Genomic DNA, 55,938 nt, shown 5'->3' with positions numbered 1-55,938 from the left:
AGGACCAGGCGCTGCTCGTCGCCGAGGCCCGCGTAGATCTCCTGGAGGGACTCTGCCAAGCGGTCCTGGCGGCCGCGGATATCGTCCTGGCCCGGGTAGTTGGTGCCGTCGGCCAGCCAGATCTTCAAGTCCTTGGAACCAGTGGCGTGCATGATCTCGATGCACTCCAAATGATGATCGATCGCGCGGCGCCGCACGGACTCATTGGACGAGGTCAGGGAGCCGAACTTGTACTCGTCATCCTGGAAAGTGTTGGAGTTAATCGTGCCCAACCCAACGCCCAAGCCGGTGGCGTACTCGCGCAGGGCGGCGTAGTCATCCACCTTGTCCCACGGAATGTGCAGCGCCACGGTGGGGGCCAGGCCCGTCAGCTCGTGGACCTTGGCGGCGTCGGCGATCTTTTCCTGAACGGTGCGCGGAGTACCCGGAGTGCCGAAGACCTTGAACCGGGTCCCGGAATTTCCGTAGGCCCAGGACGGCACTTCAATGGCCAGTTCCCCTAGACGGCCCAGGGCCGATTCTGTGGTGTTCATGCTTGTTCCTTCTGGTATTCGTGGGCGGAGTCTTTATCTATGTGTGCGGCGCTGGTGGCATCTGTGACGACGCCCGCCGCGGCAAGCTGGTCTTCAAGGTTGAAGACTTCCTCGATGACCTCGAAGCCCTGGTCCGGAGGGACGTCGCTGTCTGCGAAGAGGGTGGCCATCTCGGCTTGCCAGCGGGCATTGACCTCAGTCACGGCCATGCGGGCCTGGGCTGCCTCGTAGTCTTCGCATTCCAGGTAGCCGATCAATTGGCCGTCCGGAGCTAGGAAGAGTGAGTAGTTGTTCCACCCTGCGTTTTTCAGTGCGGACAGCATCTCCGGCCATACGGCGGAATGGCGCTGCTTGTACTCGGCCATCAGTTCCGGCTGGACTGAAGAGCGGAAACAAACCCTCATGTGCGGATCTCCAGGGTCACTCGTCTTTGAATCGTTTCATTTGTTACGATTCAAATTACCCTCGTAAACGGGAGGGTGTCAAGGCGTTTCCAACACATTGACGTCAGCCAGCGGAGATCGGAAAGCATGTCCCAGACAGCCAGCATCAAAGACGTTGCAACCCACGCCCAGGTAGCAGTGGGAACTGTTTCCAATGTGCTGAACTATCCGGATCGGGTTTCGCAGAGGACCAAGGAACGTGTCCTGAAATCCATCGCTGAACTTGGCTTTGTCCGCAACGACGCCGCCCGCCAGCTCCGCGCCGGCCAAAGCAGGACCATCGGCTTGATCGTGCTCGACGTTGGAAACCCTTTCTTCTCCTCCGTGGCCCGTGCGGCGGAAGATGCGGCGGCGGCCCTGGGCAGCGTCGTCCTGGTGGGGGATAGCGGCCAGGATGCTTCGCGCGAAGCCCACTACATGGATCTGTTCCAAGAGCAGCGCGTCCAAGGCCTGCTGATTTCGCCGGTGGGTGACGTGGGTCAGCGGATCGATACCCTGCGCGAACGAGGAGTCCCAACAGTCCTGGTGGATGAACTCGCAGACACCGATCGTTGCAGCTCGGTCTCCGTGGATGACGAGGAAGGCGGCTACTTGGCCGCCAAGCACCTGCTGGACCTGGGCCGCCGTCGTCTGGCTTTTGTTGGCACGCCCTCCATCCGCCAGGTGGCCAGCCGACTCAAGGGCGCGCAGCGCGCTGTCAGTGAAGTATCGGATGCCACCATCGAGGTGCTCGACTCAGAGGGGCAGACCGTCCTGACCGGCCGCAAAGTGGGCAACAGCTTGGTGGAACGTTCCCCGCAAGAGCGGCCCGAAGCCGTCTTCTGCTCCAACGACCTCCTGGCGCTCGGAGTCATGCAATCCCTGACGATGCTGCGAACCGTTCGTATTCCGGAGGACATCGCCCTCATTGGGTACGACGACATCGATTTCGCCATCTCCGCAGTGGTGCCGCTGTCGTCCATCCGACAGCCCACCGAGGCGCTCGGCCGGACGGCGATTGAGTTGCTCGCGGAGGAGCAAGAGAGTGGCGGAACCAAACACCGGTCCGTGGTGTTCACCCCCGAGCTGGTGGTCCGCCAAAGCACCGCCGGCGCACCCAACTGAGCGCGCACCCAACTGAGTAACAGCACGTGTCCCAATGGCCGCCCATAGCGACATGTGCTGTTACTCAGTTGGGTTAACTACAGGGCGTAGATGCTCCAGGACGCCGTGTGCTGGGTGCCGGGTTCCAGTCGGATCAGGTCCGTGCCGCTGTTGAAGGCATCCGGCGGGCACGTCATGGGCTCCACCGCCAGTCCGATTCGGCCCGGGACGGGTGCCGGCTTGTCAGCCGTATGGATCTGCAGCCATGGGCAGCTTTCGTCCCAGGACATTCCGACGCCGGTGCCCGCCGGGTCGCGTAGCGACAGCCGCGCCAGCCCGCCGTCGAACGCTATTCCTGTGAAGGCATGGTCGATTTCCGTGCTGCCAATGGCCCGCGGGGAACGGAAGTCGAACTCGTGACCTTCCACGCCCACGACACCCAGGGGCAGCAGCCGGTCCGGCGTGACCTCCAGGAAAGAGTCGGCGGCGAACTCGAGAACCCACTCATCCAGCGGTGATGTGCCGGCCACAAGGTAAGGGTGCGGGCAAACGCCGTAAGGGGCGGCGACGTCCGCCGCATTGACTGCTGTGACGGACGTATGAAGTCCGGCGTCGTCCAGCATGAATCGGGCCGAAAGCTCCAGCACGAACGGGTATCCCGGTGTGGGCCCTACCGTGCACGTCAAAGTGAGCGACCCGGCGTCGGACTCTTTCAGGGCCCAATCGAGCGGGAACGCGAGCCCGTGCAGCGCAGTAGCCCGCTCCGGTTCGTTGATAGGAAGCTGGTGCTCGACGCCGTCGAAGCTGTACGCGCCGTCCGCGATCCTGTTGGGCCACGGCGCGGCAATAACGCCACGGTAGTCAGGGATCGGGCCGCCCTCCGGAAACGGGACCACGAGGTCCCGGCCTTCAAATTGCAGGACGCGCAGCGCAGCCGCGCGGGCGGTCACGACGGCGGTGTAGCCGCCCGCACTCAGGGTGAATTCGGTGCTCACAGGCCGCCGGCCAGCTTGTAGTACGCGGCGTTCCAGTTGAGTTCTTTCTTGAACTGTTTGATGGTGGTGCCTTCGTCGATGGTGAGGAGTTCGGTCTTGGCGATTTCGGCGAAGTCCTCGAATACGTCCAGGCCCACCTGCGTGGACAATACCGTGTGGTGCGCGGCGCCGGCGGTGAGCCACGCTGCGGCCGAGGTAGCGAAGTTGGGCTTTGGCTCCCAGAGTGCGCGGGCGACGGGCAGGTTGGGGAGTGGCTGGTCGAGATCGACGACGTCCACCACGTTGGCCACCAAGCGGAACCGATCGCGCATATCGGACAACGCCACGACGATGCCGGGGCCGGCGTCGGTGTCGAACACCATGCGGACAGGGTCTTCCTTGCCGCCGATGCCCAGCGGGTGGATCTCAACACGCGGCTTTTTGGCGGTGAGCGACGGGCAGACCTCCAGCATGTGCGCGCCCAGGATCTTCTCGGAGCCGGGCTCAAGGTGGTACGTGTAGTCCTCCATGAGCGACGCGCCACCGGGCAGGTCGCCGCCCATCACCTTGGCGGCGCGGACCAGGATCGCGGTCTTCCAATCGCCCTCGGCGCCGAAGCCGTAACCGTCGGCCATGAGGCGCTGGACGGCCATTCCCGGCAGTTGACGCAGCGCCCCCAAATCCTCGAAAGAGGTGGTGAAGGCTGCGGAGCCGTTGGCTTCCAGGAAGCTGCGGAGACCCAGTTCGATCCTGGCGCTGTAACGCAGCGACTCGTGACGGTCGCCGCCTGCTTTGAGTTCGTCAACCACGTCGTAAAGGCGCTCGTACTCTGCAACCAAAGCGTCGACGTCGGACTCTGCTGCGCCGTGGACGGCGTCGGCGAGCTCGTTGACGGACCACGTGTTGACGGAGACGCCGAAGCGGAGCTCGGCTTCGGTCTTGTCGCCTTCGGTGACGGCGACGTTGCGCATGTTGTCGCCGAAGCGGGTCAACTTCAGCGTGCGGACGGCGGCCCATCCGGCCGAGGCGCGCTGCCACGCACCAACCTGTCGGGCAACCTCAGGGTTGCTGACATGCCCGACGACGGTCTTCCGCGGCACGCCGAGGCGCGACTGGATATATCCGAACTCCCGGTCGCCGTGGGCTGCCTGGTTCAGGTTCATGAAGTCGAAATCGATGTCAGCCCAGGGAAGGTCCCGGTTAGCCTGCGTGTGCAGGTGAAGCAGGGGCTTGCGGAGGGCGTCCAGGCCTTGGATCCACATCTTGGCGGGGCTGAACGTGTGCATCCAGGCGGTCACGCCGATCACGGAATCGTCTGAATTGGCTTCCAGCGCGGTGCGACGGATGGCGTCGGAATCGGTGAGGACGGGCTTCCACACGAGCTTGACCGGAACGTTGCTGTTGGCATTGAGGACGTTGGCAATCTCCTGCGACTGCGCTGCGACCTGCTTGAGGACATCCTCGCCGTAGAGGTGCTGGCTGCCCGTGAGGAACCAGACCTCGTACTGGTCGAGGGAAGTGTTGTTAGCGGAAGTATTGACGGCGGTAGGCATGGGGTGCTCCTGGAGTGTGGTGGTCCGAATGGTTTAGCGGCGGCGCTTTAGCGGCCGTAAACGTTCTGGTATCGGTCGTAGAGGGACTCAATCTTGGCTTGGTCGATGGGCAGCGGCTCGCCGAGTTGGCGGGAAATGTGGACTGTCCTGGCCACTTCCTCGCACATGACCGCAGCCTTGACGGCGTCGCGGGCGGATTTGCCGATGGTGAAGGGGCCATGGTTCTGCATGAGCACCGCGGGAGAGTTGGAGTTTTTGAGCGTCTCCACGATGCCCTGCCCGATGGAATCGTCGCCGATCAACGCGAACGGTCCCACCGGAATGGGCCCCCCGAATTCGTCGCCCATCATGGTCAGCACGCAGGGGATTTCCTCGCCGCGGGCAGCCCAGGCCGTTGCGTAGGTGGAGTGCGTGTGGACCACGCCACCCACCTCCGGCATGTGGCGGTAGACGTACGCGTGCGCGGCGGTATCCGATGAGGGGGAGAGGTCCGGGTTGCCCCAGTCCACGGTCCCGGCGCTTCCGGTGTTGATGCCCCTCACAGGTGTGCCGTAGAGGTCGGTGACCACCATCAGCTCGGGCGTCAGGTTGTCATAGGAGACGCCCGATGGCTTGATGACCATGAGGTCATGTCCCGGGATCCGACCCGAAACGTTGCCGGCGGTCCAAACCACAAGTTCGTACCGGGTCAGTTCGGCGTGCAGCTCGCAGACTTCCTTGCGGACCTTCGCGATTGTTTCCAGAAGGGTGCTCATGCTGTGGCTCCTTCCAAGGTGCCGGACTGGGTGGCCGAACCTTGTTGTCCTGAACCCTGTTGTCCTGAACCCTGGATCGCGGCGCGCTGGATGGCCTTGAGGCGGTGCATGACGTTGTTGGTGCCGCGGCCGAAGTAGTCGTGCAGAGCTTTGTATTCCTGGAAGAAGACCTCGTAGGCGGCCACGTTTTCGGGGATGGGAGTGTAAACGGCGCCGGGTGCAGCTGCCATGGCGGCGGCTGCTTCACGAATGTCCTTGTACTTCCCGGCAGCAACAGCGGCGTGGATTGCCGAGCCCAGGGCGGGACCCTGCTCGGATCCGATGGTGGAGAGCTGCAGGCCAGTGATGTCAGCGTAGACCTGCATCAGGAACTTGTTCTTCAGCAGCCCACCGGCCACGATGAATTCCTTGACGGGAACACCCGAATCGCGGAACGCATCCACGATGGTGCGGGTTCCGAAAGCCGTGGCTTCCAGCAGAGCCCGGTATGTGTCCTCGGGTTTGGTGGCCAAGGTCTGGCCCACCACCACGCCGGAAAGTTCGTGGTCAACCAGCACTGAACGGTTGCCGGAGTGCCAGTCCAGGGCGATCAGTCCGTGCTCGCCGATGGCCTGCTTTTCTGCTAGTCCGGTGAGGTATTCGTGGATGCCCAGGCCTTGATCTTTGGCGGCCTGGTGGTATTCCGGCGGGACCCCGTTCTTGGTGAACCAACCGAAAATGTCGCCAACTCCGGACTGGCCTGCTTCGTAGCCCCACAAGCCGTCCACGATGCCGCCGTCGACGACTCCGCACATGCCGGGGACTTCGCGGAGAACGTCCCCGTTCATTACGTGGCAGGTGGAAGTGCCCATGATCGCTACGAGCTGTCCTGGTTCAACAGCGTTCGCGGCCGGCGCGCTGACGTGGGCGTCCACGTTGCCTACTGCCACGGCGATTCCCGCCGGAAGCCCGGTCCAAGCCGCGGCTTCTTCGGTGAGGTAACCGGCGGCGTCGCCCAAGCGGCCGATGGTGTGTTCGAGTTTGCTGCTGACAAAGTCCTTGAAATCAGGATTGAGGGCAGCCAGGAAGTCCTCGGAGGGGTACTTTCCATCCTGGTAAATGCCCTTGTAGCCAGCCGTGCAGGCGTTGCGGACGTAGCTGCCGCAAAGCTGCCAAACAATCCAGTCCGCGGCCTCAACCCAGTGATCCATGGCGCCGTAGACTTCGGGATCTTCCTCGAGGAGCTGCAGCCCTTTGGCGAATTCCCATTCGGAGGAGATCAGGCCGCCATAGCGGGGAAGCCAAGACTCGCTGCGTTCTTCAGCGAGCTGGTTGATGCGGTCCGCCTGCGGCTGGGCCGCGTGGTGGCGCCACAGTTTGACGAACGCGTGCGGCCGGTCGGCGAAGCGTTCCAGTTCGTTCAGCGGCGTGCCGTCCGCCGTCGTCGGAACCATGGTGCACGCGGTGAAGTCGGTGGCGATGCCCACCACGTTTGCCGGGTTGATTCCGGCATCGGCGACGGCGGCCGGTACCGCATTGCGCAGGACGTCGCGATAGTCGTTGGGCACCTGGAGGGCCCAGTCGGCCGGGAGGCGCTGGCCGGTACCCGGGAGTTTTTCCGTCACGACGGCGTGCGGATACTCGAACACGCCGCTGCCGAGTTCGGCTCCGTCCGAAACGCGCACGACGACGGCGCGGCCGGACAAAGTGCCATAGTCCACGCCGACGACGAACTGCTCGTCCAGCGGGAGATTTTCAAAGGTATTCATGGGGTCTCCATCCGGCTGGCCAGGGCCTCATTGCCGGGGGTCGGGGTGGAAAAGTGAAGAAGGTCTGATGCAATTGTTAGCGCTCACAACTTTGATGTCAAGAGGGGACCATGTGGAACAGGTGCTCATGGCGGGGGTCAGGCGAAGGCGCACCCAAGTAGGTAGCAGCAGGCGTCGTTTTGAGCGCTCAGAACGCGCACTGCTGCTACCTACTTTGAGGCGGGAGCCGTGGTGGAGCGGACTACCAGTCGGGGCGCAACCGTGGCAGGCGTGCCGGTAGCGCCGCTCTCCAACCGGTCCAGTAGCAAGGCGATGCAGCGCTGGCCGAGCTCCTCGAAGTCCTGGGCCACCGTTGTCAACGGCGGGATGAAGTATGCCGACTCCGGTTGGTCGTCGAAACCCACCACGCTGATGTCCCCCGGTACCTGGACGCCGAGTTCATGGAACGCTCGGAGAACGCCGAGGGCCATTTGGTCATTTGCGACAAAGAGAGCCGATACGGAGCGGTCGGCTGCGACTTTCAGGCCTTCGCGGTAGCCGCATTCGGCGCTCCAGTCGCCCTCGATGAGCGTCACGGGTTCAATCCCGGCGTCTGTTAGGGCATCCCGCCAACCCTCGATACGGGCAGCGGCGTCAATCCAATCGGAGGGCCCGGATAAGTGTCCGATCCGTTGGTGCCCCAGTTCCAAGAGATGCTCGACGGCGAGACGCGCGCCTTGCCGCTGGTCCACAGTGGCACCCGTGAGGTGTTCGTCCCCGATTGATCCGACAGCAACCATGGGGACTTGTGCGGTGATGTCTTTGAGGACATCAAAGGTCCCCGGGTGGGGCACCGTTACTACGACGCCGTCGACGCCTTGGTCCATGAAATGCGCCATGGCGTCCTTAATGGTTTCCGGCGTCACTTCGCGCAGGGCTGCGACGCTGACGAAATAGCCCGCCTCCCGCGCCGCCTGCTGGACTCCGAGGAGCGTGTGCGATGGCCCGTACTGCGCCATTTCGCTGCCGAGTACGCCAATGGTCTGGGATCGCCGTGTTACCAGGCTTCGTGCGGCGGTGTTCCGACGGTACCCCAGCTCTGTGATGGCCTGCTCCACGCGCTCGCGGGTCTTGGAGCTCACATTGGGGTGGTTGTTCAACACCCGGGAGACGGTCTGGTGGGAGACACCTGCCACTCGGGCAACGTCCTCCATGACGGGAGGCCGGGGCGGTGCGGTTTCTTCAGTGCTCACCCTGTCACGATAGAGCACCCGCGACGTCGATCAGCCTTTGGCCACCTTGGCAGCGTAATGGCGGTACCTCGTCAGGAATTCGGGACTCTCGACGATATTTCCGCGAACAACCTCTGTTCCCTCGAGTGGCCATTCCGGCAAGCTCCCTGTCAGAACGCCTGCAGCTTGCCGGGCCGCGCCGTCTGCCACGTATTCTCCTGGTTCGGGGACGAACACCGGCACACCGAAGGCTGCAGCCGCGATCTGCTGGACCGCAATAGATTGCGCACCCCCACCTACCAGGATGATGCGCTGGGCGGAGACCCCCTGTTCCTGCAAGGCGGCCAGCCCGTCGGCAAGCGAACACAACACGCCCTCTACAGCGGCCCGTGCCATGTTGGCGGGAGTGTAATTGGAAACGGTGATGCCATGGAGGGAGCCGTTGGCTTCCGGCAAATTAGGGGTTCGTTCGCCCTCGAAGTATGGGACGAGGGTCAGCCCTTCGGCGCCCTCCGGAGCAGAGAGCGCCAAGTCGCCGAGCTCAGGCAGGGTGATGCCCAGTAGTGCAGCTGTGGCATCGAAGATTCTCGTCGCATTGAGCGTGCAGGCCAACGGCAGATAGTTGCCGGTAGCGTCCGCGAAGCCCGCCACGAGCCCGCTAGCATCAAGCGCCGGGACATCTGAAACCGCGAAGACTGTCCCCGACGTTCCGATCGAAATCACTACGTCCCCGACGGCCGCACTCACGCCCAGACCTGCTGCCGCATTGTCGCCTGCGCCGGGCCCGATCAGTGCCCCGCCAGGTGTCTTTCCCGCAGTTTCCAATGGCCCGGCCACAGCGGGCAGGACGGGAACGTGGCCGAGCGTGTTGTTGAGGACTTCTGGAAGGTATTCGCCGCTGCTGGCAGAGTAGTAGCCCGTGCCGGAAGCATCCGAACGGTCTGTGCGGAGGAGATCCAGGGCGGCCGGCCCACTTCCGGGCCCGTGTCCGGCCAACCGCCAGGACAGCCAATCGTGAGGTAGGCAAACCGCCGCTGTCCGTTGGGCGTTAGCGGGTTCGTTTCGGGCCAACCATCGAAGCTTGGTAGCCGTCAACGATGCCACCGGGACGGTTCCGGTGTGCAATGCCCAGTAGGATGCGCCGGCCGTGGCATCGCCATCGCCGGCGTCAAGGATCAGCGCTTCCGCGTCCGGGGCCGAGCGGGTGTCATTCCACAACAAAGCGGGTCGGACAACGTCTCCGGACTCATCGAGGCACACCATGCCGTGTTGCTGACCGCCAACAGACACGGCGTCGATGTCATCCAAACCGCCTGCCTGTGCGATTGCTTCCTGGAGGGCTGACCACCAATGGTCCGGGTGAACTTCGGTGCCCTCCGGGTGGGAGGCCCGCCCTTGACGTACCAAGGCGCCAGTGGCTGAATCCCGGATGACCACTTTGCAGGACTGGGTGGAGCTGTCGATCCCGGCTACGAGAGGCATGCGCTCATTCCTTAAGGGGACCGCCGCCGGGCGTCAGGGAACCCTGTAAGCAGAGACCTTGGGGAGCCCGGCGGCGGGATGACGGTGGGTGGGAGTGACCTAGCGGGAGCCGAGCAGGTGCTCGATGGCCAGCTGGTTGAGGCGGACGAAGGCGAATGAGCGCTCGGCGGCCTTATCGGCGTCGAACGTGTCGAACGCGCTGGCGTCAGCCAGCAGGTCTGCGGTGGTCTCGCCAGCGTTCAGCGTCGGCTCGCCCAATTCGAAGACGCCTGACGTGGTGAGTGCTTCCTGGACGTCCGGGTCTGCGCGGAAGGCCAGGGCGCGTTCCTTCAGCAGGAGGTACATGGACATGTTGGACTTGGCTGATTCCCAGACGCCGTCGTAACCATCGGTACGGGACGGCTTGTAGTCGAAGTGGCGCGGACCGTCGTACTTCGGACCGCCGTTGGGGAAGCCGTTCTCCAGAAGGTCCACGGTGAAGAAAGCGCTGGTGAGGTCGCCGTGGCCGAAGACAAGGTCCTGATCGTACTTAATGCCGCGCTGGCCGTTGAGATCGATGTGGAAGAGCTTGCCCGCCCACAGGGCCTGGGCGATGCCGTGCGTGAAGTTCAGGCCGGCCATCTGCTCGTGGCCCGTTTCCGGGTTAAGGCCTACGATGTCGCCGTGTTCCAGCTGCGCGATGAACGCCAGGCCGTGGCCGACGGTGGGCAGGAAGATGTCGCCGCGGGGTTCGTTTGGCTTGGGCTCCAAGGCAATCCGAAGGCCGTAACCCTTCTCCTTGATATACCCGGCTGCGGTGTCCACGCCTTCCTTCATGCGATCCAATGCTGCGGAAAGGTCCTTGGAACCGTCATATTCGCTGCCTTCGCGGCCGCCCCACATTACGAAGGTCTCGGCACCCAGTTCCGCAGCAAGGTCAATGTTCCGGAGGATCTTGCTCAATGCAAAGCGGCGGATGGACCGGTCGTTCGAGGTGAACCCGCCATCCTTGAACACCGGGTGGCTGAACAGGTTGGTGGTGACCATAGGAGTTTTCAGGCCGGTCTCTGCCAAGGCTGCCTTGAAGTTCTTCAGGATCAGGTCCCGCTCGGACGCCGTGGCATCAAAGGGAATCAAGTCATTGTCGTGGAACGTGATGCCATAGGCGCCAAGCTCGCTGAGCTTGTGAACAGCTTCCACCGGATCCAGGGCGGGGCGGGTGGCGACGCCGAACGGATCGGCGCCGGTCCATCCGACGGTCCAAAGGCCAAAGGTGAAGCGGTCCTGCGGGGTGGGCTGCGGGCTCATTTTGCTCCTTTGCAAAGCACTGGGGGAAGAACTGGAAGAAAAGCACTCCAATTAGTTTTCAATCTGAACTATATGGTGGATGATGGATCATGGTCAATGGAAGTCGGCAAAAATTTCTTAGAATCTGAAAGGAGATCCCGCGCCAGTGAATGAGCAGACCGCACCCGGACGCGTAGGTGACGTCCGCCGTCGAAATCTTTCATTGGTGTTGGACTCCATTGCCCGAACCGGAGAAGGCAAGCCCAGCCGCGCGCAGTTGGCCGCGGGAACCGGATTGACCAAAGCGGCGGTTTCCAGCCTGGTCGCCGACCTGGTTGAGTCCGGGCTGGTCTCGGAAGTGGGCCTTTACCGGGACGGGGAGCGGGGACGGCCCGGTCAGGGCTTGGAACTCAGCGCCCGCCGTGGCGTAGTGGGCATGGAGATCAACGTGGACTACTTGGCCGTGGGCCTCGTGGACCTGGGAGGAAACCTCCGATTCCACTCGACTGTTGAATCGCGAAACCGGGGCCTGGCGCCTGAAAAGGTCATGGAACGCCTGGGTGGCCTGGCCGACGAAGCAATAGCCGCCGCGGCCGCTGCGGACATCTCGATCCTCGGTGGCGGGCTGGCGGTTCCGGGTTTGGTGGATGAGCAGCGAAACCTTGTGTTGTCCGCTCCAAACCTGCACTGGGAGCACGAAGCACTGAATCCGCAGGACCTGCTGGAAGGCGCACCGCTTGGCGTCAGGTTGTCCAACGAGGCCAACAGTGCAGCACTCGGAGAGCTTTGGTATGGCGCAGGTCGGCCGGACTTCCTCTATGTTTCAGGGGAGGTGGGTGTTGGCGGGGGCGTCATTATCGGTTCGGAACTTTACACCGGACCTGGCGGATCAGCCGGCGAACTTGGCCACATCGTCGTCCACCCTGACGGGCCAGCTTGTTCCTGCGGTGGGGCGGGGTGCTTGGAAACCTTTGCCGGCCAGGAAGCCATTTTCGAGGCGGCCGGCATTCCCGAAGGATCGCTGGGTGGGCGTACGGAACTGCTGCTGGCGGCCTTGGTTGCCCGGGAACCGCGGGCCACGCGGGCAGTTCACGACGCCGGGAGGTACCTGGGCGTCGCGCTCGCCTCGTCTGCCCGGCTGATGGATATTGAGGCCGTAGTCCTCGGCGGGCACTTTGCCGTGCTTGCGGAATGGCTCAGGCCCGCGCTGCTCAGCAGTTTGGAGCGCTACGCGCCCGGTCTGCTGGATCCGGGCAACCTGACAGTGTCTGCCCTTGAACATTCCGGAACGCTCCTTGGCGCTGCCGGCCAAGTGATCCGCTCAGTGATTGAGTCGCCGTTCGAGTTCCTGCTGGCGAGCAAGCTGGCTTAGCCTGCCCGATGGGTTCCGCGATGATCTTCCGGGGCCGAAGGTCCTGATCGGCATGGATTAACCGGCGTGGGTTCTTCCGAATGAATCATCAGCATGCTTACTATTGATGGGTCAGTTGTTCGCGCAAAATACCCAAACGGACGAGTGCCCCATGACTACACAAGACTCAGCCCACACCAGCACAGCCAAAGCGCAGAGTGCTCCGTCCCCCGAGGACTCGCGCAAGCCGGACAGTCCCAATGACCTGGTGAAGCCCACGTGGATGTACGTTGCCAAGCGGACGCTGCGGGAGTTCACCAAGGATCAGTGTCCGGATGCGGCGGCAGGTCTGACCTACTACGCTGTCCTCTCGCTGTTTCCCGCGCTCCTGGCCTTGGTTTCGCTGATTGGCATCTTTGGCGACGCCGGACGCACAACATCGGCTCTGCTGGACATTGTCCAACAGTTCGCGCCGGGGCCGGGCGTTGACGCCATGCGCCAGCCGATCGAGGAACTCACGCAGTCCAACACAGCAGGGCTGGCGTTGGTTTTCGGTATTCTGGTGGCGCTTTGGTCGGCCTCCGGCTACACCACAGCTTTCAGCCGGGCCATGAACCGGGTGTATGAAGTGGACGAGGGCCGCGGCTTCGTCAAACTGCGCGGCACGATGCTCGCCGTCACTATCGTTGCCGTCGTCGGCGCAGCCATCGCCGCAGCCATGCTGGTCCTCAGCGGCCCCGTGGCCGAGGCTATCGGAGGCGCTATCGGCTTGTCGGAGACCGCCCTCACCGTTTGGAACATCGCCAAGTGGCCGGTCCTCATCATCATCGTGGTCGCAATCATCGCTGTGCTCTACTACTTCACTCCCAACGTGAAGCAGCCCAAATTCCGTTGGATGAGCATGGGCTCCCTCATCGCTCTGCTGATTTTCGCCCTGGCATCGCTGGGCTTCGGCTTCTATGTTGCCAACTTCAGCAACTACAACAAGACGTACGGCGCCCTGGCAGGGGTCATCATCATGCTGCTGTGGCTCTGGATCCTGAACATGTCTCTACTGTTTGGTGCAGAGTTCGACGCCGAGATGGAACGCGGACGCCAACTGCAGGGCGGCATTAAGGCCGAAGAAAGCATCCAGCTGCCGCCGCGCGATACCAAGAAGAGCGACAAGATGCAGGAAAAGGAAGAAGAAGTAGTTCGCCGCGGTGAGGAACTTCGCGAAACCCACGGGAAGGAAACCCCAGGGAACGACGCCCCCGGGAACCATTCCCGCGATGAAGATTCCCGAAAGAACAGGTAGCGGCAGTGGAGGATCTGGCCATGGCGCCCGGTGCAAGGAGCAAGAAGCTCAAGGCCATTAAGAACGGCGACAGCGTCCAGATCAGTGGTGAGGTTTTCCTAGTCAACTCCGTCGAACCCCAGGACGGCTCGCGGAACATCAGCTTGGAATTGGAAGGGCTCGACGGCGGGTCGGTCACCTTTATCGGCCTGCCGAAGGCCAAAGTGCAGCTCGCTGCGCGAGCTTCCTGAATCCGGGCTGGTGGCTGGTTGAAGGCTCAGGCTTCGGCGGGAAAGCCTTGATCTGCGTCATCCCACCAGCCCTCCCAAGCGCTTGAGGTCAGGCGCTTCGTGGCAACGGCGGGGGAGTTCTCGGGGCTGGATTCGCCGGACGGGCCGCTGTGGCTGCCGCTGGCGTCGAGGAAAAAATTCAAGGTCTTCAAGAGCATCATGGTGGTGTCCTTTCAGTGGTTTCGTGGACTTCTTTGTCCAGGTAAAACCAGCGTAGGTGGCCATTGTTTCCTCTCGTCGACACAATGTTTCGACTGTGTACCACTTATCTCACCTGCGCACTCCACGACTCATAGCGGACACAAATAGGGGTACGCCGTCACCACCTTCTTTGGACCCGGAACTGCCGCGACACACCCGCATTGCGGCGTGTCCGGGCAGTGTCAGAATCAAAGTGGGTGGTGGCCGCACCTTCGCCGTGATAGCTGTGGCCCGGAGGAGGATGGGTGGCGCAAAAGCGGGCCCCCGCCGTGACCTTGGCAGGAACCCGCTGGTTTTTGGAGTGATCCTCCCGCGGAGCTTAGGGCATCCGCGGGAGGATCACGTGGTTACGCGTACGGGAGGACGAGCTCCGCGTAGCGCTGTTTCATGGTTTCCAGAACGGTGTCGCCATCGGCGTCCCAGATTTCCTGGTTGAAGATTTCAACTTCGATGTCTCCCGTGTATCCGGCGTCCCTGACCCAGGTGCCGATGGTCGCGAAGTCGATGACGCCGTCGCCCATCATGCCGCGGGACAACAGCGCGTCCGCAGCGATCGGCAGGTTGAAGTCGCACACCTGGTAGGAGGCGATGCGGTTTTCGCGGCCGGCACGTTCAATCTGAGCCTTCAGCTCCGGATCCCACCAGACGTGGAAGGTGTCGACGGCGACGCCCACCGCCTTCGCGTCGTACGGCGCGGCGAGATCGAGGGCCTGGCCAAGGGTGGAGATGAGCGCGCGGTCTGCGGCGTACATCGGGTGAAGGGGTTCCAGCACCAGCCGTACACCGTTCTCGGAAGCGAACGGGACTAGTTCCTCCAGACGGTCGGCGACGCGCTCGCGTGCAGCGACGACGTCCTTCTCACCAGGAGCGAGCCCACCAACCACCAGGAACAGCTCCTGGGTGTCCAGCGCTACTGCTTCGCGGACGGCCTCGAAGTTGTCGGCGAGGGCTGCGGCCTGCCCTTCAGCGTCGGCCGCAGTGAGAAAGCCGCCGCGGCACAGCGAGGAGACCCGCAGGCCTGCGTCCTTGATGAGCTTGGCTGCCTTATCCAGTCCGGCCTCGGCCACCCGGTCACGCCACGGTCCGATCGCGGGGATGCCGGCGCGGGCGCAACCATCCACAGCCTCAGCAAGCGTCCACTTCTTGGTGGTGGCGCTGTTCAGCGACAGGCGGGAGAAGTCCGCGCTCATGCGCCCACCCCGTTGATCCGCAGGAAGTCAGACATCCGGAACGCGGCCAGTGACGGATCCTTCAGCAGGCCGGCTTGGTCGGCCAGTTCGAAGGTCTTGGCCAAGTGCAGCACCGAACGGCCGGAGTGCAGGCCGCCCACCATCTGGAAACCGGGCTGCTTGCCATTGAGCCAGGACATGAAGGCGATACCGGTCTTGTAGTAGAAAGTGGGTGCGCTGAAGATGTGCTTTCCGAGCTCACGGGTGGAGTCCAGGATCGCGCGCCCTTCGCTGCCTTGACCGGCGTCGTACTTCTGCAAGGCCACCGAAGCGGCAGGGTAGATGGCGGCGAAGATGCCCAGCAGGGCGTCCGAGTGGTGGGTCTCGTCGCCGTCGATCAGCTCCGGGTAGTTGAAGTCGTCGCCCGTGTAGAGGCGGACTTCTTCCGGAAGTGCGGCGCGGAGAGCCACCTCGTGCGAGGCGTCCAGCAGCGAAACCTTCACGCCATCAACCTTGTCCGCGTGCTCGCGGATCAGGCTGAGGAACGTTTCGGTGGCAACGGAGACGTCGTCGGAACCCCAGTATCCGGCCAGTGCGGGGTCGAACATGGTGCCGAGCCAGTGCAGGATGACGGGCTGATCCACTTCCTGCAGGAGTGTCGAGTAGACGTGCAGGTAGTCGTCGGCGCCGCTTGCAACCTTGGCCAAGGCACGGGACGCCATGAGGATGACCTTGGGGCCGGCCTCACTGACGACGGCGATCTGCTCACGGTAGGCGTCGATGACGGCCTGGATACCAGCCGCACCCTCGGGAAGCATGGCGATGTCCAGCTGATCGGTGCCCGCGCCGCATGAGACGAGATCGCGGACGGACTTGCCGGAAGTGGCGGCGTCGCCTGCCGCAACAACGGATGCGGCTTCTGCGCCGGTGCGCTTGATGAGCTGCTGGGTGGCTGCCCAGTCCAAGCCCATGCCGCGCTGCGCGGTGTCCATGGCGTCGGCGACACCCAAGCCGTAGGACCACAACTCGTGCCGGTAAGCGAGGGTGGCGTCCCAGTCGAGCTGCGCCGGTGCGCCGGGGGTGTTGTCAGCGGCGACCTCGGGGATGACGTGGGCTGCTGCATAGGCGCGGCGGGCCGTCAAAGGAGCGGTCGGCTTGGCCCACGATGTGGCTGCCTGAAGGCGGTACTCGCGGGTGCCGCCGTCGTTGGTGGGAAGAATCAGTGACGTCATTAGAGCGTGATCTCCGGGATGTCGATGGTGCGGCGCTCAGCGGAGGACTGCAGGCCGAGCTCGGCCAGCTGGACGCCGCGTGCTGCGGAAAGCAGCCCGAAGCGGTGCTCGCGGCCGGCCACGACGTCGCGCAGGAATTCTTCCCACTGCAGCTTGAAGCCGTTGTCCAGTTCAGCGTTGGCCGGGACTTCCTGCCACTGGCTGCGGAAAGATTCGGTGACGGGCAGGTCCGGGTTCCAGACGGGCTTGGGGGTGTGGGCGCGCTGCTGCGCAACGCACTTGTTCAAACCGGCGACGGCGGAACCGTGCGTGCCGTCGATCTGGAACTCAACCAGTTCGTCGCGGTAAACGCGGACGGCCCAGGAGGAGTTGATCTGGCCGATGACGTCGTCGCCCCCCGGGGTTTCGAGTTCGAAGATGCCGTAGGAGGCGTCGTCAGCGGTGGCCTTGTATTCCTTTCCGGCCTCGTCCCAACGTGCGGGGATGTGCGTGGCAGTCTTGGCGTTGACGCTCTTGACCTTGCCGATGATCCCTTCAAGGACGTAGTTCCAGTGGCAGAACATGTCCGTGGTCATTCCGCCGCCGTCTTCCTTGCGGTAGTTCCAGGACGGGCGCTGCGCAGCCTGGACGTCACCTTCGAAGACCCAATAGCCGAATTCGCCACGGATGGAGAGGATGCGGCCGAAGAAGCCTTCGTCCACCAGGCGGCGGAGCTTGACCAGGCCGGGGAGGTACAGCTTGTCGTGCACAACGCCTGCAGTGACGCCGGCTTCCTTGCCGATCTGTGCCAGCTCGATGGCTTCTTCAAGGGTCTCTGCCGTGGGCTTCTCGGTGAAGATGTGCTTGCCGGCGCGCATGGCCTTCTTCAGGGTGGCGGCGCGAAGGCTGGTCATGGAGGCGTCAAAGACGATGTCCACGGTGGGATCGGCGATGACGGCGTCGAGATCCGTGGTCCATTCGGAAACCTTGTGGAGTTCGGCTAGTTCGCGGATCTTGGCTTCATTTCGGCCAACGAGGATCGGCTCGACCTGAACCTTGGTGCCGTCTTCCAGGGTGAAGCCGCCGGCGTCGCGGATGGGCAGGATGGAACGCAGCAAGTGCTGGCGGTAGCCCATACGGCCGGTGATGCCGTTCATGGCGATGCGGATCGTCTTTGTTTCGTAGCCCATGTTTTCTCCAGTGCCTTGTGTGCCGGTCGCTCTGCGGTTGCCGGTGCTTGCGGTTCTTGATGTGGGAAAGCGCATTCCCGCTGCAATTGATCATGCACCATGACGCGCCGCATTGGCAAGCGCTTTCCCAAAAAATGGTGGAAGACTGCCATAATTTTCTTAGCGCCAGTCCCGACGCTTGCAGAAAAGGAGGGCCCCGTGGCCGCCAGCACACTGAGTGAAGTTGCCCGATTGGCCGGGGTCTCCCTCGCCACCGCATCCCGGGTCCTGAACGGCTCGTCCCGTAAGCCGGCTGAGGACATCGCGGAGCGCGTCCGCGAAGCCGCCGACAAGCTCGGCTATGTTCCCAACGCGCAGGCGCAGGCCCTGGCGAAGTCGAGCTCGGGATTGATCGGCCTCATTGTTCACGACATTGCCGACCCCTACTTCTCCGCCATCGCCCGCGGTGTCCAGGAAGCAGCCCGCCAGCAAAACCGCATGGTGTTGCTGGCCAGCACATCCGGCGCCGCGCAGGACGAAAAAGAAGCGGTAGCCGCGTTCGCCGCCCGACGTGCCGACTCCATCGTGATCGCCGGCTCGCGGTCCGTGCGCGCCGAGGACAAGCAAGGCAACATCGAACTCGCCGCGGAACTGGACCGCTACTGCCGCAATGGCGGACATGTGGGGGTTGTTGGCCACCCGGTGGTTGGCGCCTCCACTACAGAGGGCTACCACGTGGTTGAAGTCCCCAACGAGGAGCTCGCAGCCGGCCTTGCTGTGGAATTGGCCGCTACGCATGGTGGTGAATTCCTCATCGTTGCGGGTCCCGAAGGGCTGTACACCTCCGACGACCGGGTCCGCGGCTTCCAGCGGGGTCTCGCAGACGCTGGAAGACCCGCAGCAGAGATCATCCGTACCGGCTTCAACCGCGCTGGAGGATACGACGCCGGTCCCGCACTCGCCGAGCGGATCAAGGCCTCCGAAAAACGGCTCTGCATCTTCGCCGTGAACGACGTCATGGCCATTGGTGTTACCGCTGCGCTCCGGACCGAAGGCGTATGGATTCCCCGGGATGCCACCATTGCGGGTTTTGACGACATCGAAACCCTCCGCGACTTCCGCCCTGCCTTGTCCACGGTGCACCTGCCGTTGGAGGACATAGGCCGCCTGGCAGCCGGCGACCCTGACACCGCGCCGGTCAGCGGCGCGGTGAAACTCCGCCGCAGCACGGAAACTCCGGTGGAATCGCAAGTCTGACCAGGTCAGAAGGCATAACCGTCGTGGACGTTAAGGCACAACGGCCCAATTTCAGCGGATGGGCTGGACTGAGTAGCCGGCGCTAGTCCTCGCCCAGTGTGATCGTGTGCAGGAAAGCGGCGTCGTTGAGGACGTTTTCCGGCAGGTCGTCCTCAACGAATTCCAGCATGATGTCCATATCCTTGCCGTTGCCGCGCAGGACATCGGTGACTGTCTGCCACAGCAGCTTCCGGTTCCGCAGTGGAAAGCGCTCGGCTTCGGGTCCCCAGGAGAAACAATGCACGCCCGCCAGGTGCGGCAAGACTTCGTGGAGGGACTCAAGCGCCTGCTTGTCCGAAAGTCCGACGGCGGGCTGCCAGTAGGTGCCGACGTTGGGGTGATTCACCCGGTTCAGTAAGTCGAGGGTGGTGGCGGGAGAGTCGGTAAGGGTGTTGCCGTGGTATTCGAAGACGATGGCGATGCCGCGGGCGGCCGCAAGATCGGCGATACGCCGGGTGTCTTGGACCACCGCATCCCAGTAGTCCTCGTTGGCCTCGGCAGAGCCAAGTTCCCCGGCCCACACGCGGATCCGGGGAGCGCCAAGCCCTGTGGCAAGGTCCAGCGCGCGGCCAAAGTCCCCGAACGCGCCGCAGCGGTAGTACGAGCCGAGCGAGAGGACGCTGAGTCCGGCCGCCACCGTGGCTTCCTTGGCGTGCGCCGCTGACTCGGAATCGCTGACGTGCACATCGGTACCCCACTCGATCCCGGCCAAGCCTGCGTCCGAAGAAATTCGGACCACATCGTCTATCCCCTGCGAACGGAGAGTGACGGAACAGATGCCTGGCGTGAGATCAGCCAGCGTAGTGAGGTCGATCATGGACACAGGATATCGGGAATGCGCTTACCCAGTAAGGGCGTATCGCCTGTTGAACACATTCGTGCCGACTTCCGCCGCGCGCACCCCTTGAGCACCAAAGCCGCACCCGTTCCCTCCGTGCGCACCAGAGGTTACTGGTGCAAAGCGCGGAAAGTGCAGCGAACGCGCCAAGTCAGCCATGACAGTGACCGCGCACTTCCCCGCGCTACAGATCGATCCAGTAGCGTCGGATCGATTCGGTGACACCCAGCGCCGGGGCGAAGCTCGCTGGAGGACGGACGCTCTCAAGGACGCCTCCGCACGACTCGATGGTGCGGGCGGACGCCACATTAGGCTGCTTGCAGGTCACCAGGACGCGCTCCATTCCGAGCGTGCGCCCTTCTTCCATGGCACCCTTCAAGGCAAACTTGGCGAGGCCCTGGCCTCTTGCGCTTGGCCTTATTCCGTAGCCGATGTGTCCGCCCACTTCGGTCAGGTATTCGTTCGCGAGTGCGTGCCTCAGGCTGACGGAGCCCAGGTAGGCAGCATCCCGCACCACCCATATGGTGCTTTGGTTGGCCAATCCCTCGGGAGGCCGGAAGCTCTGCTTGGGCAATTCATGCAGTACTTCAACCCATTTCGCGAAGTCGATGCTGTCGCGAAGATCCAAGTCGTATCTCGCTGCCACGAAGGCCGCAGAACCGTCTTGGTCCAAGGTTCCCCACTCGTCATAACTTTCCAGCCAGGAGGTATGGAAGCTTGCCGACGGCGTAGTGAGCTTGTGAATCATTCGGTGAGCCTACTACGCCAACTAGTTCGACTTACTCAGCGTCCTGCCCATGATGGCCTGCGTGAGGGCATCGATGACCTCGGCGTTTGCCAGGGGATTCCGGATCAGGGTGAAGTCGACGTCGCCTACCGGCGGCAGCCCGAAACGTTGCGTGATGACCTTTAGGTCCTCGGGCACCAGCGACGCCGGCATCACGGCAACTCCGATGCCGGCACGAACGGCCGCGAGCACTCCGCTGATCTGCTTGGTGCTGCAGGTGATCCGCCAGGTCCGGCCTTCGGCTTCCAGTGCATCAATGGCCAGTTTGCGGCTCAGGCTTGGCGCTGGGTAGGCGATCAGTGGGACGGGCGCCCCAGGTTCCAGCACGGTCTGCTCGACGCCGACCCATGCGAAATTGTCGTGCCGGACCACCGTGCCTTCCTTTGCACCGGCCACCCATTTCACGAACACCAGGTCCAGTTGGCCGGCATTGAGTCGCTTGTACAGCTGGTCACTTTGGCTGACGGTGAGCTCTAAGTTGATCTGGGGGTACAACTGCCGGAACTCGCGGAGGATCCGGGGGAGGCCGGTGATGGCGAGGTCGTCTGCGGTGCCGAACCGGAGGCGCCCTCTCATGGCCGAACCGGAAAAGTAGCGGGCGGCGGAGTCGTGGGCGGCAAGGATGCTGCGGGCAAAACCGGCCATGGCGTCGCCGTTGTCGGTGAGCCGGACCTCGCGGGTATCGCGGGCAACCAGCACCCGTTTGGCAGCGGCCTCAAGCTTGCGGACATGCTGGCTGACGGTGGGCTGAGCGAGCCCAAGGCGATCCGCGGCTTTGGTGAAACTCAGCGTTTCTGCGACGGCCAAAAAGGAACGGAGCTGGACAGGTTCGAACACGGAACTCCTAAAGCGCAGGTCAACGCCGGGCCGGAGTACTGCGCCCTTGCAGCATGGTCATTGCGTTCCGCAATGCTAGTTATAGGCGCAATACGCTTCCATAATTGCTGCTCGCCACCCTAGCGTTAAACGCATCCCACCGAAACTCTCCATCCGAGGACTACCTTTGGCACCCCCACCGCCTTCAGCGGCAAACGTCAGCCAGCCCGTCATCGATTCCCTATCCGCACCTCAGCCCGCGGACACCGTCACCCAGCCACTCGCCGTCGTGAGTGAAAAGCTGCCCTGGCGGCATACCTTCATCTCCCTGAAGGTCCCCAATTTCAGGATCTTCGCGATCGGTCATTTCATCGCCGTGATCGCGATCTGGATGCAGCGCATCGCCCAAGACTGGATGGTGCTGCAGCTTTCCGGTTCCGTCACCGCCGTCGGAATTACTGTGGCATTGCAGTTCATGCCCTCGCTTTTCCTTGGCCCTTGGGGCGGCATGATTGCCGACCGCTTTGCCAAGCGAAAGATCCTCATCATCTGCCAATCCGCGGCCGCCGTGCTCGCGGCCGCGTTGGCGGTGCTCTCCCTGAGCCAGCGAGTCGAAGTGTGGCATGTGTACGTCATCGCCCTGCTTTTGGGCTTCGTGACGGTTCTGGACCAGCCGGCCCGGCAGGTTTTCGTCAATGAGCTCGTCGGCCCCAAATACCTCCGGAACGCCATCAGCGTTAACTCCACCACATTCCAGCTCGGCGGACTGATCGGTCCCGCCCTGGCCGGTGTGCTGCTCACCGCAGTGGGTGCCGGATGGGCCTTCGCGGCGAACGCCGTGGCCTGCTGCTCAACTGTTGCGATGCTGTTGATCCTCCGCAAGGACCAGTTGCACCTCAGCCAGCCGACCCCTCGCAAGAAGGGAATGCTCCGCGAAGGACTCAACTACGCGCTCAGCAAGCCCACAATCTACTGGCCGTGGTTGATGGCCGGGTTCGTGGCAGTTTTCGCCATGAGCCTGCCGGTGCTGCTGGCCGCTTTCGCGGACAACGTGTACGACGCCGGCGCCGGAGGCTACGGCCTGCTGAACGCCATGGTTGCGCTCGGTGCGCTGATGGGAGCCGTAGCGTCCACACGGCGTCGCCAGTTGCGGTTGCGCTCGGTGGTGACGTCGGCGGGGTTGTACGGGCTGATGCTCTGTGCGTCCTCGCTGATGCCGTCCATGGTGTGGTTCAGCGTCACCATGGTCCTCGCCGGATTCTGGTGCCTCATGTTCCTCACAGCGGCCAACCAAATGGTGCAGACCAGCTCCAACATGAGCATCCGCGGACGCGTCATGAGCCTGTACCTCGTGGTGCTGATCGGTGGGCAGGCAATCGGCGGCCCCATGATGGGTTGGCTCGCCGAGCACCTCGGTCCCCACCTTGCCGTCATGATCTCCGGTGGCGTGCCGGCCATCGCGGCTGCGGTAGTCGCCGTCGTACTGGCCCGGAAGTCATCCCTGCACATCAAAGTGGACCTGCGCGATCGGCGTCGGGTGCTGCGGATCGTGCAGGAGCCTCAGACGGCTTAACCAGGATGAAGCGCCCCCGACAGCCGGGGGCGCTTCATTCTGTGCGGGCTATCTTGGCTGAAGCTGTGCCACTGGCAGATGTGGGTATTCCGCCGAGCGTCCCTGGAACTCCAGGACGTCCGGATTGCGGATAACACCTTCACGTATCTCAATGGCACGGGAGACGGTCTCGTTGGCATCCCAGCTTTCCGGCCCGGCCACAACAGTGTCCAGGAAGGGAAGCAGGGCTTCGCTGATCTCCCAGCTGGCCGAGTTCCAAAGGTATGACGGACTGTGGTCCACGGCGTAGTAATTAACGTGCCCGCCCACGCGGAACATGGGCTCGTCGAAAGTGGTGGTCCGCGCCCAGCTGAAGCCCATGCCTTCGTCGCAGGACACGTCAACGATCAGGCTGTCCGGCTGGAATTCCGCCAGATCCTCCGTGCGGAGGTAGGTCAGCGGAGCGTTCGGGTCCTGCAGGGTGCAATTGACCACGATGTCCGCCGCGGCCAGGAACGGTGCCAAGGGCTTGCGCCCCTTGTCCGTGATGACTTCGCTGAGGAACGGCGCCTTGCTGTCATGGTCGAATTGCACGATCCGCACTGAATGGATCGGAGACCCGACGGCGGCGACGCCCCGGTTGGTGAGCACCTGGACGTCGTGGACGCCGTGGGCGTTCAGCGCAGTGACGGCACCACGCGCCGTGGCCCCGAAACCGATGACCACAGCGCTGAGGCGGCGGCCGTAATCGCCGGTGGAACCAGTCAATGCCAGTGCATGCAGCACAGAGCAGTAGCCGGCGAGCTCGTTGTTCTTGTGGAAGACGTGCAGGCCAAAGCCGCCGTCGCCCGCCCAGTGGTTCATGGCCTCAAAGGCGATGAGCGTGAGCTTCTTGTCGATGGCAAGCTGGGTGATAGCCCGGTCCTGTACACAGTGCGGCCAGCCCCACAACGTTTGACCGTCACGGAGTTCGGCCAGATCCTGGGCCTGCGGCTTGGGGAGGAGGATGACGTCGTTGTTCGCAATCAACTCCTGGCGTGTACCGAGCCCGCCCACCAACGATTCCAGCTTGCTGTCCGGGACACCGAACCGCTCGCCGTAGCCGTACTCAAAGCGAAGTTGCCGGCGCACTTCCGGAGCAATGCGTTCCAAGTGCTGCGGGTGGATCGGCAGGCGTCGCTCGTTGGGTTTCAGCGAAGTAGCAAGGACACCAATGCTCAGCGGGCCGGTTGGTGCGGTCACTTCTTGTTGCCGGTAGAGGGCTTGGCGGCCTCGGTGGCGGAGGACTCGGAAGCCCGCTTATCCGCGCGTTTTTCCTTGATGGATTTGCTGGATTTCTTTGACGCAGTTTGGCGCGGTGATTTGTCGCCCATGATGGCTCCCTTAGAGCGGAGCCGAAATGGCTCCTGACTCCTGACGATACACCTCCCCGCATGGCTTTGTGGCCGGAGTCACGCGTGCTGGACCGCAGGCCTCTGGCTGACTGGGTCGGCCGGCGTCGGACTATTGCGCCGGCTGAACGGCCGGGCGGCCATGCGTTACACGGTGAGTGACGCGATCCGCGGTGTCGTCCACGGTCACAACTTTCTCCACTGGCTCCAGGTAGAAGCGGGCACTGCTGATGATGCCCTCATCCACGCCGAAAATGATGACGCCGGTCATCTCATGCTGGGTGCCATCACGGCGGGCGCCTTTCAGGTGCAGCTCGGTCCACACGCTGGTCCCGCTCACGCTGTGCGCCAACATGCGGGCTGCGATGTCCGGTACGCCGGTGAACAGTTGCTCCCAATTGCTGCGGATAGTGTCCCGTCCCGTGAATCCCCGGGTGGGGTGGGCCGGTGTCTCGTTGACGTAGCCTGGCGCGAAACACTCAGCCAGGGCTTCAAGATCATGCTTGTTCGTGGCTTCCAGCAGGCGGTTGATGACGGCGAGTGGACCCGCCTCACCATCGTCGGTGAGAGTCATTGGAGGACCTCCCGGATAGGTGGATGTACGTAAGAGTTTAGGCTTACGAGGCCTCCCGGTCGACGGGTAAGCGGCCCTCTTTGGTGAGTACCGTCGTCGAGCGCTTTTTTGTTCTTGGACAGGGTTCAGTCCTCGGGCAAAGAGAAACCCCGGATCACTGGATCCGGGGCTTTCCTGGAGCGGGCGACGGGAATCGAACCCGCGTATCGAGCTTGGGAAGCTAGCGCTCTACCATTGAGCTACGCCCGCATTGCCCGGAAAAACTCCCCGAGCGAGTCCTAGCTTAGCGCAGTTGCAGGACTCCCCATGACCGGCGCACCGGACGCCTACTTGAACAGCTTCATGCCATTCCAGCCGTTGCCCACCTGGCGCTGACCGCCCCAGGCCCCGGTCCCCAGACGGTAATCGACGAGGTAGCCATCCACGGTTTGGGCAGTGATGCTGCGCGTGCCCGGACCGGATAAACCGAAGCTCGGAACCAGTGCTTTCATGGTTCCCCACCCGGAACCCACTGTGGTGGGCAGGCCTGCGAAGCCACCCCCGCCGTTGCCGGGATAACTCAGCAAGTGCCCGGACGTTGTGGTCGCCAGGATGTCGTTGGCGCCGTCGGCATTCCAATCGGCCATGGTCAGGCCCATGCCCGCCCAGCCACTTCCAATGTCCACCCGGTAGGTCAACGCCCTACCCGAGGTGTTGGGGTAGTATCGGAGCCCGCCATCGGGGAAGTAGCCCACGATGCCTGGATACCCCTGCGCCGCGGACCATTTGCCCACGGTAATCGTCATCTGGTCCCAGTCACCTGTTCCCACCACGATCTGCGTGGAGAACGCACCGCCGGGCCAACCCTTGAACAAGCCCAAGGTGCCGTTGTCCCATTGCGCCAAAATGTCGTAGACGCCATCAGCGTCCCAGTCCACCACGAAGGCCTGCTTCAAGCCCTGCCAGTTGGAACCGATCACCGTGGGGATGCCATAGCCACCACCGCCGTGTGCAGGGTAGCGAAGCAGCCGCCCGGACGAGTCCGCAGCAACCAGGTCCGCGCCGGAGGTGATGCTGGCATACGCAGTGGGGTTGCCGGCGAAATACTGCTCCATGGTGGGGAAGCCACGGCGTTTCATGTCGGTGGCGAGATCCACTCCGACGTAGCGCAGGTGCCACGGCTCATAGCTGTAGCCAGTGACGTTCGTGTAGCCGTTGGGGTAGCGGACAATGAAGCCGTACTTGTGGGCATTCGCTGCCACCCAGATCCCGGCTGGAGTGTCCCCGAAACAGGTGCTGAGGCCGCAGGAACCGTTGGCGTTCCCGACGTCGACGGCGAGCCCCGTCTGGTGCTCGCTGTGCCCCGGACGTGCGGAGATCAGGTCCGCCTGTGCTTGGCCGTAGATGCTGACGTAATAGGAGTAGACCTGCTGCTGCTGCGCGTAGGAACGGTAACCGCTCACCACGGCCAACCCGCCCGTGCCGGCATCAGCCGCACCTTGGAACAACCCATTGAGCCAGGCTGCAGCCTCGGCACGCAGGTACTGGCCGGAGCCGCGGGCGTTGACCAGGTCGCCGGGCGCGTAGCTCACAGGGTTCAAAGGCCGGGACTTGTTGACCAGGACAGAGTAGTTCGCGGGGTCGCCCACAGGATCGACGCTCGGCAGTGGATTCGCAGTGGTCGGTACTGCACTTTGAACGACGACGGCGGCGCGTGCGTTGCTCTGTGCCGTAACAGCCGTGGTGGTCGGCGCAGCCGTGGCAGGAGCCGCAGTTACCACGCCGCCAGCCACCGCCAGACTGAACAAAGCAGCGCAAGCCGCCAGCCGTCGTCGTGCGTTCCTCATGGAACCCGAGTGGTTTTGACCTCGCATTACGCCCCCAATTTGCTTGTAGTCAGCCGCAGGCACTCTACCCGGCCCACGCACTCCTGTCAGCAGTACCCCGGGAAAATCGGGAGATAACCATTCGGTCAAGGCTCGGCAGTCATGTGTTGCTGGCGGCCGCCGCTGACTATTCTGAAGGTGTTAGCTGCAGCGTATGGGGAACCGGGCTACGACACTCGACCGTACGCCGAAAGAGGTATCCATGGCATTCGCTGCCAATGAAGTGGTGATCAGCAAGGACGCCATGACCGTTTACGGATTCCTCATGGACGGGATGAACAACTCCCTATGGCGTTCGGGTGTGCGCAGTATCGCGCTTCGCTCCGGCATTCGCGGCCAAAAAGGTGCCCTCTACCAACAGACGGTTTCCGGCCCCGGCGGGCGCCCCGTAGCCGCCGACTTCAGGATCACCGAAGCCCGCCCGGGAGCCGAAGTCCGTTACGCCGTGGTGGCCGGACCCGCGCGGCCTACCGGAGGTTTCTACCTCAGCACCGAAGGCAACACCACCCGCCTCCGGTTCGCCCTTGAGTACCACCCCAAGGGCCTGCGGAAGCTTATGAATGGCATATTCCAGAAGGCGCTGGAGGGCGAAGTGGCGCAGTTGGAACAACTCAAGGTTGCCATCGAGTCCCACTCGGACGCTTAGCCGCGGCTGTTGACGCGCGACGCCGGATTGGCGCACGACGCCGACACGCAGGTTGGGGTGGCATGCCTTTCTATTGGGCGAACTTCAGCCCGCCCCAGCCGATGCCGATGGTCACCGGCGTGGTAAGCCGTCCTGTGTTGAGATCCCAATATTCAACGACTCCGTTGCGGTCCAGTCCGGCAACACCCGTCGAATCGGGACCCGTTACCCCGCGAAGCGCCCTCAAGCCCGTATAGTCGGTCCATTCAGCGCCCACAACCGGACGGGATTCCTGCTTGGGTGTGCCCAGCCCGCTGCCGCGGTACAGCCTGAGGGTTCCATTGGCCTCAGTGGTGAGGAGGTCCTGGAAGCCGTCGGCATTGTAGTCCACCATGCTTAGCCTGATCGCTGGGAATCCCGTGCCGATTGCCGCTTGGGCACGGATGTAGGCAAGGCCGGCGTTCTTATAGAGGTACAGGTTGCCGCCCGAATCCATGGCAACGATCTGGGGAAGCCGGTTGTTGGCGCACCAAGTGCCCACGGTGATGTTCAGGGTCCCCCAGCCCTGGCCAAGGGCAATGGGATCCTTGAACCCACCTGTCTGAAGGCCGGGGTACACCAGCAGGGCGCCGTCGAGTCTTTGGGAGATCAGATCAAAAACGCCGTCGCGGTCCCAGTCCGTGATGAAGAGGTCTTTGAGCCCTGTGAAGCCGACGCCGATTCTCTTGCCGCCGCCGTACCTGCCGCCACCCCATGATGGGTAGGCAACCACCGAGCCGTCGCCGGCGATTGACACGAGGTCGGCTGCGCTGCTGATGGATGCCGCGCTCAAGTTAAGGGTTGGCGGTTGGTGTTTGCTGCCCGGTTCGCAGACACCCACAGGGTCGGTTGGTGGCGGGACTGTACCGCCCGGGCTCGTGGTGGTCCCTGCCGGCAAAGATGTGTAGCCAAAGAAATTCACTACGCCCCAGAGCGTGTAGCGGTTGGGGGTGGTCTGCCAGTTGCCGTCCGTGTAGGTGATGCCGATGCCCATGACGTTAAACCGGGGATCACGCAGAAGGGCGTCGTGACCGGGAGAACCCTTCCACCACTCCACAAGCTGCGCTGCGTCACGGTCCCAGCGGACAGCGATGACTTCACCCGCCCCGTTGTTGGGGTTGAGAGCCCGGGGATCAGTCCAGAAGTTGGCGCGGTGCTGGATCACCTCACGCGTCGCGATGTTGTTGGACCAGTCCTGAGCCAGGCTGGCCACCGTGGCGTGGTACTTCACAGGAGCCAGGCCGAGCGATGCACGGTAACTGTTGATCGCGTTGAACACAGTCAGGATCGCAGCTGTGTTGCTGTCCGGGAGGAGCGCCAGCGCGCCGTTCTCCGGATCCACGGTGCTGCTCGGGCTCTTGCCCGGGAAGGGGGTGAGTGTAGGGGTTGGTGTCGCTTCGGGCGTCGCCGTCGGGGCTGGTGAGGCGGTTTCGAGCGTTGGAGTGGGGGACGGACTTCCTGTCGGTGCAGGCGTTTCAATTGATGGCGATGTTTCGCTGGGGGAAGTTGGTTCTGTTGGTGCGGGCGTTTCGGTTGTAGACGCAGACGGTCCAGGCCCGGCGGCCTGGGCGGATGGCGTTGGTGCGGCGGGAACAGTACCGAGAGTCTCTTGTGGAGACGGCTCCGCTACGGGTGGCTCGGTGGCACCGGGATCCGAGGGGTTTTCAGGCCCCCAGGAGGGCCCGATGTTGGGCACGGGGGGTGGCGTCTCAAACACCGGATCTATAGCGACGGGCCCGCCGTCCGTGTCGGTTTCCGCGCCGGCGCTTGGTGTCGACTCCGGCGTTCCGAGGTCCGGCGCGGGCACTGTGGTGGGGTCCGAGGCGTTGCCGGCCGCCGGGAGGGGCGCTGAAGGTGCGGGGTCCGCCGTCGTGGTTTCCTTTGGTGCCGTCATCCCTGAAGGGACAACGGCCGAAGGTGTGACGGTGGGCCCGGGGACCGTCTGCGTTGACGGGAGAATCTGGCTGGAGGCGGCCACCCCCAGAGCCAATACGCCAGCCAGCACGATAGCGGCAGGCGCAGCCAGTTTTCTCACAATTACCCCGCGAATGCTCGTTGCCCCCAAGTACGGGCGCGGTTCTACATGTCCGGGAACTATAGTCCCATGGGGCGGCGCGGACAATGCATGGGGTATTTGATGCATGGGGTATTTTTGATGCTGTGCTGATCTCTGACCGCGATATTCGTGCCGAAATAGACTCCCAACGGATTGTTCTTGAACCGTACGACCCCGCGATGGTTCAGCCATCTTCCGTTGACGTGCGGATTGACCGGTTTTTCCGGCTCTTCGACAACCATAAATATGCCCACATCGACCCTGCCGAGGAACAGCCCGAACTGACCCGGCTGGTTGAAGTGGAAGGCGACGAGCCATTCATCCTGCACCCCGGGGAATTCGTACTCGGCTCAACCTACGAAACCGTCAGCCTGGCCGACGATATCGCTGCCCGTCTCGAAGGGAAGTCATCCCTCGGACGCCTCGGGCTGCTGACGCACTCCACGGCCGGATTCATTGACCCCGGTTTCTCAGGTCACGTGACCTTGGAGCTCTCCAACGTGGCAACTCTGCCCATCAAGCTGTGGCCCGGCATGAAAATCGGACAGCTGTGCTTCTTCCGACTGACGTCCTCGGCCGAGCACCCCTACGGTTCCGGCGAATACGGCAACCGTTACCAGGGCCAGCGAGGACCCACCGCGAGCCGCAGCCACCAGAACTTCCACCGGACGTCCATCTAGCCTCGTTTGGTGCCTGTGCCGAGGGGTAGCTCTCGGCACTTTTGAGACTCGCTACGCTGGTGCGCGCTCCTGTGTCCGCGGGGGAGCTCCCGGCGACTTCCGAATGGCCTTGACCACCGGTTCCACGAAGCGGGCAGCCAGCGGGCCAAGGATGGCCATGATGAGCACATACGCGGTGGCGAGTGCCGCAAGTTCGTCCGGAACTGCCCCGGACGCAACAGCCAGACCAGCGATGACAATGGAGAATTCACCGCGCGCAATCAGGGCAGCGCCAGCGCGGAAACGGCCCGGGACGGCGATGCCGGCCCTCTTGGCAGCCCAGAATCCTGTGAGCATCTTGGTAGCTGCGGTGATGACGGCCAGCACCAGGGCCCAACCAAGGACGGGCGGAATGGACGTCGGATCGGTGTTCAGCCCGAACGCCACGAAGAAGATCGCTGCGAAGAGATCCCGCAACGGTTCGAGGATTCTGGTGGCGTTGTGGGCAGTGGCACCGGAGATTGCGATGCCCAGCATGAAGGCACCCACTGCGGCGGACACCTGCAGCGCCGAAGCGATGCCGGCCACCAGGAGGGCGAGACCGAGCACGTTCAGTAGGAAGACCTCGGAGTTTTCGCTGTGAACTGCTTGCGAGACCCGGTGCCCGTGCTTGAGGGCGATGACCAGCACCACGGTGACTACTGCAAGGGCAATTCCCACAGTCTGAAGTCCACCCAGGAACCCTACTCCGGCCAGGATGGCCGTGAGGATCGGAAGGTAGATAGCCATGGCCAGGTCTTCAAAAACGAGAATTGACAGCACCACTGGAGTTTCGCGGTTACCGATCCGGCCGAGGTCCGTGATCACCTTGGCGGCGATTCCGGATGATGAGATATAGGTGACGCCACCCATGACGATGGCGCCCACAAGTCCCCAACCCAGAAGCACGGCGAGTCCCGCGCCGGGAAGGAAGTTGAGGACAAAATCCAGGACGCCGGCCTGCCACGATCGCCGAAGGCCAGTGACGAGCTCCGACGCCGTATATTCCAATCCGAGCATAAGCAGCAGGAGGATAACGCCGATTTCACCGGAAAGATGGGCGAACTCGTGCATTCCGTCCAACTTGACGAACCCGCCGGCTCCGAAGGCCAAGCCACCCACCAAATAGAGCGGGATGGGGGACATGCCTATTCGGCCCGCCAATCGAGCAAGGAGACCGAGGCAGAAGACGACGGCCCCCAGTTCAACGAGGGCTAGTGCGAGCGGATCCATTCCGGTCAGCCGTTGCGGAGGATGTCGGCTGCCGAGTCAAGACCTTCCTGCGTGCCGACCGCTACGAGCAAATCACCGGTGTGAAGTACGACGTCGGGTGCCGGCGAGGGGACAACCTCACCTTCGCGCATGATCGCCACGATGGAAACACCACTCCGGGTGCGGATCTGCGCCTTGCCCATGGGCTGGTTGACGAAGGGTGAATCCGGGGTGATGGAGAACTGGCGGGTGACGATGCCCGGTATCTCGCGATGTTCTTCTGCCAAGCGCATGGCAATGTGCTGGCCGCCCAAGAGGTTCCCCAGTGTCGATGCTTCGTCTGCTGTCAACGGGATGGAGGCTTGGCACGTGTCGGGGTCGTCCCAGGTGGACACGAACAGCTCGGTCTCACCCTCGCGAAGTTCCACCACACCGATGCGACGGCCCGACGCCGTGACGAAATCCTTGCGGATCCCGAGGCCCGGGAGTTCAGTCTCATCCACGTTCATAGCTACACCCTAACTCTGTTGTATGGGTCTGGTACGGCGATAATGCTCAGCCAGTCCTATGTAGTTAACGCTCAGGGACCACGGCTATTTCCACCTTGGCCGGTGGCTTCACTGGCAGGATCACCAACAGGCCGGCCAGAAGGACCACCATGATTCCCAGGATGCCCCAGCGCTGGGCTTCACCTTCTGCTACAAGCGGCGAGGCGATGGCGATACACAGCGTGAAGAGCGTCGGTGCGAGGAAGCTGACGGCCCGCCCAGTGGTCGCGTAGAGCCCGAAAAGCTCCCCGGACTCTCCGTGGGGGGCAAGCCTTGCAAGATATGCGCGTGAGGACGATTGTGCCGGTCCCACGAACAAGCAGAGCAGCAGGCCGAAGACCCAGAACGTAGTGGCACCGGGCCAGTCATTGCCAAAGAAAACGTAGTCGCCGTTACCCAGGACCAGAATGGCCGTGCCTGCGACGAGGAGTCCAATCAGCGAGAGGATAATGACTGCCTTCGGTCCGATCCTGTCGTCAAGGAAGCCTCCAATGATTGCACCGACGGCCGCCACGACGTTGCCGAAGATGGCGAAGAAGATAACGTCCTTGAGCTCGAAGCCGAACGTCCCCGCGGCGATGACGCCGCCGAAAGTAAATACTGCCGCCAAGCCGTCACGGAAAATAGCGCTGGAAAGCAGGAAGTAGATGGTGTGGGGGCTGGTCCGATAGATGGCCCCAATGCGGCGGAACAACAACTTGTAGGACGCAATGAAGCCCAGCGACGCGGTGCTTTTCTTCACGGAAACTTCAGGAACAGCGAACATCACGGGAAGGGCAAAGATGAAGAACCATAGTGCCGAGAAGATGGCAACGAGCCGGATGTTCAAGGAGTCCTGCGTTGAAGCGCCAAACCACTCGAAGGAGGGCTGCACGAAGAGCTGAAGAACCAGGAGGAGCGCAACGATGCCGCCCAGGTAACCCATGGCCCAGCCGAAGCCGCTGACCCTGCCGATGTTCCGGGGCGTAGATATCTGGGCCAGCATGGCGTTGTAGTTCACGCCGGCAAACTCAAAGAAGATGTTGCCGAGTGCTATCAGGCATACCCCCAGCAGCAGGAACTCGGGTTGGGGGAACACGAAGAAACAGAGCGCTGTCAGGACAGCCGTTGCGGCGGTGTTGACGCCGAGCCACATCTTGCGGCGTCCCCCGGCGTCGGAACGCTGTCCGGTGACGGGAGCCAGCAAGGCAATGGCGAGGCCGGCAACGGCGAGGGCAGCACCGAGCGCGGCCGACGCCGCATCTTCTCCGCCGAACGCATTGGACGTGAGGTAAACGGTGAAGACGAAGGTGGTCATCACCGCTTGGAAGGCAGCTGAGCCCCAGTCCCAGGATGCCCAGGCAAGGATCTGTCCTTTCTTGGAAGCGACGGGTCCTGAGGCAAGCTCGGACGTCGAGTGGGAGGCTTCGGGAACTGCGGCCGCGTTCATAGCTTGAATGCTATAGCGACAGCGGAGAACGGCGGGTAGATGACAGACCGCTATGTGGAGAACGAGGCTTTAAGCCATGCGCGCAGTCAGCTTCCCATGCCAAAAACTGTCGGTTCGCCTTGATAAACTAGCTAAACCGAACCCAACGTATGACCGCCTGCTCCAACTTTTGACAATATGTTCCTGACTTTGCGGAGATAACAGTGATCACAGTTCTCGCCATCACCTTTGTAGCGGCAACTGTGGCGCCTTTGATCTTCAGCAAACTCGGCAGGAATGCCTTCTATGCTCTTGCAGCGGTCCCCGCAGGTGCCTTCATTTGGCTGCTTTTCCAGTACGGCACTGTATATTCCGGTGGTGGCATAGAAGAAGTCATCCCATGGATCCCCAGCCTGAAGCTTGAGCTCGCCTTCCGTATGGATCCCTTGGCCTGGGTAATGTCCTTACTGATCCTCGGAGTGGGATCCCTGGTTTTGGTTTATTGCGCCAGGTACTTCAAGAACAAGGACGCCGGCCTGGGCGGATTCGGCGCTCAACTGCTCGCTTTTGCCGGGGCCATGTTCGGTTTGGTGACCTCCGATGACCTGCTGATGCTCTTCATCTTCTGGGAGCTCACCACCATCCTTTCCTATCTGCTGATCGGCTACGCCCGCACACGTCTGGCGGCGCGGCGTTCTGCACTGCAGGCACTCATGGTCACAACCGCGGGCGGCCTCGCCATGCTCGTCGGCCTCATCATCCTGGGTCAGGCCGCAGGAACCTATCGCATTTCGGCGATACTGGACCAAGCCGGGCCGCTCATGGCCGGACCGATGCAGGGAGCGGTGGCCACCGCCGTCGTACTTATCCTGGCTGGCGCCGTAACCAAATCGGCGCTTGTCCCGTTCCATTTCTGGCTTCCAGGTGCCATGGCAGCGCCCACCCCCGTGAGCGCGTATCTTCACGCTGCCGCGATGGTCAAAGCCGGCATCTACATCGTGGCTCGACTTGCTCCCGGGTTTTCTACGTCGGAGTTTTGGCTTCCCGTGGTTCTGGGGCTGGGCTTGGCCACCATGCTCGTGGGTGGTTACCGGGCCCTACGCCAGACCGACATCAAACTGATCCTTGCCTACGGCACGGTCAGCCAGCTCGGCTTCCTCACCATGGTGGTGGGATTAGGACGTCCCGACGCTGCCCTGGCCGGACTCGGACTGCTGCTGGCGCATGGCTTGTTCAAGGCCGCGCTGTTCCTGGTAGTGGGCATCATCGATCACCAGTCCGGGACCCGCGATATCCGCAAGCTTTCCGGCGTTTTCCGTTCGTCGCGGGCGCTGGGTGTTGTGGCCGCCATCGCAGCGGCGTCCATGGCCGGTGTGCCACCCTTGGCAGGTTTCGTAGCCAAAGAGTCAGTGTTTGAAGCCTTCGTCCACTACGGCACCGGTGATGGCGCTCCAGCATGGGGCATCTTGATCCTGGTGGGCCTGGTCATCGGATCGATCCTGACGTTCGCCTACAGCGCCCGGTTCATGTGGGGAGCCTTTGCCGTCAAGCCCGGCGTGGAACCTACCCCGTTCAAGCCCATCAAACCGGCATTCCTGGCAGCACCGGCCATCCTTAGTTTGCTCACTATCGTCTATGGATTATGGCCAACGCCCGTGGACACCTGGATCCAGCCTTACGCAGCGCTGTTCGCTGCCGGTCCGGACGCGGTCGACGCCGGACACTTGGCTTTGTGGCATGGCGTCACCCCCGCGTTGGGCCTGACAGCCCTGACGTTCGCGGCCGGTGCCGCGATGTTCTACTGGCGCAACCTCGTTGCCCGTGCCCAAAGCCTGGTCCCGGACTGGGTGGACGGCGACAGGGCTTACCAGAACACCATCGGCGCGCTGGACGACATCGCGGTTTGGGTGACAGGCCGCACGCAGCGTGGTTCGCTGTACTTCTACCTCGCGGTGATCCTCACCGTGGCATTCGCGGTTCCGATGACGGCGCTGATCGTGGCGAACAAGCCCCTGCCGGACGGCATGTACTTCATCGACCCGAACTCGCCCCTGCAAGTAGTGGCAGGCATCGGCATCGTGGTGGGTGCCCTGGCTGCCGTCCGGGCCAACAAGCGTTTCCTCGCCGTGCTCATGGTGTCCGTCACGGGTTACGGCATTGCCCTCATGTTCGCACTCCAAGGCGCACCGGACCTCGCACTGACCCAAATGCTGGTGGAAACCATTGTGCTGGTTGCTTTCGTGCTGGCCATGCGCAGCCTGCCCGCTGAATTGAGGGACAGGACCGGGGGACGGCTCAGGGTAATCCGCGTGATCATTGGTGCGGCCTTTGGCATCACCATGATTTTCGTGGCGATTTACGCCATGGGCGCGCGCGTTGCCACCCCCATCTCACTGGACTTCCCGCGGTTGGCGTATGAAGGCGGCGGGGGACTGAACGTGGTCAACGTGACCCTGGTGGATATTCGCGCCTGGGACACGTTCGGTGAGATCTCAGTGCTCGCGATTGCTGCCACCGGTGTAGCCAGCCTGATCTTCGTCCGCAGCCGCGGCGACCGGATCAAGACTTCGGAGGCCGTGCCCGAAGGCAGCGTCGGGCGACGCACCGGCGTCGACCGTGACTCCCGCGACGGCGCCACCTTGGCCGTGGCGAAGAAGTTTACCGACGTGAGCCGCGATGCGTGGCTGGTTGCCGGCCGTACCCTGGCCCCCGAACGGCGCTCGATCATCTTCGAAGTAGTGACCAGACTGATCTTCCACTCCATGATCGTGTTCTCCATTTATCTTCTCCTCGCCGGGCACAACCTGCCGGGCGGCGGCTTTGCCGGCGGCCTCACCGCCGGGCTCGCACTGACAATCCGCTACCTGGCCGGTGGGCGGTTCGAGTTGAGCGAGGCAGCCACCGTCAGCGCGGGGACCCTTTTGGGGACAGGACTGGCGACGGCGGCCGCTTCCGGTGTGGTGCCGCTCTTCCTGGGCGGACAGGTGTTCCAGAGCGCCATTATCGAGTTCTGGCTACCGGTCTTCGGTGACGTCAAGTTCGTTACTTCCACCATTTTCGACATTGGCGTTTACGTCGTGGTGGTGGGGCTGGCGCTCGATGTCCTTCGGAGCCTCGGTGCCGAGATCGACGAACACTTTGAAGGCAAGGGTGCCCCGCTGGCTGAGGAAGATGCCGCCGGGCATGCCGACCTCGCCGAGGAAGCCGCCGAATCCGCTGCATCCGGGAAGGGCAACGCATGAGCATCAACCTAACCCTGCTGATCGTCATGGGCGTCCTGTACGCGTGCGGGATCTATTTGATCCTGGAACGCAGCCTGACGCGCGTGCTGTTGGGTTTGATGCTGCTGGCAAATGCCACCAACATCCTGATCCTGAGCACGGGAGGGTACGCAGGCCTTGCCCCCTTGTTCGATAAGGAAACGAACCCGGAAACGTACAACGATCCTTTGCCCCAGGCCCTGATCCTGACGTCGATCGTCATTTCGTTCGCTGTCACCGCCTTTATGCTCGGCATCATCTACCGCACATGGGTACTGGCTCGCCAGGATGAAATCCAGGACGACCTCGAAGACGTCCGCGTGGCCAAGACTCCGAGCTTCGATGCGGAGGATGACGCCATCGTCCCGCTGGAAACGTCCGAATTCGCCATCACCCCGGCCAGCCCTGCAAATAAGGACAGGCCCGACGCGACCGAAACCCCCAACACGGCTTCGAACCAGGAAGGAGGCAGCGCGTGAATCTCGCAAACCTGTCGCCGCTAGCTGTCCTCCTACCGATCCTTGGCGCTGCCCTGGCATTCCTGCTGATCCGGCACCACAGCGCACAGCGGGTAGTGAGCATTGGCATCCTGAGCGCGACCCTCCTCCTCGAATGCCTGCTCCTGGTCTCCGTGTGGGACGGCGGCACAACGTCCGTCACGCTGGGCGGATGGCTGCCGCCGTGGGGCGTGGTCCTCGTGGTGGACCAGTTCTCTTCGCTGATGCTGGTGGTTTCCACTGTGGTCAGCCTGGCAGTGCTCATCTACGCGACCGGCCAGGGCATGGCCGACGGCGACCAGGAAGCACCGGTCTCGATCTTCCACCCCACCTACCTGATCCTGGTGGCGGGCGTGTCCAATGCGTTCCTGACCGGTGACCTCTTCAACCTCTACGTCGGTTTCGAAATCCTCCTGACGGCCAGTTACGTCCTCATGACACTGGGCGGAACCGGACCGCGCATCCGGGCGGGCGTCACCTACGTTGTGGTTTCCGTGGTGTCGTCCGTGCTGTTCCTCATCGCCATCGCCATGATCTACGGTGCCACCGGAACCATCACCATGGCGGACCTGGCCATCAAACTTGCCGAACTGGATCAGGGCACCCAGAACCTTCTGCACGTGATGCTGTTGGTGGCGTTCGGCATCAAGGCAGCAGTCTTCCCTTTGTCGTTCTGGCTTCCAGACTCTTATCCGACGGCGCCCGCTCCAGTCACCGCCGTGTTCGCCGGGTTGTTGACCAAAGTGGGCGTATACGCCATGGTCCGCACGGAAACACTGCTGTTCCCCGGGGATACCCTCAACGTCCCGCTGATGGTGGTGGCGCTACTCACCATGATTGTCGGAATTCTGGGCGCCTTGGCCCAGAGCGACATCAAACGTCTCCTGTCCTTCACGCTTGTTAGCCACATCGGCTACATGGTGTTTGGCCTCGCCATGAGTTCCGTGGCCGGGTTGGGTGCTGCGGTTTTCTACGTTGCGCACCACATCACCGTGCAGACCAGCCTTTTCCTGGTCACAGGTCTCATAGAGCGGCGCGGCGGCAGCTCGTCCATTGACCGTTTGGGTGGCCTTGCGAAGCTCTCGCCATTGCTTGCGTTGCTGTTCTTTGTTCCGGCCATGAACCTTGCGGGCATTCCGCCGTTCTCCGGCTTCCTCGGAAAGCTGGGGCTGCTGCAGGCCGGCGTGGAGTTGGGGACACCCTTGGCAATCGTGCTGGTGGTGGGTGGCGTTGTCACCAGCCTCCTGACGTTGCTGGCCATCGCGCGTGTCTGGAACAGGGCGTTCTGGCGCAAACCCGAGGACGCAGAGTACCCGGACCCTGTGCTGATGACCCCCGGCAATGTGGGCGTCCTGCCCCGCACCATGGTTGGCTCCACGGCGGGTCTGGTGGTGTTCGGGGTGGCGCTCACTGTATTCGCAGGGCCGCTCTTCAAAGTTGCTGACGGTTCCGCCGGGATCATGCTGGACCGCTCAGCGTACATCCACTCGGTCCTGGGCGATTCCGTTGAGGTGCCGCCGTTGGCACAAACAGACGAACCGCGGACGGGCGAAGCACCGTCAGTTGAGACACAGCCGGGTGATGCCAAGTGAGCCGCAAACCCATCTCCTTCCGCACGGAGTTGCCGCTCCTCGTCTGGTTGGTCATCGTCTGGGGCGCGCTCTGGCGGGACTTCAGCCCGGGCAACCTGTTGTTTGGTGCCCTGATCGCCGTGCTGGTGGCCAAACTGTTCTACCTCCCGCCCGTGGAGCTCAGTGGCAGGTTCAACATTCTGCGCGCTATTCCCTTCGCCCTGATGTTCCTCGGCAAAGTGGTGGCAGCGAGCTTCCTGGTTCTGTACCTGGCTGTAGCCAAAGGACCCACGGTGCGTAGCGCCGTCGTCGCCGTTCCGTTGCGGAGCCATTCAGACCTGATGGTGACAGCTACCGGGCACGTGATCTCGCTGATCCCGGGTTCACTGGTGGTGGAAGTGGACCGCTCAACGTCCACGCTGTACTTGCACGCGCTCAACATTTATGAGGAAGCGGACATCGACAAGATCCGCGAGGAAACCCAAGTCATTGAGGCGAGATTGATCCGCATCATGGGCACGCGCGAAGAAGTCGCAGCCCTCAATGCAGAACAGCGCCCGGGAATGGAAGGGGCAACGCTATGAAGGAATTCGTTCTCGTGGCAACGGCTGTGATCCTTAGCCTCGCCGCGGCAGGGGCAATTGTCCGGATCGCTATCGGTCCGTCCTTGCTGGATAGGGTTCTGGCATCGGATGTCTTGCTGGCGATCCTGGGTGCCGCCCTGGCAATCGACATGGCAATGAACAAGCACCTGAACAACTTGATGCTGCTGGTGGCCCTCGCGGTGATCGGGTTCATTGGCTCGGTGACCGTGGCCCGGTTCGTAGCCGAACGGAGGGAGCAGAGCAATGAATCCTGATGCCACCGGCTTGGATTTTGTGATCGACGCCGTCACTGCACTGTTCCTGGTGGTGGGCGCACTGATGTCCCTCGGCGCTGCTATTGGCTTGTTGAGATTTCCGGACCTCATGAGCCGCATGCACGCGGCCACCAAGCCGCAGGTTTTGGGTCTGTTCCTCATGCTGGCTGCGATCGGCCTCCAGATGCGGACCTGGTGGGTATGGCCAGTCCTTCTGGTGGCGTGGATTTTCCAGCTCCTGACGGCCCCGGTTTCCGCTCACATGGTGGGCCGCTCCGCCTACCGCACCAAGCACGGGCATCGCGAAATGCTCACCAAGGATGAACTTGAAGCGGTTGTGCAGCGGGCGGCCGCGGGGCAAGAGCCCGGGAACCAGCGCTAGCAGCAGCGGAAACAACGAACGCCGGGACTACCCTCATGGGTGATCCCGGCGTTGTGTAGTGGTGCGGTTGCCTAGACGATGTCGTGGGTCTTGGCGAAGCGTGCAATGGCGCGCTGCGTGCCCCTGCTCGCCAGGACCTGGATGAGTGTGCTGACGAAGGCTGAAATCAGCGCGAAAGTCAGGGCCGAGCGAAGACTCGATTCCATGTCGTCGTTGCCCAAGGGTGGTTTGTTGCCCGTGGCCTTTTCCCACCCTTTGTTGACAAGTTTGGTACCTACGAAGCCTGCTCCGAGACTTACTCCGGCGCCGATCAGCTTGAAGAAGAGGTTCATGCTCCCAGCCTAACCGGCTCCAGCTCGTTCCAAGCGCTAGCGGCGGTTTTCCCGCTCCTTGAGGAACGCAGCCATGGAGCCGACAGGTGCCAGAACCGGAACAACATCGTGTTCGGCCGACCAAAGAGCATCCACGGTGGCGAACCCGGCGATTTGTTTGAGCAGGTAATACGTGGGCGGCATCAGTTTCAGGGTGCCCGCGGCCTCCGCCGCAAGAATGTCCGCTACCGGCATCCACAGTGATTGCCAGGCCTCCGTGGTCTGGTGCCGCGGTTCGGCCCCCGGGGAGGGCTTGGCAACATAAAAGTAGGTGTCGAATCGCTTGGGCATGTCTGTCGGTGTGATCCAGTTGGCCCACGGGCGGAGGTCAGAGGCGTCGATGCTGAGCCCGGCTTCCTCCTTGACTTCACGGATTGCGGCGGAAAGCACCGTTCCGGCGTTCTTCGTGGCTTCGCCCGCGCCACTGCAGATGGAGCTCTGCTGCCAGTCCGCCGCGTGGCGTTGAAGCAGGTCCGAGGGGTAGTCCCAGCCGGACTCGTCCGCGGCATCCACCCGTCCACCGGGGAAGACCACCATGCCGGCGGCGAAGTCCATGGTGCTCACCCTGTGCTGGACAAAGGCTTCGAGTCCGCCCGGGGAGTCACGGAGGAGGATGACGCTCGCGGCCAGGCGCGGCTGGGGCACTTCTGTGGGAAGGGGGAGGTCTTGCTGGGGAAGGTCAGTCATGAAGGTGCCCCTTTGCCGCGGTGGATTCTGCTGGTTCATTCTCTCAGGTCTCGTTGTGGGGCCCGGTGTGCAGGGAATGGTGTGGGGGAAGGGTGCAGAGTGGGCCTCGCAACGCACCCCCGTCTTGTTGTGGGGCCCGGTGTGCAGGGAATGGTGTGGGGGATGGGTGCAGAGCGGGCCTCGCAACGCACCCCCGTCTTGTTGTGGGGCCTGGTGTGCAGGGAATGGTGTGGGGTAAGCGTGCTGAGTGGGCCTCGCAACGCACCCCCGGAAGCCCTCGCAACGCACCTCCGGAAGCCCTCGCAACGCACCCCCGGAAGCCCTGGAACGCACCACCACTGCCGATTGTGACCGCCTGCCGGCAACAGACCAACACCCGCCACAGACTCAGGTGTAAACTGAACCAGCCCATCAGGGCAGATTTGATAACGACAGGGGAGCGCCGCCGTCGGACTCTGCAGAGATGCAGGAGACGCGAGGGCGCTGAGAGTGCGGACAGCCGCAGACCCTCGAACCTGATCCGGTTAGTACCGGCGCAAGGGAGTCGAGCTTCTCAGAGTGTCCGGATCCGGGCGGCGCAGGCCAGCCGGATTCCGGGGAGCACTTTCCCCTCCTGTAACCTCAGGAGGCAGAAAATGACCACGGTAAACGTGAAGAAGACCAGTTATAACTGGCGTGTTGTAGACATCGTTGTGGCGGCCTTGATCGCCATCGCGGGCGGCGTGATCTTCTGGGCATGGTCCCAAGGCGCCGCACTGGTATCCATCCCCATGAACGCGACGTATCCGCCTCTCACCGGCCTGATTGCCGGCGGCTGGATGATCCCCGCGGTCCTGGGCATGCTCATTATCCGCAAGCCGGGTGCAGCCCTGTTCTGCGAAACTGTTGCCGCCACCGGTGAGCTCATCATGGGTTCGCAGTACGGCACCACCGTGCTCATCTCCGGCGTTCTGCAGGGCCTGGGCGCGGAACTCATCTTTGCCGCCTTCCGGTACAAGAAGTTCAACCTGCCCACTGCCCTCCTCGCCGGTGCGGGCGCGGGCCTCTTCTGCGGCCTGAACGACTCCTTCCTCCCGTGGGGTTGGAACATCGCCTATGAAGCCGTCGACAAGCTGGCCTACATCACCTTCACCTCAATTTCCGGCGCAATCATCGCGGGCGCACTCTCATGGGTGGCGACACGCGGCCTGGCCAAGACCGGCGTGCTGAGTTCCTTCGCCTCGCGCAAGGCCGCTTCGGAGCCCGTCTTCAGCTGATGTCGGCCACGCAAAGCGGCACGGTGAGGCCTGCCGCCATCTCAGCCGAGGGCTGGGGTTGGCGGCATGCCGGCCGTGCCCAAGCTGCCATTCAGGGCCTCGACCTTCGGATCGAACCCGGGGAGCGCGTACTGCTGCTTGGACCTTCGGGTGCCGGCAAATCCACGCTCCTGCATGCCCTCGCCGGGGTGCTGGGGGATGAGGAAGACGACTCGGATGAGACCGGCTCCCTGCTGATCGATGGCGCCGCGCCCCGCGAGCAGCGAGGACGCGCGGGACTGATGCAGCAGGACCCCGAGACGCAGGTGGTTTTGTCGAGGGTCGGCGACGACGTTGCCTTCGGTGCGGAGAACCTTGCCGTGCCGCGGGACGAGATTTGGTCCCGTGTCCATGAAGCGCTCGACGACGTCGGGTTGCGTACCGCCGCCGGCGGAGGTCTGGCGTTGGATCACCCGACGGCGGCGCTCTCCGGCGGTCAGAAGCAGCGCCTTGCGCTTGCGGGCATTTTGGCGATGCGGCCCGGGCTGATCCTGTTGGACGAACCAACGGCCAACCTGGATCCTGCAGGGGTGCTGGAGGTCCGTGATGCTGTTGGGCGATGCCTGGACAAGACCGGCGCCACGCTGGTTGTGGTGGAACACCGCGTGTCCGTGTGGAAAGACCTGGTGGACAGGATTGTGGTCCTGCAGCCAGGGTCCAGCACGGCCGCAGGGACCGGGAATGCTGCCGGCGGCGTCCTCTTGGACGGCCCTCCCGACCAGGTCCTTTCCGAGGCCCGCACCCTGCTGATGTCGGCTGGCGTCTGGGTGCCGGGGTACGTTCCGGCAACCCGCACCCGCCATAAAGAACCGGACGCCGCGCAGCTTCTCCTCGCAGCCCAGGACCTTGCTGTTTCCCGACTAAAGCCACGGCGCAAAGGTTTCAAAACCATCCCGCCCGTTCCCGTGCAAACGGACATCAGTGCGCAGGTCCGGGCAGGCCAAGCCCTGACCATTACGGGTCCCAATGGTGCCGGAAAGTCCACGTTCGCGCTCACATTGGCAGGTCTTTTGGCGCCCGTGGACGGCAAAGTGAGTGCCGCCGTCGAACTTTCCGAGCGTGCGGGCATTGATCCGTTCAAGTGGAAAGCAGACCAGCTGATTTCCCGCATCGGGACGGTGTTCCAGGAGCCGGAACATCAGTTCGTCACGGGCAAGGTCCTGGATGAGTTGATGTTTGGTCCGAAGCATCTGGGCCACGGCCAGGAGCGCGTGGACGAGTTGCTGGAACGGTTGCGGCTCACCCATCTCGTCGACGCCAATCCGTATACGTTATCCGGCGGGGAAAAGCGCCGGCTCTCGGTGGCCACGGTGCTGGCCGCGCACCCCAAAGTCCTTGTTCTGGACGAGCCAACGTTTGGCCAGGACGCGAATACCTGGGCCGAGCTGGCGTCGTTCCTTTCCGAGTTGCTGGACGCCGGAACCGCGGTGGTCTCCGTAACCCACGATCAGGAATTCAGTGCTGTACTCGGCGGAACCGAACTACGGCTCGGCCCGATACCGCAAGGCAGAGCAACGCATCAGGAAGCGGGTGAAGCGTGAGGGATGCACTGAACATCCGCGGCAACCACGCCCTGCTGACTCGCGCCAACCCTTTGGCGAAGTTCGTGTCGGTCTTCCTGATTTCCCTGGTGCTGGCCTTGTCCATCGACTGGGTCTCTGCGTCGACGGCGCTCCTTGCGGAACTGGCTCTCTTCCCGCTTGCCGGCCTCACCATCAGGCTTTTGTGGCAGCGGGCCTGGCCCCTGATCATTGCGGCAGCGATCGGCGGCTGGAGCACTGCAATAGTGGCGGCGGACAGCGGCGCTGTACTGCTCGACGTCGGACTCTGGTCCATCAGCGAAGGTTCCCTGGAGCTGGGGCTCGGTTTCATGCTGCGCGGTTTGGCGATCGCGTTGCCGGCGATCCTGCTGATGACCTGCACCGACCCCACCGACCTGGCAGATGCGCTGGCGCAGAAGGCCAAGCTGCCGCACCGCTTTGTCCTCGGATCGTTAGCTGCGATGAGGCTTGTAGGGCTCATGGCGGAGGAATGGCAAACCATAGGAATGGCCCGCCGCGCCCGCGGAGTCGGTTCCCAAGGCAGCCCCTTCCAGCGGTTGAAGGCCACGCTCGGCCAGAGTTTCGGTCTGTTGGTTCAGGCGGTTCGTCGGGCATCCCGACTGGCCGTGACCATGGAAGCGCGCGGCTTCGGCGGCGGGCCACGGACGTGGGCACGCGAATCCACGTACTCACTGCTGGACGTGTGGGTGGTCCTTGGCGGATTGGTCATCGCAGCCGGTGCAGTGCTGGCGGCTGTGGGTGCGGAAACCTGGAGTTTCGTCTGGCGCTAGCGGGCCCGCTGCTCCTGGATCTCATCAAAGCCCGCCCGCGTCAGGAACCCTAGCTGGGCCTCCTTCTCCGCCAACTGAATGATGGGTCCCAGCTCGAAGCACGTCGCTTCCAGACGACGAAGGGCCTTGGCATTGCGGGAGTCCGGCTCCACCACAATCCGGTCCTTGCCCGGCAGGGAGAACATGTACTTGATCAAGGACGTGCCCAGCCGCGGGGTGAAATGCGGAATGGGCCGAGTAGCCGGGGCCAGCAGCAGGTGCATGCCGATGTCTTCCTCGCGGGCGGGGTAGGCCTCGCCGACGGGATCGTGCAGCGGCTCGTACGTCTGGAAGAGGGCCAAAGGCTCCCCGTCCAGGATGGCCAGGAACGCGTGGTGGGTTTCCAGGGAGTCAAGGAACTCGTAGATCCCCAGGACTTCTTCGCGGGAGTTCTCCGTCATTCCCCAGAACTTTGCCCGGGGCTGGGTCACCCATTCGAAGATGAGGTCGATGTCCTCGATGGGTACTAACGGAACAATGCGGAGCGCACCCCAGCCTTCCAGGTCTTCGGAGTAGACGGTGGTGCGGACGGAAAAGTCCTGGGTGGTGGTGGTCATGGTTTCCTTCGGGCCGTGGGTCGGGCTGATGTCGGGACTGATGCGGGAACAGGAATGAGTCAGGGCGTGTCGTTGGTCAGAAGCGACCAGTCAGTGACCACCGGGGTGAGTTCCCCGGCTGTCCAGAGCGGGAGTTGGTCGGCGAAGTGCATGTGACCGGGCACGCCGGAGGCGCCGAATGGCACGATCCAGCGGCTGTTCTGCCGATCGGCCAGGTCCCACACGTAGCGGGCCACGGGCCCGCGGAAGCTACGGTCATCGACGCCGGGGAGGCTCTCGGTGCACAGTACACACCCGGTATCTCCACTGAGGTCGGCAGTGGGTGCCGACGTTGCGAGCGGGCCAGGGAGGACATGCACCGGCAGGAGCTTGTGCCGGTCGCCCCAGGCAGCACCATTCAGCATGGATTCCTCCAACGCGGCGTCTTCGAGCGCCGCGGCAGCTTCCACTCCGACGCTGATGCCGAGCTCGGAGCCACGGACCAGTAGGGTCTCAAGGGCAAAACCGACGCGCGACGCCACTGACAACCACGGCCCGAACAATGGTGAGTAGCCTGTGGGCTCATTCAAGGGCGCAAGCACGGAATGCCGCGCCAGGCGCTGGACCAGCGCACCACGCCACGCAGCGAAAACGGCGGTGCGATGGCTGCCGGCTTCCATGAGGCCATCCCAGTCCAACAGGAGGACCCGCAAATCCTTCGCCTCCTTGGAGAGATCCTGGACGTCCAGGCCGGAGAGCATCGAACGGAACAACGGCCACGGACCCAGTAGCGTGTCCGTGTGGATGGCTTGCATATTGTCTACGGACAAAGGCCCGGGAGCCAGTTCCAGCAATTCCCGGATGCGCCGGGCACGATGTGCAGGTGCAAACTCCATGGCCACCTGGTCACCGCCTCCTGCCGCGCGGTCATTCGCGCTCACGGCAAACTGCTGGACCTCGGTGCGAGGCAGGATCACGTACTGGCCCTCCCACTCATGACGGGCGGAGAAGGCCGGAGCGGGCAGGCGCCGGTTGGCCGGATTGCGCTGCGGGACCAGCCCGGCAACGAAGTGCCTCACAGACCCGTGAACGTCGGCGGCCACCACACTGTTAACGGGCTCAACCCAGGCATCGAACGCACGCTCCACCTCGGAGACGCTTTGGCTCCGTAGCAACGGCAGGAGGGCCTCGAACCCCAGCCGGCCCTGAACCTTGGCCGGGAAGCGCAAACTGAGGGCGCCGCCGTCGGGCGTTTCCGAGATGACCGGACCCCGATCGGTCTCGATAATCTCAACGGACACAGCCTCACCGTCGCGGACGCGGATGGTTTCGGAACTCACGACGGCGGGTTCCCAGCCTTCCGCTCCGCGCGCCTCGATGCGCTCACCCGTGAAGTCGCTGACCCGGCGCAACTCCTCGATGAAAAGGTCCTGGTAGTCGGCCATGGCGTTGGTGATGGCCCAAGCGGTGCTGCCCGTATGGGCAAAATGGGGGAGGCCGGGAACACCCGGGAACGCGAATCCGATCGCATCGAACTCCGGGCAGGCGAGCCGTATTTGCTGGTAGACGCCGGGCAGCTCCATGAGGCGGTGGGGGTCGCCGGCAATCAAGGGAAGCCCGCTGGCCGTCGTCGATCCATGCGCTGCCCAAGCGTTGCTGCCTGACCAAACCGGTGCTTCGATGCTGAACAAGCTCACGGCGTCGTCGCCGAGTGTCCGCGCGACGTGGGCCCGGAACAGCTTGTTGGGGAAGGTGGAAAACAGGATGTGGTGGACCAGGAAGACGCCGAGCGGGGTCCACGGATTCCACGGCTCGGGGATGCTGCCGGATTCTTCGAACTCGGGCCCTCCGCGTCGGCCGTCTGACAGGGCCTGGTTGATGCCCGCCACGTATTGTCCGCACCAGCGCTGAGTGGCGGCGTCGAGGTTCTCAAAGCAGCGACGCGCGGTGTCATCCAGCCGGGCTTGCCGGGCGAACCGGTCCCAGACCACCACGTCTGCACCCAGTACCTCAGCTGCGCGGCCCTCCGAGCGCCACCGTTCCAGCTCGATCTGCCACGAGCGGTCCGTGGCCGCATTCATGCCCTGGAGAAAGGCGAGTTCATCGGCGGAATCGGCCCATAAGTGCGGGATTCCCCACTCATCGCGGTACGTTCCGGGGCCGCCTGCCGGGGCGGGTTGGTGCGTGGGGGCAGGCGTCATAATCTCTGGCCACTTTCGAGCTTAGGTTAGGCTTACTTTAGCTCAAGATAAATGGCTTTGGCCCCGTTCACAAATCGTGGACATTCGTGAAGGAGTGTTGCTTGAAGCGCAATTGGGAAGGCGTCGTCCTCAAAGTCATGGGCGCCAAGGACTTCACCCTGGAGGTCACGGGCCGGGACGAGATCACCCCGGACTTCCTCCGCGTGCACGTGCGTGACGGCGGCCTACTGGAGCGCAGCGGCCTGCATCCCACCATGTGGATCCGGCTCTGGTTCAACGATTCCGGCAAGGCTCACCAGCGCGCCTACACGTTGGTCAACGCCTCCCCTGCGGATGGTACGTTCAGCATGGACTTCGCGATGCACGACGGCGTCGCGGCTGATTGGGCCCGTTCCGTGCAGCCCGGCGACACCATCGACGCCACTGTCCAAGGCAGTTCCTTCACCTTCCCGCATCCCGCTCCGCGCCGGATCTGGCTGGTGGGGGACCCTGCGTCCATCCCGGCAGTCAACTCGCTGCTGGAGGAGCGCCAGCGCGTTGCCGCGGGCGCGGCTCCAGTGACCGCTTGGCTTGAATACCAGCACGACGCCGACACCTCGCTTGAGGTGCGTACCTCCGATTCCGACGTCGTCACCTGGATTCCGCGCAAACGCGACGGCGCCGCTTTGGTGGAGGAAGTCTGCGGTGCACTAACAGCGGACACTGTTTCCGTTAGCGAAGACTTCTTCTGGATCGCATGCGAAGCCTCAAGCACGCGGGCAATCGTCAAGCACCTGCGGAAAGAACTCGGAGTGGACAAGCACCGGATTGATGCGCTCGGGTACTGGCGGGTCTAGTTCTTCTTCGCGGGTTACTCGCGCCAGTTGAGGAAGCCCTTCTTCCCCTCCGGCGGAGTGAGCACAACGTCGCGGCCGTACTTCTTCCTGGCGTCAGCCCCGGAGAATGCGTCCGGAACAATGCGGACCGCTTTAGTCACCTTGCCGTCTTTCAGGAAGACAAAGAGTGCCGGTGAAGCGGTATAGCGGCTCTCCTTGGTGAGGGGTTCGCCAAAGGCCTCCTCAATGTCCTTGGCCGGGGTTCCCGACGTGACAAAACCTGCTTGGTCCCAGTCGAAGTCCGTGGCGTCGGCCAGCTTGAGCGATGTGCCGTTCTTGGCGGACTCCAGGACTTGATCGTTGAGGTGATCGTTCGTTTCGGGCATGACGGATCCTCCGAGGGAACAGGATGCCAAGGCGCAGGCCAGGACAAAGGTGAGCAAGGTGGTAACGGTGACGCGGAGCGCTGCAGTCTTGGGGCGGCGTCGTAAGTTGTTGGTGCATGGACGAGTCACGATGTCGTCCTGGACTCGTCGTTAAACTCCGGGTCCTCGCCAGGGGCGGGCTCGGCATTGCCTGCATCACCCGTCTGGTCAGCGGGGACCTCGTTTGAAGGGTGCGGCAATAGGTCAGGTCCCACCACCACGGTGTCCCCGTTGTTGACGGCGTCCTCGATCAAGTCTGCAAGCTCCTCAGCACTGGCGTCCGGATTGGCGATGGCCACGTTGCGCCCAACTTCATTGTTGTACAGATCCATGGCCTCGCGGGGAGCCGGATTCCCGGGGAGCTGTTCGTGAGCCGTGGCGTAATCCTCTGCCCAGTCCGCGCCGAACTCCTTCACCATGAGGGCGTTCCAATAAGCGTGGCGGAAGGCATCGTTCTGGTCGTCGTTGCGGTCTTCGCTGGGGAAGCGCTCGTCGGCAACACTGAAGGCGTCGTCGTGGATGCCCTTGAAAGCGTTCAGCTCAAAGGGGCCCAGGCCATTCAGGAGTTCCGCTTCCTTCTCGGTCACCACCTTCTGGTCCACCACGAACCGCAGCGGATCCCAGTCGCCGGGCCAGTTGGTGGTTTCGGCGTCGCTGACTTGGTACTGGTCCAGGATTTCCTCTGGCGTGGGCTGGGTGGGGTCCGTGGCAGCCGCTGTCTTCGTTGTTGCGTCGTTACCCGGGTTGCTGGAGCTGCCTGAGCTGCCGCCGGCGCCCTCGGTGGACGCGCCCGCCTGCTCGTCGGCATTGGTGAGCACGGACTTGGACGCTTCTTCTATCCCGCGCGAGGTCCTTTCAAGCAAAGGCCGTAGGTGGCCCTGCCAGTCGGAAGCGAAACGCTTGGCATCCTGCCCCTGCCAGTAACCGCCCTGGGCGATCAAGGAGTCGAGCTCCCGGGCGCGGCTAGTAAGCAGCGATGCTCCGCTGGCGAGCGCTTTGGATAGTGCTTTGAGTTGATCGACGTCGGCGCCGTAGAAAGGCATATTTCCCCCTGAGCTTTCCCGTACATCCTTCGCTAACCCTCGTTAGGGCACAATGGGGAGCTCTGCCCTTGATGAAACTGAGGGAAAGCGTTCACGAGAAGTAAGCCGCCGTCGTCGTGCTTTATATCGCACAGAACGGGTACGGTGTGATGTATGCCGCCGATTCCTTGTTTTGCTCTTCACTTCTAGCTCATTTGTGATATTTTTTGGGTATGACGCAACCTACCGCCGAGAATGTAGGCCTCCTGCTCCGCGACGCCCGTGGTGAAAAAGGCTGGACGCAGGGGCAGCTGGCTACTGAGCTGGGAACCAGCCAGAGCGCAATCGCCCGGATGGAACAGGGCAAACAGAATCTCAGCCTCCGGATGATCGAACGCCTTGAAGCCATTTTTGGGCGCTCCATCGTCAAAGTGGGCAAGCCGCAGATGACCCACCTCCGCGTGGAGGGTGGCAGGACCCTATCCGGCGAAGTGGACGTCAACAGCAGTAAGAATGCCGGTGTCGCCCTCTTGTGTGCCAGCCTGATCAACCGCGGAACCACCACTCTGCGCCGGCTGGCACGGATTGAGGAAGTCAACAGGATCGTCGAGGTATTGACGTCCATCGGCGTGGAATGCACGTGGCTCAACGGAAGCGACCTCCGTCTCCGCCGCCCCGAGGTCCTGGATCTTGAATCCATGGACGTTGACGCCGCCCGACGCACACGCAGCGTCATCATGCTGCTCGGCCCGCTTCTGGACGAAACCAGCGAATACCTGCTGCCCTACGCCGGTGGCTGCGATTTGGGTACGCGCACTGTGGAACCGCACATGCAGGCGCTTCGCCAGTTCGGCCTCGAGGTGGAAGCGAAGTCCGGTTTCTACTCCGTGACCGCACCTCCCGGCGACGAACTCCACCGTTCCTTCGTTCTGACCGAACGCGGTGACACCGTGACGGAGAATGCCATCATGGCGGCCGCCCACCGTGAGGGCACCACCATCATTCGGAACGCCAGCCCCAACTACATGGTGCAGGACCTCTGCTTCTATTTGCAGGGCCTGGGCGTGGACATCGACGGCGTCGGAACCACCACACTGAAGATCACCGGACGCTCAGCCATTGATGTAGACATTGAGTACTTCCCGTCTGAAGACCCCATCGAGGCAATGAGCCTCATCACCGCAGGCATCGTGACCAACTCCGAGGTCACCATCCGACGGGTTCCCATCGAGTTCATGGAAATCGAGCTTGCCACCCTGGAGCAGATGGGCCAGAACCTCGAAATCTCCGGCGAGTACATGGCTCGCAATGGGCGTACCCGGCTGGTGGACGTGACTACCAAGCCCTCGGAACTCCGCGCGCCGCAGGACAAGATCCACCCGATGCCGTTCCCGGGCCTGAACATCGACAACCTGCCGTTCTTTGCGGTGATTGCAGGCAATGCCGAGGGCCAGACCATGATCCACGACTGGGTCTACGAGAACCGTGCAATCTACTTGACGGAGCTCAACAAGTTGGGCGCCCAAGTGCAGCTTTTGGATCCGCACCGGATCTACGTCAATGGGCCTACCAAGTGGCGTGCCGCGGAAATTGGTTGCCCGCCGGCCCTGCGACCTGCGGCCTGCCTGCTCCTGGCAATGTTGGCGGCCCGGGGAACCTCCGAGCTTCGCAACATTTACGTGATCGAGCGCGGCTATGAGGACCTCGCCGAGCGCCTGAACACGATAGGTGCGAAGATCGAGTACTTCCAGGACTAGGGCTGCTGCTGGCCGGCCGCGCACCCTTTCTTCCTTTTCGGCGCGCCCGTTCCCGCCATATGCTCCAAGTAACTCTGGTGCGAATGGCGGGAACGGGTGCGAAAAGTCCCGGAAGCACAAGCCCTGTCCTCACCAGCCCTCCTGACGCAGAATGGAGCATGCGCACTTTCGGGGTTGAGGAAGAGCTGCTCATCGTCGATCCTGTGACGGGCGAGCCCCTGGCCCTCGCCGACGCGCTCCTTGCGGGCCACGATGAACCCCGCACTGCCACGGGCCTCAGCCACGAGCTCAAACTGGAGCAGATCGAGACACAGACCCGCCCATGCCATAGTTACGGCGAGATCCTGCAACAGATCCGCCGTGGCCGGGCCATGGCCAACGAGGCCGCACGGCAGCATGGGGCGCGGGTTGCCGCAATCGCCACGTCTCCCTTGGCCTCGAATACGCACACCACTCCGGACCCCCGGTATGCCGCAATGCTGGATCGCTTCGGCATCATTGCCACGGAGCAGTTGACGTGCGGATTCCACGTGCACACCTCGGTGGAGTCGCCCGAGGAAGGCGTGGTGGTTTTGGACCACATCCGGGACAAACTCGCCGTCCTGACAGCCCTAACCGCCAACTCGCCTTACTGGCGGGGGCTTCCCACTGGTTTCGACAGCTACCGCACACAAGCTTGGAACCGCTGGCCGACGTCCGGCCCTTCCTCCGTCTTTGGCTCCCTTACTGCTTATCGACGCATCGTGAAGCGCCTCCTGGAAACGGGCGTGATCATGGATGAAGGCATGATCTACTTTGACGCCCGCATCTCCAGGAACCACCCCACTGTTGAGGTCCGGGTCGCCGACGTCTGCCTCCGCGCTGAGGACGCGGGCCTCATGGCGGTGCTGGTGAGGGCTTTGGTGGAGACGGCCTCCTTGGAAATGCTCGACGGCGTGGAACCCACCGCGGTGCCTACGGCACTCCTGCGGATGGCGAGTTGGCAGGCCAGCAATTCGGGTCTGCGCGGAGATCTCCTGGACTTCGGTGACTTCCTACCTCAGCCAGCGGCGGACGTCGTGTGGGCATTGGTTGATTACCTGAGCCCGGTCCTGGACGACCAAAATGAGTTGGAACTCGTCAAAGCCGGGATTTCGGACTTACTGGCGCGGGGCAATGGTGCCCACGAACAACTGGAAGCCGCTGAACGCTACAACAAAAGGCAGCGCGACGGGCAAACCCAGACGGGAAGTCCGCCCACCAACGAAGCCCTGGCCGCCGTCGTCGCGCATGCTGCGAAGGTGACGGTGCGCGGCGCCGCCGCCGATGCCCATAAGGAACCCTCGCCCATGCTGACCCGGGTCAGGCGGCCATAGGCTTGTCGGGTGCCGGCTCTTCCCAGGCCATCAGGTAGGCTCCGACGGTCCCCTCCACGAGGTAGAAAAAGAGCGGTGGGATGTCCTTCTTGGCCAGAAGGACGGCTCCGTAGATGGGTGCGGCGGCCGCAGCCGTGACCCCGATCCACCGTTTGGCAGGTAAAGAAAGAAGGCTCCCGCCGAGCGCAGCCAACGCCACAATATGCAGCCCGGAATACGCCAGGAACGGAGCGCTGGAACCGCGGCGGTAGGCGAACCCTTCAATGTCGGAAGCCCGCCGGGCAACGCTGGAGACGAAGAACGGTGCACCGGCCAGCAGCGCGGCCGCAGCGGCGTAGGCCCACTTCTTCGCCCTCGTGCGCGGAGCTCCCAGGGCTGGAATGGCACGGGCGAACGCCGCGAATCCCACTGGCACTGCGACGGTCCCGGCCGCGGTAATGTGCTGACCTGTGATCCAGCCGCGCTGGCCGGCTTGCAGCATGCGGAGGCGTTCGGCGTCATCGGGGGTGATGTAGACACGTGAGACCGGCGAAATCCCGACGAACCACACCGCCGTGCCGGCAACGATCACGGATCCGGCACGGCGATAGGGATGGTTCCCGCTCATGGCAGCAAGGTTAGACCTGTTTGAGTGCCTTCTCCAGATCCAGGATGAGGTCGTCCACGTCTTCAAGCCCGACAGACAGGCGAACCACACCATCGGAGAGCCCGATGGCCGCACGGCCCTCAGGCCCCATGGCCCGGTGGGTGGTGGTTGCCGGGTGCGTGATGAGGGACTTGGAATCGCCAAGGTTGTTGGAGATATCGATGACACGGAGGCCATCGAGCAAGGCAAATGCAGCGTCTTTGGCTGTACGCCCGGCCGAAGGAAGCAGCTCGAACGTCAGCACAGTACCGCCGGCCTTCATTTGCTTCGCAGCGAGCTCGTACTGAGGGTGGGACTTCAACAGCGGGTACTTGACCCAGCTGATGGCGGGTTGCTGCTCGAGCCACTCTGCGATCTTCAGAGCAGAAGCCGAGCTGTGATTCACTCGCAGTCCCATAGTCTCCAAGCCCTTGGTCAGCACCCAGGCATTGAACGCCGACAGTGACGGGCCAGTGTGCCGCATGAGCTGCTTGACCGGACCATCGATGAATTCCTTGGTGCCCAGGATCGCGCCGCCAAGGACTCGTCCCTGGCCATCGATGTGCTTGGTGCCGGAGTACACAATCACGTCTGCACCCAGCTCACCACAGCGCTGCAGCAGGGGAGTGGCAAAGACATTGTCGACGACGACAGTCGCCCCGGCGGCATGGGCCAGTTCGCTGACGGCAGCGATGTCGACGATCTCCTGCATGGGGTTGGACGGTGACTCGAAGAACACCGCGGTGGTGGGCTCGGACAGGGCTTCGCGCCACTGCTCAAGGTCGGGTCCGTCAACAAAGACCGTCTCCACGCCCCACCGGGGAAGGATCTCGTTGAGGATCACGAAGCAGGAGCCGAACAGCGAGCGGGCAGCAACCACACGGTCACCGGCAGCCAGCAAGGCACCCAGGGCGGTGAAGACTGCAGACATGCCGGACGCCGTCGCGAAGCACGCCTCGGTTCCTTCGAGCAGCCGCAGCCGCTCCTGGAACGTGGCCACGGACGGGTTGCCGTAACGGGAGTAGACGAATCGCTCGTCCTCGCCGGTGAAGGCACGTTCGGCGGCGGCAGCGGATTCGTAGACGAAACCGGAGTTCAAGAAAACAGGTTCGGACGTTTCCTGGAAATTGGTGCGGTCAAGGCCACCGCGGACGGCCTGGGTGTCAGGGCTCCAGCCGGCGGCGTCGGGATTGAAAGTCACTTACTCGGTCCCCAGATTCGTCGGCAGGCCACGGTTCTTCCAACCATTGACGGTGCGCTCACCGTAGCGGTCCGGTTCGCCTTCGAAGCCCTCCAGGACGTTGTAGGCAGTGAAGCCGGCCTGGGTTGCGGCGATGGCCGCCGAGATGGAGCGTTGCCCGGAACGGCATAGGAAAACGAGCTCAACGCCGTCGTCCTCGGGAGCCTGTTGCTGAAGGTCTTCAATAAAGCGGGAGTTCGGAATTCCGCCGGCCAAGTTCCACTGGATGAACAGGGGGTCGTTCTCGGTAGCTTTGGTGTCGGGGATTCCAATGTGGGCCCATTCGCCCTCGGTCCGGACGTCAACCAGGATGGCACCGTCTTGAAGTTTTGCCCACGCGTCGTGCGGGGTCAGGTCACCTGCGTAGCTCATGCGTGGCCCTCGAACGCTTCTTCGTCGTCGTAGTTCTCCAACTGGTCAACGGCATTGGCCACTGCGGCATCCGCTGTGGCGATCGCGGTCGGCAGGACAACGGCTTGGGCAACGATGACGTCCGTGCCGTTGAACGTAGCTGCCGGGCTCCCGTGGAGGACGTAACCTTCGGCGAGGGCATTGTGGATGCGCTCGCAGAAGTCGCGGGTGTCCGGGCCTGTCACCAGGCGGTAGGAGAGTTTTTCTTCAGTGGGTTCAGGCATAGCTGGTGCTCCTCAGTCACGCTTGCAGTACGAATTGTCGATACGCCGAGTAGTCACCTGAGGCACCCCGCCGGAGAGAGGGTTGCCGACCAGCAAGTCAGGGCTTTGCGCTGGTACTCATTACTCAAGAAAAACGTAACATCCACGGGCATCCGGCCGCACTTGCGAGTGGTGGGGCGGCCGTCATGTTGCGTAATCGGCGGCCGTTTCACTCTTCGTCCCTGAGCGTGCGGACGGCAGCGCCGACTGTAGGAAAGAAGTGGTCCGGCGTGAAACGTGCTGCCGTTCCGAGGCGGATCAGCTTGTCCTTGACAGGTCCTTTGAGTTCGGCGAACACCAGATCCACACCGTGGCGGGCCAACCATTCATCCAGCGTGACGAGGTCGTCCAGGGCCGTGGTGTCGATGCCTGTGATGGGTTCCGCCGCAAGGATGACGTGGGAGATATTATCCGAAGCTTCGTCCAGTTGTTCCCGGACAAAGCTTGCAAGAACCTGCCCGTTGCCGAAGAACAGCGGTGCATCGAAGCGGAGGATCAGGAGCCCGGGGATGCGTTCGCCGTTGGGGTGTCGTTCAAGATCGTGGTACCCAGGGAGCCCTTCTTCGGCACCGAGT

The 55,938-nt window shown here is 63.0% G+C and carries 55 protein-coding genes, 1 tRNA gene and 2 riboswitches (2 of these 58 only partly in view); of the genes, 20 read left to right on the top strand and 36 right to left on the bottom strand.

Annotation, left to right across the window (positions count from 1 at the left end):
- Positions 1-533: the start of an L-rhamnose isomerase gene (gene rhaI / locus KCX59_RS19885; protein WP_178995758.1), read on the bottom strand. The gene continues 634 nt to the left of window position 1, outside the view; only the first 533 of its 1,167 coding nucleotides appear in the window; it begins with the start codon at positions 531-533; its stop codon lies beyond the left edge, outside the window.
- Positions 530-937: an L-rhamnose mutarotase gene (locus tag KCX59_RS19880; protein WP_091469769.1), complete on the bottom strand. Its 408-nt coding sequence runs from the start codon at positions 935-937 to the stop codon at positions 530-532. Before KCX59_RS19880 ends, rhaI begins: the two co-directional genes overlap by 4 nt.
- A gap of 126 nt (positions 938-1,063) precedes the next feature.
- Between KCX59_RS19880 and KCX59_RS19875 the strand changes: the two genes are divergently transcribed.
- A complete protein-coding gene (locus KCX59_RS19875; RefSeq protein WP_179017782.1) occupies positions 1,064-2,080 on the top strand; it encodes a LacI family DNA-binding transcriptional regulator in 1,017 nt (338 codons plus the stop codon).
- Positions 2,081-2,157: 77 nt separating this feature from the next.
- Here the strand turns inward: KCX59_RS19875 and KCX59_RS19870 are convergent, their stop codons facing one another.
- The 7 genes from KCX59_RS19870 to xylA form a co-directional block, all read right to left on the bottom strand.
- Positions 2,158-3,054 (bottom strand): aldose 1-epimerase family protein, encoded by an 897-nt coding sequence (locus tag KCX59_RS19870; RefSeq protein WP_179017781.1) that lies wholly within the window; start codon positions 3,052-3,054, stop codon positions 2,158-2,160.
- A complete protein-coding gene (gene araA, locus KCX59_RS19865) occupies positions 3,051-4,586 on the bottom strand; it encodes an L-arabinose isomerase (RefSeq protein ID WP_091469776.1) in 1,536 nt (511 codons plus the stop codon). The genes KCX59_RS19870 and araA overlap by 4 nt, the downstream gene beginning before the upstream one ends.
- A 47-nt stretch (positions 4,587-4,633) precedes the next feature.
- On the bottom strand, positions 4,634-5,341 hold the full coding sequence (locus KCX59_RS19860) for an L-ribulose-5-phosphate 4-epimerase (RefSeq protein WP_178995765.1): 708 nt from the start codon (positions 5,339-5,341) through the stop codon (positions 4,634-4,636).
- Positions 5,338-7,089: a ribulokinase gene (araB, locus tag KCX59_RS19855; RefSeq protein ID WP_179017780.1), complete on the bottom strand. Its 1,752-nt coding sequence runs from the start codon at positions 7,087-7,089 to the stop codon at positions 5,338-5,340. The genes KCX59_RS19860 and araB overlap by 4 nt, the downstream gene beginning before the upstream one ends.
- A 209-nt stretch (positions 7,090-7,298) precedes the next feature.
- Positions 7,299-8,282, bottom strand: coding sequence for a LacI family DNA-binding transcriptional regulator (locus tag KCX59_RS19850; RefSeq protein WP_179017821.1), 984 nt, complete (start codon positions 8,280-8,282; stop codon positions 7,299-7,301).
- A gap of 69 nt (positions 8,283-8,351) precedes the next feature.
- On the bottom strand, positions 8,352-9,782 hold the full coding sequence (locus KCX59_RS19845; RefSeq protein ID WP_179017779.1) for a xylulokinase: 1,431 nt from the start codon (positions 9,780-9,782) through the stop codon (positions 8,352-8,354).
- Positions 9,783-9,881: 99 nt separating this feature from the next.
- Positions 9,882-11,069 (bottom strand): xylose isomerase, encoded by a 1,188-nt coding sequence (gene xylA / locus KCX59_RS19840; RefSeq protein WP_179017778.1) that lies wholly within the window; start codon positions 11,067-11,069, stop codon positions 9,882-9,884.
- 145 nt (positions 11,070-11,214) lie between these two features.
- Between xylA and KCX59_RS19835 the strand changes: the two genes are divergently transcribed.
- The 3 genes from KCX59_RS19835 to KCX59_RS19825 all read left to right on the top strand — a co-directional run bounded on the left by KCX59_RS19835 (position 11,215) and on the right by KCX59_RS19825 (position 13,926).
- The gene (locus tag KCX59_RS19835) at positions 11,215-12,420 is read left to right on the top strand and encodes an ROK family transcriptional regulator (RefSeq protein WP_178995774.1); all 1,206 of its coding nucleotides are present in this window, start codon (positions 11,215-11,217) and stop codon (positions 12,418-12,420) included.
- 151 nt (positions 12,421-12,571) lie between these two features.
- Positions 12,572-13,696, top strand: coding sequence for a YihY/virulence factor BrkB family protein (locus tag KCX59_RS19830; protein ID WP_179017777.1), 1,125 nt, complete (start codon positions 12,572-12,574; stop codon positions 13,694-13,696).
- 20 nt (positions 13,697-13,716) lie between these two features.
- Positions 13,717-13,926, top strand: coding sequence for a hypothetical protein (locus KCX59_RS19825; RefSeq protein WP_178996037.1), 210 nt, complete (start codon positions 13,717-13,719; stop codon positions 13,924-13,926).
- A gap of 26 nt (positions 13,927-13,952) precedes the next feature.
- On the opposite strand, the gene KCX59_RS19820 is transcribed toward KCX59_RS19825, so the two are convergent.
- The 4 genes from KCX59_RS19820 to KCX59_RS19805 all read right to left on the bottom strand — a co-directional run bounded on the left by KCX59_RS19820 (position 13,953) and on the right by KCX59_RS19805 (position 17,736).
- Positions 13,953-14,126 carry a hypothetical protein gene (locus KCX59_RS19820; protein ID WP_178995778.1) on the bottom strand — a complete coding sequence of 58 codons (174 nt, stop codon included), beginning with the start codon at positions 14,124-14,126 and terminating at the stop codon, positions 13,953-13,955.
- Between the two features lie 387 nt (positions 14,127-14,513).
- Positions 14,514-15,356 carry a sugar phosphate isomerase/epimerase family protein gene (locus tag KCX59_RS19815; protein WP_179017776.1) on the bottom strand — a complete coding sequence of 281 codons (843 nt, stop codon included), beginning with the start codon at positions 15,354-15,356 and terminating at the stop codon, positions 14,514-14,516.
- Positions 15,353-16,567: a dihydrodipicolinate synthase family protein gene (locus tag KCX59_RS19810; protein WP_179017775.1), complete on the bottom strand. Its 1,215-nt coding sequence runs from the start codon at positions 16,565-16,567 to the stop codon at positions 15,353-15,355. The genes KCX59_RS19815 and KCX59_RS19810 overlap by 4 nt, the downstream gene beginning before the upstream one ends.
- Positions 16,567-17,736, bottom strand: coding sequence for a Gfo/Idh/MocA family protein (locus tag KCX59_RS19805; protein WP_091469802.1), 1,170 nt, complete (start codon positions 17,734-17,736; stop codon positions 16,567-16,569). The genes KCX59_RS19810 and KCX59_RS19805 overlap by 1 nt, the downstream gene beginning before the upstream one ends.
- Before the next feature lie 198 nt (positions 17,737-17,934).
- Here KCX59_RS19805 and KCX59_RS19800 point away from each other — a divergent pair, with 198 nt between their 5' ends.
- Positions 17,935-18,972, top strand: a complete 1,038-nt coding sequence (locus KCX59_RS19800; RefSeq protein ID WP_178995784.1) for a LacI family DNA-binding transcriptional regulator — start codon at positions 17,935-17,937, stop codon at positions 18,970-18,972.
- A gap of 82 nt (positions 18,973-19,054) precedes the next feature.
- On the opposite strand, the gene KCX59_RS19795 is transcribed toward KCX59_RS19800, so the two are convergent.
- From KCX59_RS19795 to KCX59_RS19785, 3 genes are all read right to left on the bottom strand, one after another.
- On the bottom strand, positions 19,055-19,828 hold the full coding sequence (locus tag KCX59_RS19795) for a sugar phosphate isomerase/epimerase family protein (protein ID WP_179017774.1): 774 nt from the start codon (positions 19,826-19,828) through the stop codon (positions 19,055-19,057).
- A gap of 205 nt (positions 19,829-20,033) precedes the next feature.
- A complete protein-coding gene (locus KCX59_RS19790) occupies positions 20,034-20,597 on the bottom strand; it encodes a GNAT family N-acetyltransferase (RefSeq protein ID WP_179017773.1) in 564 nt (187 codons plus the stop codon).
- Positions 20,598-20,618: 21 nt separating this feature from the next.
- Positions 20,619-21,473: a LysR substrate-binding domain-containing protein gene (locus KCX59_RS19785; protein ID WP_179017772.1), complete on the bottom strand. Its 855-nt coding sequence runs from the start codon at positions 21,471-21,473 to the stop codon at positions 20,619-20,621.
- 166 nt (positions 21,474-21,639) lie between these two features.
- Between KCX59_RS19785 and KCX59_RS19780 the strand changes: the two genes are divergently transcribed.
- A complete protein-coding gene (locus KCX59_RS19780; RefSeq protein WP_178995789.1) occupies positions 21,640-23,025 on the top strand; it encodes an MFS transporter in 1,386 nt (461 codons plus the stop codon).
- Between the two features lie 48 nt (positions 23,026-23,073).
- On the opposite strand, the gene KCX59_RS19775 is transcribed toward KCX59_RS19780, so the two are convergent.
- The 5 genes from KCX59_RS19775 to KCX59_RS19755 form a co-directional block, all read right to left on the bottom strand.
- Complete coding sequence (locus KCX59_RS19775; RefSeq protein WP_091469814.1) at positions 23,074-24,246, bottom strand: N(5)-(carboxyethyl)ornithine synthase; 1,173 nt, start codon at positions 24,244-24,246, stop codon at positions 23,074-23,076.
- A complete protein-coding gene (locus KCX59_RS19770) occupies positions 24,243-24,377 on the bottom strand; it encodes a hypothetical protein (protein WP_011776304.1) in 135 nt (44 codons plus the stop codon). Before KCX59_RS19770 ends, KCX59_RS19775 begins: the two co-directional genes overlap by 4 nt.
- Positions 24,378-24,507: 130 nt before the next feature.
- Complete coding sequence (locus KCX59_RS19765; protein ID WP_091469817.1) at positions 24,508-24,969, bottom strand: nuclear transport factor 2 family protein; 462 nt, start codon at positions 24,967-24,969, stop codon at positions 24,508-24,510.
- A 175-nt stretch (positions 24,970-25,144) separates the two neighbouring features.
- Positions 25,145-25,218 (bottom strand) — tRNA-Gly (locus KCX59_RS19760).
- 77 nt (positions 25,219-25,295) lie between these two features.
- Positions 25,296-26,795, bottom strand: coding sequence for a M15 family metallopeptidase (locus KCX59_RS19755; RefSeq protein WP_256871456.1), 1,500 nt, complete (start codon positions 26,793-26,795; stop codon positions 25,296-25,298).
- 241 nt (positions 26,796-27,036) lie between these two features.
- Here KCX59_RS19755 and KCX59_RS19750 point away from each other — a divergent pair, with 241 nt between their 5' ends.
- Complete coding sequence (locus tag KCX59_RS19750) at positions 27,037-27,480, top strand: hypothetical protein (RefSeq protein ID WP_091469821.1); 444 nt, start codon at positions 27,037-27,039, stop codon at positions 27,478-27,480.
- Between the two features lie 70 nt (positions 27,481-27,550).
- Here KCX59_RS19750 and KCX59_RS19745 read toward each other — a convergent pair whose 3' ends face one another.
- Complete coding sequence (locus tag KCX59_RS19745) at positions 27,551-29,533, bottom strand: CAP domain-containing protein (protein ID WP_370629194.1); 1,983 nt, start codon at positions 29,531-29,533, stop codon at positions 27,551-27,553.
- A 125-nt stretch (positions 29,534-29,658) separates the two neighbouring features.
- On the opposite strand from KCX59_RS19745, the gene dcd reads away from it, so the two are divergent.
- Positions 29,659-30,234 (top strand): dCTP deaminase, encoded by a 576-nt coding sequence (gene dcd, locus KCX59_RS19740; RefSeq protein WP_011776299.1) that lies wholly within the window; start codon positions 29,659-29,661, stop codon positions 30,232-30,234.
- A gap of 51 nt (positions 30,235-30,285) precedes the next feature.
- Here the strand turns inward: dcd and KCX59_RS19735 are convergent, their stop codons facing one another.
- The 3 genes from KCX59_RS19735 to KCX59_RS19725 form a co-directional block, all read right to left on the bottom strand.
- Positions 30,286-31,485, bottom strand: coding sequence for a cation:proton antiporter (locus KCX59_RS19735; RefSeq protein ID WP_091469826.1), 1,200 nt, complete (start codon positions 31,483-31,485; stop codon positions 30,286-30,288).
- A gap of 5 nt (positions 31,486-31,490) precedes the next feature.
- A complete protein-coding gene (locus tag KCX59_RS19730; protein ID WP_017199499.1) occupies positions 31,491-31,973 on the bottom strand; it encodes a cation:proton antiporter regulatory subunit in 483 nt (160 codons plus the stop codon).
- Positions 31,974-32,037: 64 nt separating this feature from the next.
- Entirely contained in the window at positions 32,038-33,441 is a 1,404-nt protein-coding gene (locus KCX59_RS19725; RefSeq protein WP_179017770.1) for an MFS transporter, read from the bottom strand.
- Positions 33,442-33,644: 203 nt separating this feature from the next.
- On the opposite strand from KCX59_RS19725, the gene KCX59_RS19720 reads away from it, so the two are divergent.
- Genes KCX59_RS19720 through mnhG form a run of 6 tightly spaced genes read left to right on the top strand, consistent with a single transcriptional unit; the run spans position 33,645 to position 39,989 of the window.
- Positions 33,645-36,662 (top strand): Na+/H+ antiporter subunit A, encoded by a 3,018-nt coding sequence (locus tag KCX59_RS19720; RefSeq protein WP_179017769.1) that lies wholly within the window; start codon positions 33,645-33,647, stop codon positions 36,660-36,662.
- Positions 36,659-37,159: a Na(+)/H(+) antiporter subunit C gene (locus KCX59_RS19715; protein WP_091469832.1), complete on the top strand. Its 501-nt coding sequence runs from the start codon at positions 36,659-36,661 to the stop codon at positions 37,157-37,159. Before KCX59_RS19720 ends, KCX59_RS19715 begins: the two co-directional genes overlap by 4 nt.
- Complete coding sequence (locus KCX59_RS19710; RefSeq protein ID WP_091469834.1) at positions 37,156-38,769, top strand: Na+/H+ antiporter subunit D; 1,614 nt, start codon at positions 37,156-37,158, stop codon at positions 38,767-38,769. Before KCX59_RS19715 ends, KCX59_RS19710 begins: the two co-directional genes overlap by 4 nt.
- Complete coding sequence (locus KCX59_RS19705) at positions 38,766-39,332, top strand: Na+/H+ antiporter subunit E (RefSeq protein ID WP_179017768.1); 567 nt, start codon at positions 38,766-38,768, stop codon at positions 39,330-39,332. Before KCX59_RS19710 ends, KCX59_RS19705 begins: the two co-directional genes overlap by 4 nt.
- Positions 39,329-39,607: a monovalent cation/H+ antiporter complex subunit F gene (locus KCX59_RS19700; RefSeq protein ID WP_017199493.1), complete on the top strand. Its 279-nt coding sequence runs from the start codon at positions 39,329-39,331 to the stop codon at positions 39,605-39,607. Before KCX59_RS19705 ends, KCX59_RS19700 begins: the two co-directional genes overlap by 4 nt.
- The gene (gene mnhG, locus KCX59_RS19695; protein WP_178995801.1) at positions 39,597-39,989 is read left to right on the top strand and encodes a monovalent cation/H(+) antiporter subunit G; all 393 of its coding nucleotides are present in this window, start codon (positions 39,597-39,599) and stop codon (positions 39,987-39,989) included. Before KCX59_RS19700 ends, mnhG begins: the two co-directional genes overlap by 11 nt.
- A 71-nt stretch (positions 39,990-40,060) precedes the next feature.
- On the opposite strand, the gene KCX59_RS19690 is transcribed toward mnhG, so the two are convergent.
- Both KCX59_RS19690 and KCX59_RS19685 read right to left on the bottom strand, forming a co-directional pair.
- Entirely contained in the window at positions 40,061-40,321 is a 261-nt protein-coding gene (locus KCX59_RS19690) for a DUF4235 domain-containing protein (protein WP_017199491.1), read from the bottom strand.
- 36 nt (positions 40,322-40,357) lie between these two features.
- Positions 40,358-41,047, bottom strand: a complete 690-nt coding sequence (locus KCX59_RS19685; RefSeq protein ID WP_178995803.1) for an NUDIX hydrolase — start codon at positions 41,045-41,047, stop codon at positions 40,358-40,360.
- 423 nt (positions 41,048-41,470) lie between these two features.
- Positions 41,471-41,607, top strand: a riboswitch (TPP riboswitch).
- Positions 41,608-41,682: 75 nt separating this feature from the next.
- Here KCX59_RS19685 and KCX59_RS19680 point away from each other — a divergent pair.
- The 3 genes from KCX59_RS19680 to KCX59_RS19670 are packed head-to-tail and all read left to right on the top strand — an operon-like array spanning position 41,683 to position 44,674.
- Complete coding sequence (locus KCX59_RS19680) at positions 41,683-42,303, top strand: ECF transporter S component (RefSeq protein ID WP_091469844.1); 621 nt, start codon at positions 41,683-41,685, stop codon at positions 42,301-42,303.
- Positions 42,303-43,883, top strand: a complete 1,581-nt coding sequence (locus tag KCX59_RS19675; protein ID WP_179017767.1) for an ABC transporter ATP-binding protein — start codon at positions 42,303-42,305, stop codon at positions 43,881-43,883. Before KCX59_RS19680 ends, KCX59_RS19675 begins: the two co-directional genes overlap by 1 nt.
- Positions 43,880-44,674 carry an energy-coupling factor transporter transmembrane component T family protein gene (locus KCX59_RS19670; protein WP_179017766.1) on the top strand — a complete coding sequence of 265 codons (795 nt, stop codon included), beginning with the start codon at positions 43,880-43,882 and terminating at the stop codon, positions 44,672-44,674. The genes KCX59_RS19675 and KCX59_RS19670 overlap by 4 nt, the downstream gene beginning before the upstream one ends.
- On the opposite strand, the gene KCX59_RS19665 is transcribed toward KCX59_RS19670, so the two are convergent.
- On the bottom strand, positions 44,671-45,270 hold the full coding sequence (locus tag KCX59_RS19665; RefSeq protein ID WP_178995809.1) for a GNAT family N-acetyltransferase: 600 nt from the start codon (positions 45,268-45,270) through the stop codon (positions 44,671-44,673). The genes KCX59_RS19670 and KCX59_RS19665 overlap by 4 nt on opposite strands.
- 59 nt (positions 45,271-45,329) lie before the next feature.
- A complete protein-coding gene (locus KCX59_RS19660) occupies positions 45,330-47,450 on the bottom strand; it encodes a penicillin acylase family protein (protein ID WP_179017765.1) in 2,121 nt (706 codons plus the stop codon).
- 101 nt (positions 47,451-47,551) lie between these two features.
- Between KCX59_RS19660 and KCX59_RS19655 the strand changes: the two genes are divergently transcribed.
- A complete protein-coding gene (locus KCX59_RS19655) occupies positions 47,552-48,286 on the top strand; it encodes a siderophore-interacting protein (RefSeq protein WP_179017764.1) in 735 nt (244 codons plus the stop codon).
- Between the two features lie 14 nt (positions 48,287-48,300).
- Here KCX59_RS19655 and KCX59_RS19650 read toward each other — a convergent pair whose 3' ends face one another.
- A complete protein-coding gene (locus tag KCX59_RS19650) occupies positions 48,301-48,780 on the bottom strand; it encodes a hypothetical protein (protein WP_139025172.1) in 480 nt (159 codons plus the stop codon).
- The gene (locus KCX59_RS19645) at positions 48,777-49,733 is read right to left on the bottom strand and encodes a WXG100 family type VII secretion target (protein ID WP_179017763.1); all 957 of its coding nucleotides are present in this window, start codon (positions 49,731-49,733) and stop codon (positions 48,777-48,779) included. Before KCX59_RS19645 ends, KCX59_RS19650 begins: the two co-directional genes overlap by 4 nt.
- A gap of 212 nt (positions 49,734-49,945) precedes the next feature.
- On the opposite strand from KCX59_RS19645, the gene KCX59_RS19640 reads away from it, so the two are divergent.
- A complete protein-coding gene (locus KCX59_RS19640) occupies positions 49,946-51,469 on the top strand; it encodes a UDP-N-acetylglucosamine 1-carboxyvinyltransferase (protein WP_091469865.1) in 1,524 nt (507 codons plus the stop codon).
- A gap of 158 nt (positions 51,470-51,627) precedes the next feature.
- On the top strand, positions 51,628-52,824 hold the full coding sequence (locus tag KCX59_RS19635) for a glutamate--cysteine ligase 2 (protein ID WP_178995814.1): 1,197 nt from the start codon (positions 51,628-51,630) through the stop codon (positions 52,822-52,824).
- On the opposite strand, the gene KCX59_RS19630 is transcribed toward KCX59_RS19635, so the two are convergent.
- The 5 genes from KCX59_RS19630 to KCX59_RS19610 all read right to left on the bottom strand — a co-directional run.
- A complete protein-coding gene (locus tag KCX59_RS19630; protein WP_179017762.1) occupies positions 52,811-53,431 on the bottom strand; it encodes a hypothetical protein in 621 nt (206 codons plus the stop codon). The genes KCX59_RS19635 and KCX59_RS19630 overlap by 14 nt on opposite strands.
- 10 nt (positions 53,432-53,441) lie before the next feature.
- Positions 53,442-54,650 carry an O-succinylhomoserine sulfhydrylase gene (locus tag KCX59_RS19625; protein ID WP_178995818.1) on the bottom strand — a complete coding sequence of 403 codons (1,209 nt, stop codon included), beginning with the start codon at positions 54,648-54,650 and terminating at the stop codon, positions 53,442-53,444.
- Positions 54,651-55,061, bottom strand: coding sequence for a rhodanese-like domain-containing protein (locus tag KCX59_RS19620; protein ID WP_091469876.1), 411 nt, complete (start codon positions 55,059-55,061; stop codon positions 54,651-54,653).
- Positions 55,058-55,324 (bottom strand): DUF1737 domain-containing protein, encoded by a 267-nt coding sequence (locus tag KCX59_RS19615; protein WP_054808796.1) that lies wholly within the window; start codon positions 55,322-55,324, stop codon positions 55,058-55,060. The genes KCX59_RS19620 and KCX59_RS19615 overlap by 4 nt, the downstream gene beginning before the upstream one ends.
- Positions 55,325-55,337: 13 nt before the next feature.
- Positions 55,338-55,449: riboswitch (SAM riboswitch) on the bottom strand.
- 83 nt (positions 55,450-55,532) lie between these two features.
- A protein-coding gene (locus KCX59_RS19610; RefSeq protein ID WP_178995822.1) for a SulP family inorganic anion transporter crosses the window boundary here: on the bottom strand, positions 55,533-55,938 show its 3' portion. 1,298 nt of this gene lie beyond the right edge of the window; only the last 406 of its 1,704 coding nucleotides appear in the window; the start codon falls outside the window, past its right edge — the gene reads right to left on this strand; its stop codon occupies positions 55,533-55,535.

It is taken from the genome of Paenarthrobacter nitroguajacolicus (assembly GCF_051027655.1).
GTDB lineage: Bacteria > Actinomycetota > Actinomycetes > Actinomycetales > Micrococcaceae > Arthrobacter > Arthrobacter nitroguajacolicus.
This window is presented reverse-complemented; position numbering and strand designations above follow the sequence as displayed.

Bases quoted from the DNA above. Each gene is read 5' to 3' on its own strand.
- KCX59_RS19645 (WP_179017763.1), bottom strand. From the start codon at position 49,733: ATGCCTTTCTACGGCGCCGACGTCGATCAACTCAAAGCACTATCCAAA.
- KCX59_RS19830 (WP_179017777.1), top strand. From the start codon at position 12,572: ATGACTACACAAGACTCAGCCCACACCAGCACAGCCAAAGCGCAGAGT.
- KCX59_RS19805 (WP_091469802.1), bottom strand. From the start codon at position 17,736: ATGGGCTACGAAACAAAGACGATCCGCATCGCCATGAACGGCATCACC.
- araB (WP_179017780.1), bottom strand. From the start codon at position 7,089: ATGAATACCTTTGAAAATCTCCCGCTGGACGAGCAGTTCGTCGTCGGC.
- KCX59_RS19765 (WP_091469817.1), bottom strand. From the start codon at position 24,969: ATGACTCTCACCGACGATGGTGAGGCGGGTCCACTCGCCGTCATCAAC.
- araA (WP_091469776.1), bottom strand. From the start codon at position 4,586: ATGCCTACCGCCGTCAATACTTCCGCTAACAACACTTCCCTCGACCAG.
- KCX59_RS19845 (WP_179017779.1), bottom strand. From the start codon at position 9,782: ATGCCTCTCGTAGCCGGGATCGACAGCTCCACCCAGTCCTGCAAAGTG.
- KCX59_RS19715 (WP_091469832.1), top strand. From the start codon at position 36,659: ATGAGCATCAACCTAACCCTGCTGATCGTCATGGGCGTCCTGTACGCG.
- KCX59_RS19700 (WP_017199493.1), top strand. From the start codon at position 39,329: ATGAAGGAATTCGTTCTCGTGGCAACGGCTGTGATCCTTAGCCTCGCC.
- KCX59_RS19665 (WP_178995809.1), bottom strand. From the start codon at position 45,270: ATGACCACCACCACCCAGGACTTTTCCGTCCGCACCACCGTCTACTCC.
- KCX59_RS19750 (WP_091469821.1), top strand. From the start codon at position 27,037: ATGGCATTCGCTGCCAATGAAGTGGTGATCAGCAAGGACGCCATGACC.
- KCX59_RS19685 (WP_178995803.1), bottom strand. From the start codon at position 41,047: ATGACTGACCTTCCCCAGCAAGACCTCCCCCTTCCCACAGAAGTGCCC.
- KCX59_RS19640 (WP_091469865.1), top strand. From the start codon at position 49,946: ATGACGCAACCTACCGCCGAGAATGTAGGCCTCCTGCTCCGCGACGCC.
- KCX59_RS19795 (WP_179017774.1), bottom strand. From the start codon at position 19,828: ATGATCGACCTCACTACGCTGGCTGATCTCACGCCAGGCATCTGTTCC.
- KCX59_RS19790 (WP_179017773.1), bottom strand. From the start codon at position 20,597: ATGATTCACAAGCTCACTACGCCGTCGGCAAGCTTCCATACCTCCTGG.
- KCX59_RS19620 (WP_091469876.1), bottom strand. From the start codon at position 55,061: ATGAGCTACGCAGGTGACCTGACCCCGCACGACGCGTGGGCAAAACTT.
- KCX59_RS19735 (WP_091469826.1), bottom strand. From the start codon at position 31,485: ATGGATCCGCTCGCACTAGCCCTCGTTGAACTGGGGGCCGTCGTCTTC.
- KCX59_RS19815 (WP_179017776.1), bottom strand. From the start codon at position 15,356: ATGAGCGCGGACTTCTCCCGCCTGTCGCTGAACAGCGCCACCACCAAG.
- KCX59_RS19820 (WP_178995778.1), bottom strand. From the start codon at position 14,126: ATGATGCTCTTGAAGACCTTGAATTTTTTCCTCGACGCCAGCGGCAGC.
- KCX59_RS19615 (WP_054808796.1), bottom strand. From the start codon at position 55,324: ATGCCTGAACCCACTGAAGAAAAACTCTCCTACCGCCTGGTGACAGGC.
- KCX59_RS19875 (WP_179017782.1), top strand. From the start codon at position 1,064: ATGTCCCAGACAGCCAGCATCAAAGACGTTGCAACCCACGCCCAGGTA.
- KCX59_RS19630 (WP_179017762.1), bottom strand. From the start codon at position 53,431: ATGAGCGGGAACCATCCCTATCGCCGTGCCGGATCCGTGATCGTTGCC.
- KCX59_RS19770 (WP_011776304.1), bottom strand. From the start codon at position 24,377: ATGGGCGACAAATCACCGCGCCAAACTGCGTCAAAGAAATCCAGCAAA.
- KCX59_RS19810 (WP_179017775.1), bottom strand. From the start codon at position 16,567: ATGACGTCACTGATTCTTCCCACCAACGACGGCGGCACCCGCGAGTAC.
- KCX59_RS19755 (WP_256871456.1), bottom strand. From the start codon at position 26,795: ATGAGGAACGCACGACGACGGCTGGCGGCTTGCGCTGCTTTGTTCAGT.
- KCX59_RS19730 (WP_017199499.1), bottom strand. From the start codon at position 31,973: ATGAACGTGGATGAGACTGAACTCCCGGGCCTCGGGATCCGCAAGGAT.
- KCX59_RS19635 (WP_178995814.1), top strand. From the start codon at position 51,628: ATGCGCACTTTCGGGGTTGAGGAAGAGCTGCTCATCGTCGATCCTGTG.
- KCX59_RS19825 (WP_178996037.1), top strand. From the start codon at position 13,717: ATGGCGCCCGGTGCAAGGAGCAAGAAGCTCAAGGCCATTAAGAACGGC.
- KCX59_RS19660 (WP_179017765.1), bottom strand. From the start codon at position 47,450: ATGACGCCTGCCCCCACGCACCAACCCGCCCCGGCAGGCGGCCCCGGA.
- KCX59_RS19675 (WP_179017767.1), top strand. From the start codon at position 42,303: ATGTCGGCCACGCAAAGCGGCACGGTGAGGCCTGCCGCCATCTCAGCC.
- KCX59_RS19690 (WP_017199491.1), bottom strand. From the start codon at position 40,321: ATGAACCTCTTCTTCAAGCTGATCGGCGCCGGAGTAAGTCTCGGAGCA.
- KCX59_RS19680 (WP_091469844.1), top strand. From the start codon at position 41,683: ATGACCACGGTAAACGTGAAGAAGACCAGTTATAACTGGCGTGTTGTA.
- KCX59_RS19850 (WP_179017821.1), bottom strand. From the start codon at position 8,282: ATGGAGGACGTTGCCCGAGTGGCAGGTGTCTCCCACCAGACCGTCTCC.
- KCX59_RS19880 (WP_091469769.1), bottom strand. From the start codon at position 937: ATGAGGGTTTGTTTCCGCTCTTCAGTCCAGCCGGAACTGATGGCCGAG.
- xylA (WP_179017778.1), bottom strand. From the start codon at position 11,069: ATGAGCCCGCAGCCCACCCCGCAGGACCGCTTCACCTTTGGCCTTTGG.
- mnhG (WP_178995801.1), top strand. From the start codon at position 39,597: ATGAATCCTGATGCCACCGGCTTGGATTTTGTGATCGACGCCGTCACT.
- KCX59_RS19725 (WP_179017770.1), bottom strand. From the start codon at position 33,441: ATGAACGCGGCCGCAGTTCCCGAAGCCTCCCACTCGACGTCCGAGCTT.
- KCX59_RS19860 (WP_178995765.1), bottom strand. From the start codon at position 5,341: ATGAGCACCCTTCTGGAAACAATCGCGAAGGTCCGCAAGGAAGTCTGC.